52 protein-coding genes (1 of these 52 cut by a window edge) are annotated in these 54,825 nt (G+C 70.7%); 23 read left to right on the forward strand and 29 right to left on the reverse strand.

Annotated elements, in window-relative coordinates; translation table 11 throughout:
* Positions 1-111 precede the first annotated feature (111 nt).
* Positions 112-474: a nuclear transport factor 2 family protein gene (locus tag ACY0MJ_RS00530; protein ID WP_462636282.1), complete on the reverse strand. Its 363-nt coding sequence runs from the start codon at positions 472-474 to the stop codon at positions 112-114.
* A 54-nt stretch (positions 475-528) separates the two neighbouring features.
* Between ACY0MJ_RS00530 and ACY0MJ_RS00535 the strand changes: the two genes are divergently transcribed.
* Positions 529-1,869 (forward strand): hypothetical protein, encoded by a 1,341-nt coding sequence (locus ACY0MJ_RS00535; RefSeq protein WP_462636284.1) that lies wholly within the window; start codon positions 529-531, stop codon positions 1,867-1,869.
* A gap of 9 nt (positions 1,870-1,878) precedes the next feature.
* Here the strand turns inward: ACY0MJ_RS00535 and ACY0MJ_RS00540 are convergent, their stop codons facing one another.
* The 3 genes from ACY0MJ_RS00540 to ACY0MJ_RS00550 form a co-directional block, all read right to left on the reverse strand.
* Entirely contained in the window at positions 1,879-2,139 is a 261-nt protein-coding gene (locus ACY0MJ_RS00540; RefSeq protein WP_462636285.1) for a hypothetical protein, read from the reverse strand.
* 83 nt (positions 2,140-2,222) lie between these two features.
* Positions 2,223-3,692 (reverse strand): potassium/proton antiporter, encoded by a 1,470-nt coding sequence (locus ACY0MJ_RS00545; protein ID WP_462636286.1) that lies wholly within the window; start codon positions 3,690-3,692, stop codon positions 2,223-2,225.
* A gap of 66 nt (positions 3,693-3,758) precedes the next feature.
* Positions 3,759-4,700: a universal stress protein gene (locus ACY0MJ_RS00550; protein ID WP_462636287.1), complete on the reverse strand. Its 942-nt coding sequence runs from the start codon at positions 4,698-4,700 to the stop codon at positions 3,759-3,761.
* Positions 4,701-4,943: 243 nt separating this feature from the next.
* Here ACY0MJ_RS00550 and ACY0MJ_RS00555 point away from each other — a divergent pair, with 243 nt between their 5' ends.
* The 3 genes from ACY0MJ_RS00555 to ACY0MJ_RS00565 all read left to right on the forward strand — a co-directional run bounded on the left by ACY0MJ_RS00555 (position 4,944) and on the right by ACY0MJ_RS00565 (position 6,328).
* Complete coding sequence (locus ACY0MJ_RS00555) at positions 4,944-5,066, forward strand: hypothetical protein (RefSeq protein ID WP_462636289.1); 123 nt, start codon at positions 4,944-4,946, stop codon at positions 5,064-5,066.
* A gap of 112 nt (positions 5,067-5,178) precedes the next feature.
* Positions 5,179-5,580 carry a GreA/GreB family elongation factor gene (locus ACY0MJ_RS00560; protein WP_462636290.1) on the forward strand — a complete coding sequence of 134 codons (402 nt, stop codon included), beginning with the start codon at positions 5,179-5,181 and terminating at the stop codon, positions 5,578-5,580.
* Positions 5,581-5,584: 4 nt separating this feature from the next.
* Positions 5,585-6,328, forward strand: a complete 744-nt coding sequence (locus ACY0MJ_RS00565) for a universal stress protein (protein ID WP_462636292.1) — start codon at positions 5,585-5,587, stop codon at positions 6,326-6,328.
* Here ACY0MJ_RS00565 and ACY0MJ_RS00570 read toward each other — a convergent pair.
* Both ACY0MJ_RS00570 and ACY0MJ_RS00575 read right to left on the reverse strand, forming a co-directional pair.
* Positions 6,285-6,869, reverse strand: coding sequence for an N-acetyltransferase (locus ACY0MJ_RS00570; protein WP_462636293.1), 585 nt, complete (start codon positions 6,867-6,869; stop codon positions 6,285-6,287). The genes ACY0MJ_RS00565 and ACY0MJ_RS00570 overlap by 44 nt on opposite strands.
* 4 nt (positions 6,870-6,873) lie before the next feature.
* Positions 6,874-7,755, reverse strand: coding sequence for a hypothetical protein (locus ACY0MJ_RS00575; protein WP_462636294.1), 882 nt, complete (start codon positions 7,753-7,755; stop codon positions 6,874-6,876).
* 439 nt (positions 7,756-8,194) lie between these two features.
* On the opposite strand from ACY0MJ_RS00575, the gene speE reads away from it, so the two are divergent.
* A complete protein-coding gene (gene speE, locus ACY0MJ_RS00580; RefSeq protein WP_462636295.1) occupies positions 8,195-9,460 on the forward strand; it encodes a polyamine aminopropyltransferase in 1,266 nt (421 codons plus the stop codon).
* A gap of 11 nt (positions 9,461-9,471) precedes the next feature.
* A complete protein-coding gene (locus ACY0MJ_RS00585; RefSeq protein WP_462636297.1) occupies positions 9,472-10,026 on the forward strand; it encodes a hypothetical protein in 555 nt (184 codons plus the stop codon).
* On the opposite strand, the gene rraA is transcribed toward ACY0MJ_RS00585, so the two are convergent.
* Positions 10,005-10,544 (reverse strand): ribonuclease E activity regulator RraA, encoded by a 540-nt coding sequence (rraA, locus tag ACY0MJ_RS00590; protein WP_462636299.1) that lies wholly within the window; start codon positions 10,542-10,544, stop codon positions 10,005-10,007. The two genes, ACY0MJ_RS00585 and rraA, sit on opposite strands and share 22 nt — an antisense overlap.
* A 46-nt stretch (positions 10,545-10,590) precedes the next feature.
* On the opposite strand from rraA, the gene ACY0MJ_RS00595 reads away from it, so the two are divergent.
* The gene (locus ACY0MJ_RS00595; protein ID WP_462636301.1) at positions 10,591-11,700 is read left to right on the forward strand and encodes an NAD(P)/FAD-dependent oxidoreductase; all 1,110 of its coding nucleotides are present in this window, start codon (positions 10,591-10,593) and stop codon (positions 11,698-11,700) included.
* A gap of 3 nt (positions 11,701-11,703) precedes the next feature.
* Here ACY0MJ_RS00595 and trhA read toward each other — a convergent pair whose 3' ends face one another.
* Complete coding sequence (gene trhA / locus ACY0MJ_RS00600) at positions 11,704-12,351, reverse strand: PAQR family membrane homeostasis protein TrhA (protein ID WP_462636303.1); 648 nt, start codon at positions 12,349-12,351, stop codon at positions 11,704-11,706.
* A 236-nt stretch (positions 12,352-12,587) separates the two neighbouring features.
* Here trhA and ACY0MJ_RS00605 point away from each other — a divergent pair, with 236 nt between their 5' ends.
* Together ACY0MJ_RS00605 and ACY0MJ_RS00610 are read left to right on the forward strand one after the other, a co-directional pair.
* A complete protein-coding gene (locus ACY0MJ_RS00605) occupies positions 12,588-13,052 on the forward strand; it encodes an RcnB family protein (RefSeq protein WP_462636305.1) in 465 nt (154 codons plus the stop codon).
* 139 nt (positions 13,053-13,191) lie between these two features.
* On the forward strand, positions 13,192-14,784 hold the full coding sequence (locus tag ACY0MJ_RS00610; RefSeq protein ID WP_462636306.1) for an Ig-like domain-containing protein: 1,593 nt from the start codon (positions 13,192-13,194) through the stop codon (positions 14,782-14,784).
* A 13-nt stretch (positions 14,785-14,797) separates the two neighbouring features.
* Here ACY0MJ_RS00610 and ACY0MJ_RS00615 read toward each other — a convergent pair whose 3' ends face one another.
* On the reverse strand, positions 14,798-16,216 hold the full coding sequence (locus ACY0MJ_RS00615) for an aminotransferase-like domain-containing protein (RefSeq protein ID WP_462636308.1): 1,419 nt from the start codon (positions 16,214-16,216) through the stop codon (positions 14,798-14,800).
* A 155-nt stretch (positions 16,217-16,371) separates the two neighbouring features.
* Between ACY0MJ_RS00615 and ACY0MJ_RS00620 the strand changes: the two genes are divergently transcribed.
* Positions 16,372-17,073 carry a c-type cytochrome gene (locus tag ACY0MJ_RS00620; protein WP_462636310.1) on the forward strand — a complete coding sequence of 234 codons (702 nt, stop codon included), beginning with the start codon at positions 16,372-16,374 and terminating at the stop codon, positions 17,071-17,073.
* On the forward strand, positions 17,070-18,347 hold the full coding sequence (locus ACY0MJ_RS00625; RefSeq protein WP_462636312.1) for a c-type cytochrome: 1,278 nt from the start codon (positions 17,070-17,072) through the stop codon (positions 18,345-18,347). The genes ACY0MJ_RS00620 and ACY0MJ_RS00625 overlap by 4 nt, the downstream gene beginning before the upstream one ends.
* Here the strand turns inward: ACY0MJ_RS00625 and leuD are convergent.
* The 3 genes from leuD to ACY0MJ_RS00640 are packed head-to-tail and all read right to left on the reverse strand — an operon-like array spanning position 18,331 to position 21,384.
* Positions 18,331-18,990 (reverse strand): 3-isopropylmalate dehydratase small subunit, encoded by a 660-nt coding sequence (leuD, locus tag ACY0MJ_RS00630; RefSeq protein ID WP_462636313.1) that lies wholly within the window; start codon positions 18,988-18,990, stop codon positions 18,331-18,333. The two genes, ACY0MJ_RS00625 and leuD, sit on opposite strands and share 17 nt — an antisense overlap.
* Positions 18,987-20,405: a 3-isopropylmalate dehydratase large subunit gene (gene leuC, locus ACY0MJ_RS00635; protein ID WP_462636314.1), complete on the reverse strand. Its 1,419-nt coding sequence runs from the start codon at positions 20,403-20,405 to the stop codon at positions 18,987-18,989. The genes leuD and leuC overlap by 4 nt, the downstream gene beginning before the upstream one ends.
* Positions 20,392-21,384, reverse strand: a complete 993-nt coding sequence (locus tag ACY0MJ_RS00640; RefSeq protein ID WP_462636316.1) for a tripartite tricarboxylate transporter substrate binding protein — start codon at positions 21,382-21,384, stop codon at positions 20,392-20,394. The genes leuC and ACY0MJ_RS00640 overlap by 14 nt, the downstream gene beginning before the upstream one ends.
* Positions 21,385-21,453: 69 nt before the next feature.
* Between ACY0MJ_RS00640 and ACY0MJ_RS00645 the strand changes: the two genes are divergently transcribed.
* Positions 21,454-22,197 (forward strand): GntR family transcriptional regulator, encoded by a 744-nt coding sequence (locus ACY0MJ_RS00645; protein WP_462636317.1) that lies wholly within the window; start codon positions 21,454-21,456, stop codon positions 22,195-22,197.
* A 4-nt stretch (positions 22,198-22,201) separates the two neighbouring features.
* Here ACY0MJ_RS00645 and ACY0MJ_RS00650 read toward each other — a convergent pair whose 3' ends face one another.
* A complete protein-coding gene (locus ACY0MJ_RS00650; protein WP_462636318.1) occupies positions 22,202-23,506 on the reverse strand; it encodes a UDP-N-acetylglucosamine 1-carboxyvinyltransferase in 1,305 nt (434 codons plus the stop codon).
* A 128-nt stretch (positions 23,507-23,634) separates the two neighbouring features.
* Here ACY0MJ_RS00650 and ACY0MJ_RS00655 point away from each other — a divergent pair, with 128 nt between their 5' ends.
* Positions 23,635-24,750 carry an NADH:flavin oxidoreductase/NADH oxidase gene (locus ACY0MJ_RS00655; protein WP_462636320.1) on the forward strand — a complete coding sequence of 372 codons (1,116 nt, stop codon included), beginning with the start codon at positions 23,635-23,637 and terminating at the stop codon, positions 24,748-24,750.
* A gap of 17 nt (positions 24,751-24,767) precedes the next feature.
* Here ACY0MJ_RS00655 and ACY0MJ_RS00660 read toward each other — a convergent pair whose 3' ends face one another.
* From ACY0MJ_RS00660 to ACY0MJ_RS00675, 4 genes are read right to left on the reverse strand one after another with little or no spacing between them, the layout of a single operon-like run.
* A complete protein-coding gene (locus tag ACY0MJ_RS00660) occupies positions 24,768-25,010 on the reverse strand; it encodes a hypothetical protein (protein WP_462636321.1) in 243 nt (80 codons plus the stop codon).
* A gap of 6 nt (positions 25,011-25,016) precedes the next feature.
* Positions 25,017-25,706 carry a haloacid dehalogenase type II gene (locus ACY0MJ_RS00665; protein ID WP_462636322.1) on the reverse strand — a complete coding sequence of 230 codons (690 nt, stop codon included), beginning with the start codon at positions 25,704-25,706 and terminating at the stop codon, positions 25,017-25,019.
* A gap of 43 nt (positions 25,707-25,749) precedes the next feature.
* Complete coding sequence (locus tag ACY0MJ_RS00670) at positions 25,750-27,288, reverse strand: solute symporter family protein (protein ID WP_462636324.1); 1,539 nt, start codon at positions 27,286-27,288, stop codon at positions 25,750-25,752.
* A complete protein-coding gene (locus tag ACY0MJ_RS00675) occupies positions 27,285-27,659 on the reverse strand; it encodes a DUF485 domain-containing protein (protein ID WP_462636325.1) in 375 nt (124 codons plus the stop codon). The genes ACY0MJ_RS00670 and ACY0MJ_RS00675 overlap by 4 nt, the downstream gene beginning before the upstream one ends.
* A gap of 306 nt (positions 27,660-27,965) precedes the next feature.
* Here ACY0MJ_RS00675 and ACY0MJ_RS00680 point away from each other — a divergent pair, with 306 nt between their 5' ends.
* Positions 27,966-29,366: a sigma-54 interaction domain-containing protein gene (locus ACY0MJ_RS00680; RefSeq protein WP_462636326.1), complete on the forward strand. Its 1,401-nt coding sequence runs from the start codon at positions 27,966-27,968 to the stop codon at positions 29,364-29,366.
* 10 nt (positions 29,367-29,376) lie between these two features.
* On the opposite strand, the gene ACY0MJ_RS00685 is transcribed toward ACY0MJ_RS00680, so the two are convergent.
* Positions 29,377-29,859 (reverse strand): N-acetyltransferase family protein, encoded by a 483-nt coding sequence (locus ACY0MJ_RS00685; protein WP_462636328.1) that lies wholly within the window; start codon positions 29,857-29,859, stop codon positions 29,377-29,379.
* Positions 29,860-29,941: 82 nt separating this feature from the next.
* Here ACY0MJ_RS00685 and ACY0MJ_RS00690 point away from each other — a divergent pair, with 82 nt between their 5' ends.
* Positions 29,942-30,772, forward strand: coding sequence for a hypothetical protein (locus ACY0MJ_RS00690; protein WP_462636329.1), 831 nt, complete (start codon positions 29,942-29,944; stop codon positions 30,770-30,772).
* Positions 30,773-30,810: 38 nt separating this feature from the next.
* Positions 30,811-31,791, forward strand: a complete 981-nt coding sequence (locus ACY0MJ_RS00695) for a threonine dehydratase (protein WP_462636330.1) — start codon at positions 30,811-30,813, stop codon at positions 31,789-31,791.
* A 7-nt stretch (positions 31,792-31,798) separates the two neighbouring features.
* Here ACY0MJ_RS00695 and ACY0MJ_RS00700 read toward each other — a convergent pair whose 3' ends face one another.
* On the reverse strand, positions 31,799-32,755 hold the full coding sequence (locus tag ACY0MJ_RS00700; RefSeq protein WP_462636331.1) for a LysR family transcriptional regulator: 957 nt from the start codon (positions 32,753-32,755) through the stop codon (positions 31,799-31,801).
* Positions 32,756-32,858: 103 nt separating this feature from the next.
* On the opposite strand from ACY0MJ_RS00700, the gene ACY0MJ_RS00705 reads away from it, so the two are divergent.
* The 4 genes from ACY0MJ_RS00705 to ACY0MJ_RS00720 all read left to right on the forward strand — a co-directional run bounded on the left by ACY0MJ_RS00705 (position 32,859) and on the right by ACY0MJ_RS00720 (position 39,607).
* Positions 32,859-33,677 (forward strand): alpha/beta hydrolase, encoded by an 819-nt coding sequence (locus ACY0MJ_RS00705; protein ID WP_462636333.1) that lies wholly within the window; start codon positions 32,859-32,861, stop codon positions 33,675-33,677.
* Between the two features lie 83 nt (positions 33,678-33,760).
* Positions 33,761-34,948: an efflux RND transporter periplasmic adaptor subunit gene (locus ACY0MJ_RS00710; RefSeq protein WP_462636334.1), complete on the forward strand. Its 1,188-nt coding sequence runs from the start codon at positions 33,761-33,763 to the stop codon at positions 34,946-34,948.
* On the forward strand, positions 34,945-38,184 hold the full coding sequence (locus ACY0MJ_RS00715; protein WP_462636335.1) for an efflux RND transporter permease subunit: 3,240 nt from the start codon (positions 34,945-34,947) through the stop codon (positions 38,182-38,184). The genes ACY0MJ_RS00710 and ACY0MJ_RS00715 overlap by 4 nt, the downstream gene beginning before the upstream one ends.
* Position 38,185: 1 nt before the next feature.
* Positions 38,186-39,607: an efflux transporter outer membrane subunit gene (locus ACY0MJ_RS00720; protein WP_462636336.1), complete on the forward strand. Its 1,422-nt coding sequence runs from the start codon at positions 38,186-38,188 to the stop codon at positions 39,605-39,607.
* Positions 39,608-39,939: 332 nt separating this feature from the next.
* On the opposite strand, the gene ACY0MJ_RS00725 is transcribed toward ACY0MJ_RS00720, so the two are convergent.
* The gene (locus ACY0MJ_RS00725) at positions 39,940-41,703 is read right to left on the reverse strand and encodes a hypothetical protein (RefSeq protein WP_462636337.1); all 1,764 of its coding nucleotides are present in this window, start codon (positions 41,701-41,703) and stop codon (positions 39,940-39,942) included.
* Between the two features lie 225 nt (positions 41,704-41,928).
* Here ACY0MJ_RS00725 and ACY0MJ_RS00730 point away from each other — a divergent pair, with 225 nt between their 5' ends.
* Both ACY0MJ_RS00730 and ACY0MJ_RS00735 read left to right on the forward strand, forming a co-directional pair.
* Entirely contained in the window at positions 41,929-45,822 is a 3,894-nt protein-coding gene (locus tag ACY0MJ_RS00730; RefSeq protein WP_462636338.1) for an NACHT domain-containing protein, read from the forward strand.
* A 430-nt stretch (positions 45,823-46,252) separates the two neighbouring features.
* On the forward strand, positions 46,253-46,528 hold the full coding sequence (locus tag ACY0MJ_RS00735; RefSeq protein ID WP_462636339.1) for a DUF2277 domain-containing protein: 276 nt from the start codon (positions 46,253-46,255) through the stop codon (positions 46,526-46,528).
* 21 nt (positions 46,529-46,549) lie between these two features.
* On the opposite strand, the gene ACY0MJ_RS00740 is transcribed toward ACY0MJ_RS00735, so the two are convergent.
* The 6 genes from ACY0MJ_RS00740 to ACY0MJ_RS00765 all read right to left on the reverse strand — a co-directional run bounded on the left by ACY0MJ_RS00740 (position 46,550) and on the right by ACY0MJ_RS00765 (position 51,964).
* Complete coding sequence (locus ACY0MJ_RS00740; RefSeq protein WP_462636340.1) at positions 46,550-47,773, reverse strand: MFS transporter; 1,224 nt, start codon at positions 47,771-47,773, stop codon at positions 46,550-46,552.
* Entirely contained in the window at positions 47,770-48,252 is a 483-nt protein-coding gene (locus ACY0MJ_RS00745) for a MarR family winged helix-turn-helix transcriptional regulator (protein WP_462636341.1), read from the reverse strand. The genes ACY0MJ_RS00740 and ACY0MJ_RS00745 overlap by 4 nt, the downstream gene beginning before the upstream one ends.
* A gap of 52 nt (positions 48,253-48,304) precedes the next feature.
* On the reverse strand, positions 48,305-49,510 hold the full coding sequence (locus ACY0MJ_RS00750) for a hypothetical protein (RefSeq protein ID WP_462636342.1): 1,206 nt from the start codon (positions 49,508-49,510) through the stop codon (positions 48,305-48,307).
* A complete protein-coding gene (locus tag ACY0MJ_RS00755; RefSeq protein ID WP_462636343.1) occupies positions 49,511-50,122 on the reverse strand; it encodes a hypothetical protein in 612 nt (203 codons plus the stop codon). It lies immediately after the preceding gene.
* On the reverse strand, positions 50,119-50,958 hold the full coding sequence (locus ACY0MJ_RS00760) for a serine hydrolase (protein WP_462636344.1): 840 nt from the start codon (positions 50,956-50,958) through the stop codon (positions 50,119-50,121). The genes ACY0MJ_RS00755 and ACY0MJ_RS00760 overlap by 4 nt, the downstream gene beginning before the upstream one ends.
* A gap of 103 nt (positions 50,959-51,061) precedes the next feature.
* Positions 51,062-51,964 (reverse strand): LysR substrate-binding domain-containing protein, encoded by a 903-nt coding sequence (locus ACY0MJ_RS00765; protein WP_462636345.1) that lies wholly within the window; start codon positions 51,962-51,964, stop codon positions 51,062-51,064.
* Positions 51,965-52,071: 107 nt separating this feature from the next.
* Here ACY0MJ_RS00765 and ACY0MJ_RS00770 point away from each other — a divergent pair, with 107 nt between their 5' ends.
* The gene (locus ACY0MJ_RS00770; protein ID WP_462636346.1) at positions 52,072-52,833 is read left to right on the forward strand and encodes an SDR family NAD(P)-dependent oxidoreductase; all 762 of its coding nucleotides are present in this window, start codon (positions 52,072-52,074) and stop codon (positions 52,831-52,833) included.
* An 11-nt stretch (positions 52,834-52,844) separates the two neighbouring features.
* On the opposite strand, the gene ACY0MJ_RS00775 is transcribed toward ACY0MJ_RS00770, so the two are convergent.
* The 3 genes in view from ACY0MJ_RS00775 to ACY0MJ_RS00785 are tightly spaced (at most 31 nt apart) and all read right to left on the reverse strand, a layout consistent with a single transcriptional unit that may run on beyond the window.
* Positions 52,845-53,810: a Bug family tripartite tricarboxylate transporter substrate binding protein gene (locus ACY0MJ_RS00775; RefSeq protein WP_462636347.1), complete on the reverse strand. Its 966-nt coding sequence runs from the start codon at positions 53,808-53,810 to the stop codon at positions 52,845-52,847.
* Between the two features lie 31 nt (positions 53,811-53,841).
* On the reverse strand, positions 53,842-54,705 hold the full coding sequence (locus tag ACY0MJ_RS00780; protein ID WP_462636348.1) for an amidohydrolase family protein: 864 nt from the start codon (positions 54,703-54,705) through the stop codon (positions 53,842-53,844).
* On the reverse strand, positions 54,702-54,825 hold the final stretch of the coding sequence (locus ACY0MJ_RS00785; protein WP_462636349.1) for a Bug family tripartite tricarboxylate transporter substrate binding protein. It continues 860 nt past the right edge of the window; 124 of the gene's 984 nt are visible here — the last part of the coding sequence; its start codon lies beyond the right edge, outside the window; its stop codon occupies positions 54,702-54,704. Before ACY0MJ_RS00785 ends, ACY0MJ_RS00780 begins: the two co-directional genes overlap by 4 nt.

The raw sequence follows: 54,825 nt of genomic DNA on the forward strand, positions 1-54,825 counted from the left end.
GTGCGGCCGCGCGGGGCGCGCAGCCCTCGGGGACATGCTAGGGCCGCCGTGCGCGCGCGCTCCCGGCGCTGTGCGCGGCCCGGCGTAGGCACCGTCCCTCGCCGGGTTCGCTCAGCCCGCCCCGCGGTCCACGGTGTAGTGGATCGTCTGCACGAGGATGCGCCCGTCCCGGATCAGGAAGGTGTCGGCCCCGCCGTGCACCGCGCCGACGGGCGAGCGGCCGCTCCAGACCAGGAAGGCGACCTCGCCCTCGACCTTGCAGAGCTCGTAGGTGTAGTTCCCGTCGGGAAAGCAGCGCTGCAGCTCCGCCGCCGAGGCGCGCACGCCGGCGTGGCCGCGGAAGGTGCCGGTACAGGTCATGAGCACCACGTCCTCGGCATAGTTGGCGGCGATGTCCTCGTCCAGCGCGTGCGCCTTCCGCAGCGCCAGGTGGCTCTCGAACACTTCGCGCGCGCTGCGCCCCGGGTCGCTCATGGAAGCCTCCGCGTCGGTCCCTGAGCGCCCGAGTATGTCCGCATACTTCGGTCCATGGGTTCCCTTGCCGCCATCCTGCAGGCCGTGCCGCGGCGCTACCTGCTGCCGCCCCTGCCGGCCGATGCCGAGGCGGCACGCGCGGCCGGCGCCGAGACCGCGCTGGCCTTCGCGCTCGAGGCCGCGCGCCGCGCGGCGGCGCGGGGCACGGCGCCGCCGGCCGACTGTGCGGAGCTGTTCACCGGCGCGATGGACGCCCTGATCCGCGCGGCGCTCGCGAGCCCCGGCGGCGACCCGTCCTTCCAGGCGCTGCTGCTGCGCGCGCAGGAGCCGCGGGTGGAGGACTACGTGGCGCTCGCCGCCCGGGCCGTGGCGGACCGGCGCGCCGTGCGCGCGGCCGTCGACGCGGTCGCGCATCCCGGCAAGCTGCACGGCCTGCCGCCCGGCGCGCTGCACGACGCACTGGCCGCGTTGCACGATGCGGCCGCCGCGGGCGCGTGGCCGCGACTCGAACAGGCGATCGCGCGCGTGCTGCCCGAGCTCGCGCAGGGACAGGCCCGCCTCCAGGCCCTGCTGCACGACGGCGTGCTGCAGCGCTTGCGACGCGGCGACGCCTTGCGGATCACGGATGCCGTGCAGCGCTACCTGGCGCTGTGCGCGCAGAACGGGCCGCTCGCGGGCAGCGATGCCGCGGCCTCGCAGGGCCGGGCCTCGGCGCGCGTGGGCGCCGGCGCGGAGAAGGAGGTCGTGCACGCCTTCCGCGCGCTCGCGCGCTGGCTCGATCGCGTCGAAGGCGGCAGGCACGCCGTCGTGCGCGGCCTGCGCACGCCCCGCGGCTTTCCCGCCGAAACGCGGGGGACCAAGGACGAATGGGACGCGGCCGTCCTGCGCGGCGGCGCCGACGGCATGGACGTGGTGCTGCTCGCGGAAGTGAAGGCCTCGCCGGCCGCGGCGGGCAGCGACTTCCCGCGCCTGCTGCGCGGACTGCAGCGGCTCGCGCAGGCGGACGCGGCCGCGACCTGGGCCTTCGCCTCGTCCGACGGCCCGGTGCGCATCACCGGCGCCTCCTTGCGCGCGCTGCAGCCGGCGGGGCACGCGCTGCCGCCGCAGGTGGTCTATGGCTGCACGGCGCCCGCGGAAGCGGCGCCCTCGCCGCTGGGCACGGCGGCCAAGGCCGTGCTGCTCACGCAAGCGCCCTGCGTCGCCTACGCAGGGCAGGTCGCGGGCGGTTCCACGCCCGATGCCGGACTGCTGCAGGCGATCTGGCAGGACCTGCCCTCGTCACCGCGCCTGCGCGGCGCGCTGCTGCAATACGAAAGTGCGCGCGCCGCGCGCGAGGCCATGCTGCACCCCGACGACCTGCTGGCCGCCCTCGCGCACGCCGCGCCCGCGGGCTGAGCCGCGGCCTCAGCGCGCCGGCGCGTGCGCGTCCGTCTCGGCCTCCAGCCGCACGCCGGAGCCGGCGATCTCCATGCTGCCGTCGCGGTGCACGATCACCGGCCTGCCGTCGGCGAGGCGGTACTCGGCCTGGCCGGTGGACTCCCAGTGCTCCCCGGCCATCGACAGGGACACGTCGGGCGCGAGGCGCTCGTACGCGCACACCTTGTAGCTGGCGCCGTCGGAGCCGCGCGCCATGAAAGAGTCGAGAAGCTGCAGGCGCAGGTCCATGGATGCTCCTTTCCGGACGAGATGACGTCGCGTGTTGGACCGGATCGGGCAGCCCGGGTTCCCGCCCCGCCACGGTGCGCGGCTCAGTCCGCCTGCGCACCATCGGGGGGCAGCTTGAGGCCCACGAGGAGAATGCTGTCGCCCTTCATTCCGCGCACCGCGAGCGTCGCATCGCCCAGCCGCAGCTGGTCGCCGACGATCGCGACGCGGCCCAGCGCGCGCGCCATCCATTCACCGAGCGAGCGGTGCTCGCCCGGCGGCAGCGGCAGCCCGTAGAACTCGCAGATCGAGGCCAGCGGCGCCGCTCCATCGAGAACGAAGTCGCCGAACAGCGCGCGCACGCGGCTCGTGTCACCCGGCTCGGGCAGCGCCACGTCGAAGCGGCGCGCCGCCGGCCCGATGGTCGTGCCCTGCAGCACCAGCGAGACGAACACGACGATGAAGGCCGCGTTGAACAGCGTCATCGCGCCCGGGATGCCGGCCATCAGCGGGAAGATCGCCAGTACCACGGGGACCGCGCCGCGCAGGCCGACCCACGCGATGAACCAGACCTCCTTGGCGCGGAAGCGAAAGGGCGCGAGGCAGATCCACACGGCGATCGGGCGCGCCACCAGCATCAGGATCGCGGCGATCGCCAGCGCCGGGGGCGCGACGTGGAACACGTCGGAAGGCGTGACCAGCAGCCCCAGCAGCAGGAACATGCCGGCCTGCGACAGCCAGGCATAGCCGTCCATGGCGGCCAGCACGGGCGCCGCGCGCGGTCCCGCGCGGTTGGCGACGATCATGCCGAACAGGTAGACGGCCAGGAAGCCCGAGCCGCCGGCCCAGCCCGTCGCCGCGAACACCGACAGGCCCGCCGCGGCGACCAGCAGCGCCACGATGCCGGGGTCGGCCGGCGGCAGCCGGTGCAGCAGCGCGGCCAGGGCGAGGCCGGCGCCGCCGCCGAGGATCGCCCCGAGGCCGAACTGCCGCCCGAAGGTCCACAGCGCGTCCATGGCGCCGCCCTCGTTCGCGCCGGTCGCGGCGATCAGCGTGATGAAGGTGAGCGTGAGGTACACCGCCATCGGGTCGTTCATGCCCGACTCGATCTCCAGCGTGGTCGCCACGCGCTCGTTCAGCGTGACGCCGGACTTCTTCAGCAGCGCGAACACGGCGGCCGCATCGGTGGAGCCGACGATCGCGCCGAGCAGCAGGCCCTCGCGCCAGCCGACATCGAGCAGCGCCGTCGCCGCCGCGCCCGTGATCAGCGCCGACACGCCCACGCCCACGGTGGCCAGCAGCAGCGAGGGCTTCAGCCCCGTGCGGAAGCTGGAAAAGGACGTGCGCAGGCCCCCATCGAGCAGGATGACGGCCAGCGCCACGTTGCCGACCCAGAAGCTGAGGGTGAAGTCGTCGAAGCGCAGCCCGCCCAGGCCGTCCTCGCCCGCCAGCACGCCCGCGAGCAGGAAGACCAGCAGGAAGGAGAAGCCGAAGCGCGCGGAGAACAGGCCCGACAGGACCGACAGGAAGACCAGCGCGGCGGCGGCCAGCAGGGGAACGTTGACGAAATCCACGCCCGGATGTTCGCACGCGCTCCGCGCGCCGGGCGTGCAGCGATTTCCGTAGGCCGGCCCCGGGCGTCAGGAAGCGAGCGCGGGCGCCACCACCTGCCGGGCCAGCAGCCCCGCCTCCCCTGCCTTCGCGGGCAGCACCAGCACGTCCGCCGGCGCCGAGGCCAGCACGCGCTGCGTGACGCCGCCCAGGAAGTAGTCGGCCAGCAGCCCGCGGCGGCGCTTGCCGATCACCATCAGTTCGACGTCGCCGCGCTGCGCGCGCTGCAGCGCCACGCTCGCGGCGTCGCCGAATTCCACGGCGGTGTCGGCATCGCCGGCCCGCGGCCCCGCGGCGCTGACGAGCTCGTGCAGCGCCACGTGCGCGCGCTGCGCGCGGAACTGCCGGTAGCCGCGCAGCGCCTGCTCGGAGCTGTCCATCTCGCGCAGCACGATCTCCTCGGACGTGTCCAGCGCGTGCAGCACCTCCAGCTGCGACCCGCGCGCGAGCGACCCCGCCAGCGCGATCTGCGCGGCGGCGCCCTCGGAGAGCGCCACCGGCACCAGCACGCGGCGGTAGGACGCGAGCGCCGGCCGCTTGACCACCAGCACCGGCGCGCGCGACAGCCGGATCAGCCGCTCGGCCTGCGTACCCATGATCCATTCGCGCAGCGGGTTGCCGCGGCGCGAGGGGATCACCAGCAGCGAGGCCTCGCGCGCCGCCGCGTTGGCCCGGCGCAGCACGCTGCCCGTGACCGGTTCCACCGCCAGCGGCACGTCCATGCGCGCGCGGATGTCGGCCACCAGTTCGTCGAGGGCGGCCTGCACGCGCGACAGCACCTTGGGCTCGGGCTGCGGGTGCAGCACGCGCAGCGTCGCGTCCAGCTCGCGCGCGACCATGGCGGCGCGCCACGCGGAGTTGATGGCGGCCGACGACAGGTCGCACACCGCGAGCACGGTGCGTTCGGAGGACGGCTGGGGATGCTGCTGCGCGTGCGGTCGCGCGGCAGCGGCGTGGACGCGGTATTCCATGACAACACTCCCTGGGACGGCGCCGGCGGAGGCCGGGCGGGTTGGCGCGTGGGGGCCCGGCGATCCGGTGTGCGCAACCAGGAGTGGAGCGCCGGGCTCAGGAGAGTGCTGTCTTCACGCGGCGCAGTCTAAGGTGCGCACACGCGAGGACCAACTGCAGCGCTCAATGTCCCTCCATCGCTTGCCAGAATGGACAGGGGCCGCGCTTGGTGCATCCACGTCCGCGGCCTATACTGCCCCGTCATGACCACCGCCTTCGTGCACCAGCCGGCCACCAGCGCGGCGCTGCTCCGCGCAGCGCCGGCGCGCGCGTGCGCGCTCGCTGCGCACCGGGCGGCGCTGCAGCGAACGCCCGCACATTCCTGAGCCCGGCGGTCCGCCTCCCTTCCCTTCCTTCCAAGCGCTGACATCGACCGCCGGGCACCGCCCCAGCGCATTTGCGCGCCCCTGGTGGCGCGCGCTCGAACGGAGTGCTTTCATGACGATGCCGATGGACGGCGAGCGCAAGCTCACCCGCGTGGATTTCGGACGGCTGCGGCGGCTGCTGGCCGCAAGCCCCGCGCCCGCGCTCGAGGACCTGCTGGCCGAGGCCGAGGTGGTGGACTCCCGGGAAATGCCCGCGGACGTGGTGACCATGTACGCGCAGTTCGAGATCGAGGAGGGCGCGACCGGGCGGCGCCAGAGCCTCGTGATCTGCTATCCCGGCGACGCGGACCCGGCCGCCGGCTACATCTCCGTGCTCTCGCCCGTGGGCCTCGCGCTGCTGGGACTGCGGGTGGGCGACGTCGCGCGTTGGCAGACGCCGGGCGGCGAGGCCCACTCGGCCGAGCTGCTCGCGGTGAAGTTCCAGCCGGAAGCCACGGGCGACTACGTGACGTAGCGCCATGGTGATCAAGTCCATCCTGGTCGTCACCGACCTGTCGGTGCACGAGGGCGTGGCCGTGCAGCGCGCCTGCCTGCTCGCCGACACCCACCGCGCGCTCCTCAAGCTGATGTACGCGCCCGGCCGCCACGACCCGCCGCTGCCCCGCGCGTCGAACCGCCTGGCCAACGCGGCCCGCCAGCTCGAGGAGATCCTGGAGCTGCGCGTGCGCACCGCGCGCGAGCACGCCACCGACGTCGCCGGCATCGCGCGCGAGGCGCGGGGCAGCGACCTCGTGGTGATGGCCTGGCGCGAGGAGCCCACGCTGGCCGCCCTGTTCGCGGGACAGCCCGTGCACGCGCTGCTGCGCCGCTGCAGCACGCCGGTTCTGGTGGCGCGCGGCGCGCCGCAGTCGCACTACAAGCGCATCCTCGTCGCGACCGACGCCACGCCGGCCTCGCAGGTGCGCACGCGCCTGGCCGCGCGGCTCGATCCGCTGGCCGAGGTGGAGCTGTTCGGCGGCACCGACGGACGCCGCGCGCAGTTGCCGCAGACGCACGCCGGCGACGACCTCGTGGTGGTCGGCCTGCGGCGGCGTTCCGCGTGGAGCGACTTCGCGTTCGGCAGCACCGCGCACCGTGCCCTGCGCCGCGCCGGCGGCGACGTGCTGGTGGTGCCGGAAGACTGCGTCCTGGCGACGCGCGGGCACGCGGCCTCGCGGCTCATGCCGCCGCCAGGCGCGGCGGCGGGCTCGCGAGGCGCCTGAAGCGTTCCACGCTCCAGCCGCTGCCGAACAGGACCATGCGCGTGCTGAAGTCCTGCAGCACCTCCGCGTCCACGCAGGCGCCGAGGTAGCGCAGCTCGCGCTCGTGCAGCTGCACGTAGCCGAGCGCGTGGCTGGCCGCGAGCTTGCGCCACAGCGCGTGCGCGCCCTCCGACTGGCGCGGTCCGCTCAGGAGGCACATGCCCGCGTTGAGCGCCCAGGCGTACACCGCGCTGGCGATGCCTTGCCGCGCGTAGTCGCTCGCGTAGCGCGAATGGGGCGCGCGCAGGAAGCGGTCGGCGTGGCGGTCGAGCTCCACCAGCCGGCTGAACACGGTGTAGCCGGCGAGGCAGCCGAGCGCCGTGTCTTCCACGTACACGAAGAACTCGCCGTCCGCTTCGCGGTAGCGGAAGGCCAGCTGCGGCACCCGCTCGCAGAGGATGGGCAGCGTGCGCAGCCTGGCCGCGTCCGCGCGCATGCGCGCGTAGCGGTCGCGCAGGTCCGTGTGCAGCGCGTGCTGCGGCAGGTCGACGTCGATGCGCATGGCTTCACTCCGCCGTGGCCAGCGCGTCGCCCACCCACCAGCCGCTCAGGAGGCCCTCGGGCCGCGCGCTCGCCGTGACGCGGGCGCTGGTCTCCCATTCCTCGCGCTGCACGGCCAGGCCCGCGAAGACGCCGTAGCCCGGGCCCGCCTGCAGTTCGCCGGCCGCCTCGATGCCTTCGCCGGCGCGGATCGCGCCGCCCGAGCGCAGGTCGCCGCCGGCCTTGATGCCCCAGCCCGCCTCGAGGTGCGTGCCGCAGTCGATGCTGCCGGCGCAGTGGATGCCGTGCGCCGCGCGCACGCCGGCCGCGGTCTGCAGCTCGCCGCGCACGTTGAGGCTGCGGTCACAGCGCAGCTCGCCGCGCACAGCCAGGTCGCCGGCGACCAGCACCGTGCCGCCCGCGCGCAGGCTGCTGCCGCATTCCACGTGGCCGCGCACCTTGAGCGTGCCGCCGGCGTGCAGGTGGCCTTGCGCACGCGCGTGCCATTCCACGCGCAGGTCGCCGCCGGCGTCGCAATCGCCCGCGCACTGCAGGCCGCCGGCCACGCGCAGGTCCGCGCCCGCGCGCACGAGGCGGCCGGCGCGCACGGTGCCGCCGCAGCGGATCGAGCGGCCCGCGCGCAGCACGCTCGCGACATCGATGCTGCCGCGCACCTCGATCGTGCCGGCGAACACGACGGCCTCGGCCTCGATCGCGTCGAGTCGCAGCGTCGCGTTGGTGGGGCCGAACTGGTCGAGCAGCCAGCATGCGTCGTCGACGCGGCCGGCGGCCACCAGGGAATCCAGCAGCTGCTGGTAGTCGCTGCCGTCCTCGTGGTGGCGGAGGAACCAGCGGAAGCCCTCGGCGCAGGGGCTCTTCAGGCGGACGAAACTTCTCGTGAAATCCATGGACCGGAACTCGCAGGGCACGGCGCCGCGCGATGCGGCCGCCGGGCGATGGGGCGCATTGGTGGGCCCGGCGGTCGATGGTTGCGCTGCTTGGCGAGGCGGACCGCCGGGCTCAGGAAGGTGCGGAGCTTCGGAGCATGGGGCCGGGAGTATAGGCCGCGTGCGGCGGCGCCGCGGCTATTCTGGCAAGGAGTGTCAGGGCATCGCAGCAAAACGCGTGCCGGCCTATACTGCGGCGGCCATGAACAACCGCCGAGCATCGACCCTGCACGTACGCGTCGCGCGATCCGCGACGCGCGCTGCCGCGCGCCCGATGCATGCGCCGTGCCAACGACGCACGCCCGCACTTCCCTGAGCCCGGCGGTCCACCTGTTCCCTCCACAGCGCTGACCTTCGACCGCCGGGCCCGCTCCGGCGCATTGCTCGATGGGAGTGCTCGATGCAGGGACTGCACCTGACGATGGACCTTTACGGCTGCGACTGTCCGCCCGGACGGATGACGCAGGAAGCGACGCTCGCGCAGCTTTGCCGCGAGCGCACCACCGCCGCGGGCCTGACCGTGGTCGCCGAGAAGTGGCACACCTTTCCCAGCTGGCAGGGCCAGCCGGGCGGCGTGACGGGCATGCTGCTGCTGGCCGAATCCCACCTGGCCGTGCACACCTGGCCGGAGCGGCGCGCGGTGACGCTGGACGTCTACGTCTGCAACTTCACCGAGGACAACACGGGCAAGGCGCAGGCGCTGATCGCCCAGCTGAAGGACGCGTTCCAGCCGCAGCGCGCGCTGCAGCAGAGCCTGCAGCGGGGCGAGGAGCCCCCGCCCGCGTCGCAGGCCGCCGAGGGCGAACTGGTCCTGGAGTCGCTCGACGCCCACACCACGCACGGCTTCCGCTTCGCGAAGCGGCTGCTCTCGCGGCGCACGCCCTTCCAGCAGCTGGACCTGCTGCACTCCGAGCAGCTGGGGCGCACGCTGATGCTCGATGGCGCCTTCATGACCTCGGAGGCCGACGAATTCTTCTACCACGAGGCGCTCGTGCACCCGGCCGCGCTGGCGCACGCGGCGCCGCGGCGCGCGCTGATCCTGGGCGGCGGCGACGGCGGCGCGGCGGAGGAACTGCTCAAGCACCCGACCATCGAGCAGGTCACGCTGGTGGACCTCGATGCGGACGTGGTCGCCGTCGCGCGCGAGCACCTGGTGTCCATCCACCGCGGCGCGCTGGACGACCCGCGCGTGCAGGTCCGCTGCGAGGACGGCGTGGCCTTCGTGCGCACGACGCCCGACCGCTACGACCTGGTGCTGCTGGACCTGACCGACCCGGAAACGCCGGCCGGCCCGCTGTACACGCCCGCCTTCCTGCGCGAGCTGCGCGGCGTGCTCGCGCCCGGCGGCGCGGTGGTGCTGCACCTGGGCGCGCCCTTCCACGAACCGGGGCAGGTGCGGGCACTCGCGCAGTCGCTGCAGGAAGCCTTCGACAAGGTCTCGCCCTACGGCCTGCACGTGCCGCTGTACGGCGCGTACTGGGGCTTCGCCGTGGCCTCGGACCGGCTGGCGCCGGCGCGCGTCGGCGCGGGCGAGATCCAGGAACGGCTGGCCGGGCGCGGCATCGGGCGCCTGCGCTACTACAACGCGGGCGTGCATGGCGCGCTGTTCGCGCTGCCGACCTTCTACCAGGAATTGGTGGAGGGGCCGGCGCGCGTCCCGGCCTGATGGACGCCCAGATGGGCGCCGCCCTCCTGGGCGCGCAACCGCGTCCGCCCCTGCGCGACCCGTTCGACCTGCTGCCGCTGCGGCAGGTCGTGCGGCCGTCCGGCGCGGCGGCGCCCGCGTTCGCGCGGCAGTCGCTGCTGGACGGCCTGTCGCGGCCGGTGCGCTTCCGCATCAGCCGCTACGGCGAAGGCGGCCAGATCCTCGCGGTGAGCGAGCAGGCGCTGTCGGAGGGCCGCGCGGTGCTGCGCCAGGCCTACGGCGACCTGGTCAGCTTCGGCGCGCCGACGGTCCACACCTACGTGGACCCGCAGCGCGAGATGCTGATGGAGCCGCTGATGTACATGCGCATCGACGCGCCGAAGGCGCAGCGGCGCGAGCTGCTGGCGTTGCTGGAGGACCGCGGCGCCGAGCTGCAGGAAGTGGACCAGCAGCGCCACCGCGTGGTGGTGCGCGCCGAGATCCGGCTGGCGCGGCTGCTGGGGCTGGAGCACGAGATCCTGGCGCTGGGCGACGGGTCCGCGCACGTGCTGTGCTGGCTGCTGCGCTATGAACGCGCGGCCGCATAGGCGGCCGTCGCGGCCAGGGTGCCCGCGACGTCGAGGTCCGCCTCGCTGACGCCCGGCGGCAGGACGATGACGCCGTCGTCGTCCGCCACCAGCCGCGTGCCGGGCGTGAAGGTGGCGTTGCCGAAGCGCAGCGGCACGTCGACGGCGGCGGTCCCGCCCTTGTCGGCGCGCCGCGGCGCCGTGCCCAGCGCCTTCACGCCGATGTCCATGGCATCAAGCTCGTTGCGGTCGCGCACCCAGCCGTTCACCACGAGGCCTTCCCAGCCGCTGCGGCCGATGATCGCGCCCATGACGTCGCCGAACACGGCCCGCCACGGCAGCCCGCCCGCGTCCACCACGAGCACGTGGCCGGCGCCCGGCTGATGCACGATGTCGCGCAACGCCGCCAGGCCGCCCTCGCAGCGGACCGTGCGGATGGCGCCGGCGAAGCGCCGCCGGCGGCCGAAGCCCAGAAAGGGCAGTTCGCACACCTGCGCTTCGGCGCAGGCATCGCACAGGTCCGTGGTCTTCCAGTTCATGGCCGTAGTCTCGCCGATCCGGCGCGCGGGTCGATCACAATGCCGCATGCCTGCTCTTGCGCGCGAACCGGCGCACCTGATCGTCGTCGGCGCGAGCTTCGCCGGGCTGGCCTGCGCGCGGGCGGCCGCGCAGGCGGGCCTGCACGTGGTGCTGCTCGAGAAGAAGGCCGCGGCCGGCGACAAGCTGCACACGACGGGCCTGATCGTGAAGGACGCGGTGCAGGACATCGCCTGGCTGGCCGCCGTGCCGCCGCCGCTGGTGAAGCGCATCGAAGGCGTGCGCCTGTACGCGCCCGACATGCGCCACATCGACCTGTTCGCGCCCGGCTACTTCTTCTGGGCCACGGACACGCCGCGCCTGCTGGACTGGATGGTGGAGGACGTGCGCGCGGCCGGCGTGGACGTGCGCCTGCAGGCGAGCTTCCTCGATGCGCGCCGCGAGGGCGCGGAGTGGATCGTGCAGACCGGCGCGGGCGAGCTGCGCGCGCGCTACCTCGTCGGCGCCGACGGCCCGCATTCGCGCGTGGCGAAGGCGCTGGGCCTGTCGGCCAACACGCATTTCCTGTTCGGCGTGGAGCACGAGTACGCCGGCGCGGAGATCGCGCCGGGCTTCCTGCACTGCTTCATCGACCGGCAGCTGGCGCCGGGCTACATCGGCTGGGCCTTCCAGGGCGTCGCGACGGCGCAGGTGGGCCTGGCGCGGCGGCTGCCGCAGGGCGAGTCGGCCGCGGCGATGGCGCCCTTCCTGCGGAAGATCGAGCCGGTGGCGCGCTTCGACGCGGGCCCGCCGGTGTCCGTGCGCGCCGGCATGATCCCCTGCGGCGGGCTGCTGCCGCGCGTCGCGCTGCCGGGCGCGATGCTGGTGGGCGACGCGGCCGGCATGGTGTCGCCCGTCACGGCGGGCGGCATCCACACGGCGCTGAAGCACGGCCAGCGCGTGGGCGAAGGCGTCGCGGCCTTCCTGCGCGGCGAGGCGGCGGATCCCGCCGGCTGGCTGGTCGCGAGCTATCCGCGCTTTCGCAGCAAGCGGATGCTGCGCTGGTGCTTCGACCGCTTCCAGAGCGACTGGCTGTTCAACCTGCTGCTGGCGACGCGGCCGATGCGGCGCGCGGCGGAGCTGGTGTATTTCCACCGCAAGGGCGGCGTGCGGCTGTGATGGTCAGGCCGCCGCGTACCGCAGCACCGCCACGAAGTGGCACCCGCTCGCCCCCAGCACCAGCAGGTGCCACACGAAGTGGGCATAGCGGTAGCGGTGGTCCAGGTGGAAGACGATCGCGCCGAGCGTGTACAGCAGGCCGCCGGCCACGATGAGCGCCAGGCCCTCGGGCGGCATCGCCACCATCAGCGGCTTGAGGATGATCACGGACACCCAGCCCAGGCCCAGGTACATGGCGGTGGACAGCACGGGATGGTTCAGGCGGTTCGCGCACTTCGCGACGATGCCGGCCGTGGCGATCAGCCAGACGAGACCGAGCACCCAGTAGCCGCCCTGCTCCGCCAGGCTGCCCAGCATGAAGGGCGTGTAGGTCCCCGCGATGAACAGGAAGATGGCCGCGTGGTCCAGCCGGCGCAGCAGGTCCTTGGTGCGGCCGGCCGGCAGCCAGTGGTAGGCGGCGGACACCGAGAACAGCACGATCATCGATGCGCAATACACCACGGCGGCCAGCGCGTCGTCCGCGCCCGCCTGCATCGCATTGCGAATCAGCTGCGGGCTGAACAGCGCCGCCAGCACGGCGCCCAGTCCGTGACTGAGCGAGTTGGCGATTTCCTCGGTGGGCGACTGGGCGCGGAACGCGGTGGTGGACATGGGACCTGCCTTGCACTGCATCCTTGCAGCGCGCGGGCGGCGGCCGTGTCAGCCGGGTATGCCGTTCGCGGTCGGTGCTCCGGGGGCGAATGGAAGTGCTCCATCTCCTACGCCGCGCGTAGGAGCAGGGCGCGAGCGGGCCGCGCGAAACAGTGTCTTGCATTTGCGTACCTCCCGTTCGCCCGCGCGTTGCGTTTCGCCGCGACCATGGAGTCATCAAGAAGGAGCCACGCCCCATGAACATGAACATGAACGCCAGGACCCTCGTCTGCAGCCTCGTCATCGCCTCGCTCGGGGTGTCCACCGCGTCCTTCGCGCAGCCTTCGCGGCACGAAGCCCGCCAGGATGCGCGCGAAGCGCGGCACGACATCCGCGACGCGCAGCGCGACCTGCGGCGCGCGGACACGCCGCGCGAACGCCGCGAGGCCCGGCGCGACCTGCGCGAAGCGCAGCGTGACCTGCGCGAAGCACGCCAGGACCGCCGCGAAGCCCGCCGCTACTACAACGCGCGCAGCCCCGAGTTCCGCCGCGGCCACCGACTGCCGCCGGAGTTCCGCAACCGGCAGTACGTCGTGTCCAACTGGCGCGCGCACCACCTGGCGCCCCCGCCGCGCGGCTACCACTGGGTGCAGGTCGGCCCCGACTACGTGCTCGCCGCGATCACGACCGGGATCATCCTGAACCTGATCCTGAATTCCTGATGGCGCACTGCCGGCGTAGCCCGCCGGCAGCCTGTTAATGCATCCGTTCTAAGACTTTTGGCGGGGTGACATTCGCTCACAGGCTATTAACACTTCGTGACCTTTTTGCGGCGACGGCCGAGCATCCACCGGAGGATCGATGTCACGAAGTCTACGAACGGCCCTGCTTTCAGCGAGCTTCGCCGCCCTCCTCCTCGCCGGCTGCGGCGGCGGAGGCGGTGGCGGCGGTGACCAGGCCGAGGAAAGCACACCCAGGCTGCTCGCCTTCAACGCCGAAAGCCAGGTGGCGGGCGCGTACGAGCCCACCACCGGCAACGCGGGCTTCGTGTTCATGCGCGACGCCGACAGCGGCCGCGTGAACAAGCTCGTCATGCGGCTGCGCGACGGCACGCTCGTGACCCTGTACGCGGACGCCCGCGGGCGCCTCACGGGCATCGTGACCGGCAACGAGCGGATCACCATCACCCAGTACACGACGACCACGGCCAAGGTCACTTATTTCAAGGGCGGCACGGAAGTGGGGTCCGAGACGGTCTCGCTGTCCACCGGCGCGGCGGTCGCTTCGTCGCTCAAGTCGCAAGCACTGGCGCCCCGCCTCGTGCTCAGGGCCGCGTCCACCGAGGATGCGTCGGCGCCCCTGCTGCAGCAGCGCTCCGACTTCATCCGCGACATCGGCCGCTTCGCCGAGTCCATCCTGCGCCTCGCCCGGGAGACGCTGGCCGAGAAGATCCGCGAGGTCGGCAGCGAGCTGGAAGCCAGCGAGTCCGAACCCGTTTCGCGGCTCGGGACGAAGCTCTCGTGCGTGGACCTGACGCCGGCCGAATGCGCCCCCGAGGCGATCGAGCGCCTGCCCGGGCTGACGCACAAGATCCACTTCGGCCTGTCCGACTACAACGAGAAGGATCTCGAGATCCTGCGGGACAAGGACGACATCGTCCCCGCCGCCAGCACGCCGACCGAGCCGACCGAACCCACGGAGCCGACGGAGCCGAACGAGCCGGCGGAACCCAACGAGCCGACCGAGCCCGAACCGGAAGAACCCGTGGGGCTCGCCGCGCACGACCTCATGATCGAGACCTGGGTCGACACCGCCATCACCGAAGGCCTGCCGTACTCCGGCGCCGAGGCCTTCGCGCTGGTCAGCGCGCCGAAGAACGGGACGGTGTCCCGGCTCGACACGACGACGGGCACCTTCACCTACACGCCCAACCCGGGTTTCGCGGGCACCGACACCTTCAAGTTCGTCGTCTCGCGGAAGACCGCGACGGGCACGCAGACCTCGGCGCCGGGACTGGTGACGATCACCGTGCAGGAGCGGCCGGGCCTGCCGGGCACGTGGGAAGTGCGCTCCGGCGGCAAGGTGCTGGGCACCGTGTCCGGATCGCAGGTCCCCACCAGCAAGGACGCCGTCACCAGCGCGATCTACGGCGAGTGGCTGCGCCAGGCGATCGAGAACCAGCACCTGGCCGGCGCGGGCATCGCCACGGCCAGCACCTCGGGCGCCGGCCCCACGTACAGCTCCACCATCACCTACAAGCCGGGCTGGTGGTCGCCCAACATGAAGGACTCCGTGACCGAGCAGGTGAAGGGCGTGATCGTCTACAACGGCTGCGGAACCTGCGGCGTCAACACCGGCGTGTCGTACGAGATCGACGTGGAGATGGAGAGCATCTACAAGTCGCTCACTCCCAGCACGATCCGCTTCCCGGTGTACTACACCCGCAAGAGCTGACCTGCCGGCGGGCTCAGCCCGCCGCCAGCGCCTGAACCAGCCGGCCCAGCGTCTTCAGCGCCGGGCCGAGCTGCGTTTCGCCGGGGTGGCCGTAGTTCAGCCGCACGTGGTGCCGGAAGCGCTGGTCCGCCGAGAACAGCGGGCCCGGCGCGATGCTGATGTTCTGCGACAGGGCCAGCCGGTGCAACGCCAGCGCATCGACGGCCGGCGGCAGTTCCACCCACAGGAAGTAGCCGCCCTCCGGCTGCGTGACGCGCACGCCGGGCGGGAAGTGCCGCAGGATGGCCCGCACGGCCTCCTGCTGCCGCGCGGCCAGCGTGGCACGCAGCGCCCGCAGGTGCTTGTCGTAGCCGCCTTCCTGCAGGTAGTGCAGCACCGCCTGCTGCGAAGGCACGGCCACCGAGAGCGTGCCGGAGAGCTTGAGCCTTTCCACCGCGCGCGCGAAGCGGCCCGCCGCCGTCCAGCCCAGGCGGTAGCCGGGCGCGAGGCTCTTGGAGACGGAGCTGCAGTGCATCACCCAGCCCTCCGCGTCGCAGGCCTTCACGGGCAGGGGCCGGCGCACGCCGAAATACAGTTCGCCGTAGACGTCGTCCTCGATCAGGGGCACCTGGTGCCGCGCCAGCAGCTGCGCGAGCCGCTTCCGGTTGTCCAGCGGCATGAGCGCACCGAGGGGGTTCTGGAAATTGGGCATGAACCAGCAGGCCTTGACCGGCTCGCGCTGCAGCACCGCTTCCAGCGAGTCGAGCTGCACGCCCTCGCGCGGATGCGTCGCGACTTCCACGGCGCGCAGCTTCATGCGCTCCAGCGCCTGCAGGCAGCCGTAGAAGGCGGGTGATTCGATCGCCACCGCGTCGCCCGGCTGCGTGACGGCCTGCAGGCACAGGTTCAGCGCCTCCATCGCGCCGCTGGTGATCACGATCTCGTCCGTGCTGGCCATCACGCCGTTGCTCACGTAGCGCAGCGCGATCTGGCGGCGCAGTTCCGGATTGCCGGGCGCGAGGTCGTCCAGCAGCGACGCGGGATCGAGCGCGCGCAGCGCGGCGCCCATGCCCCGGGCGAGACGCGCCAGCGGGAAGAGTTCCGGGCTGGGGAAGGCGGAACCGAGCGGCACGACGGCGTGTTCGCGGATGGAGCCGAGCACTTCCAGCACGAGGTCGTTGACGACCACTTCGCGCGACTCGGTCGCGGGCGGCGCCGGGCGGGGTTCCTCCCGCAGCGCGCGGGCCGGCGCCTTGACGAAGTAGCCGGAGCGCGGCCGCGCCTCGATCAGCCCGCGGGCCTCCAGCAGGTAGTAGGCCTCGAACACCGTGGACGGGCTCACGTCGCGGGCGGCGATGGTGTCGCGCACGGAGGGCAGCTTCTCGCCGGGCTGCAAGGTGCCCGAGGCGATCAGCGACTCGAAGTGGCCGGCCAGCAGTTCGTATTTCTTCATGGCACCTGGTATGGCTTTGGCGGGATTCTGCGCGCAGCACCGGATCAGGCGGAAGGAGCAGTTGCAGCGCCCGCGGGGACGCATCTGATACGGCGTTTTGGTCGCCAACTGAGTCTTACGGCGGCAGGCGGGCGCGGCGACACTGGCGGCCGACCATGCTCCCTGCGACTCCCTTCCGGACGGCGCTGGCCGCACTGCTGATCGCGTGCGCCGCCGCCGCACCCGCCGCGACCCCGCCCGACACGATGGCCCAGCGCATGAAGGCCTGCGTGGCCTGCCATGGCGAGGAGGGCCGCGCCACCAACCACGGATTCTTCCCGCGCATCGCCGGCAAGCCCGCGGGCTATCTCTACCGGCAGCTGGTGAACTTCCGCGAGGGCAGGCGCCAGAACGCGACGATGGCCGCCCTGGTGGACCACATGTCCGACGCCTACCTGCGCGAGATCGCCGACTACTTCGCCTCGCTGGACCTGCCCTACCCGCCGCCGCAGACCAACGACGCGCCCGCGGCCATGCTCGCCCGCGGCGAAGCGCTGGTGCGCCACGGCGACGCGGCCCGCGACATCCCGGCCTGCGCCAGCTGCCACGGTGCGGCGATGACGGGCGTCGCGCCCGACGTGCCCGGGCTGCTCGGGCTGCCGCGCGACTACATCCTCGCGCAGTTCGGCGCGTGGCGCAGCGGCCTGCGCCACGCGGACGCGCCCGACTGCATGGGCGAGGTCGCGCGGCGGCTGTCCGCGCGGGACGTGAGCGCGATGGCCGTGTGGCTCTCGTCGCAGCCCGTGCGCCAGGGCGTCGCTGCCGCGGGCAGCCTGACGCGCCCGCCAGCCCTGCCCTGCGGGAGCGACGCGCGATGACGGTCCTGCGTTCGAAGGGGTTGTGGCTGTTAGGCGCGTTGTTGCTGCTCGCCGCGGGCGCAGCGGCGCTGGTCGCCTGGCTGAACATGCGGGGCGAGGCGCCGGTGAGCGACGTGGTTCCGGTGACCGCACCCTCCGCCGAGCTCGTGCAGCGCGGCGCCTATCTCGCGAAGGCCGGCAACTGCGCCGCGTGCCACACCGCGCGCGGCGGCGAACCCTTCGCCGGCGGCAAGGGCATCAGCACGCCCTTCGGCACCGTGTTCGCCGGGAACATCACGCCCGATGGCGAGACCGGCATCGGCCGCTGGAGCCCGGACCATTTCTGGCGCGCCCTGCACCACGGCCGCTCGCGCGACGGCCGCCTGCTGTACCCCGCCTTCCCCTATCCCGAGTACACGCGGGTCACGCGCGAGGACGCCGATGCGCTGTACGCCTTCCTGCGCAGCCAGCCCGCGGTGAAGCAGGCGAACCGCGCGCACGAACTGCGCTTCCCCTACGACTCGCAGCTCGCGCTGGCCGTGTGGCGCGCCCTCTTCTTCTCGCCCGGCACATACGAACCCCAGCCAGGCAAGACGGCCGAGTGGAACCGCGGCGCCTACCTCGTGCGCGGCCTCGGGCACTGCCAGGCCTGCCATGCGCCGCGCAACGCCTTCGGCGCCACGGACGCGAGCCTGGAGCTGTCCGGCGGCCTGATCCCCATGCAGGACTGGTATGCGCCCTCGCTCGCGTCACCGGCCGAAGCGGGCGTGCAGGACTGGACGCGCGAGGAAGTGGTGCAGCTGCTGCGGCAGGGCCGCAGCTCCCAGGGCGCCGCGCTGGGGCCGATGGCGGAAGTGGTCGCCGGCAGCACGCAACACCTCGGCGAAGCGGACCTGCGCGCGATGGCGACCTTCCTGCAGGACCTGCCCGAGCACCCGCCGCTGGAGCCGACGCCGGCCCAGGCCACCAGCGAGGTGCTGGCGCTCGGCGCGAAGCTGTACAAGGCGCAGTGCGCCGAGTGCCACGGCGAGCGCGGCGAAGGCGGCGGCGCCGCCTACCCGCCGCTGGCCGGCCACCGGACGGCGACGATGGCCTCCAGCGCCAACCTGGTGAAGGTGATCCTGCACGGCGGCTTCCCGCCCACCACGCCCGGCAACCCGCGCCCCTACGGCATGCCGCCGTTCGGACAGAGCCTCACCGACGCCGAGATCGCGGCGCTGGCCAGCTTCGTGCGCGGGGCGTGGGGCAACGACGCGCCGGCGGTGAGCGCGTTGGATGTCAGCCGGATGCGGTAGCCCCTGCGCCTTGGCCCGGGGGCCACTCCCAGGGCCGCTCGGCGCGCGCCCGCGCCTGCCAGGCCGCGATCGCGTCCTGCCGGCCCAGCGTGACGTCCACCTCGTCCGCGCCCCGCAGCAGCATCTCGCGCCGGAACGCCGGCAAGGTGAACGCGACCGCGTCGCCTTCGGGCGGCGTGAGCGTGCAGCACTCGAGGTCGAGCACGAAATCGCCCCCGCCGGCCGCGGCGGCACCGAGCCGCTGCACCGTCTCCCAGGGGAGCGCGAGCGGCAGCATGTGGTTGCGGAAGCAGTTGTCGTGGAAAATGCCGCCGAAGCTGGGCGCGATCACGCAGCGGATGCCGAAGGCGTTCAGCATGGTCGCCGCCGTTTCGCGCGAACTGCCGCAGGCGAAGTTGGGCCCGGCGACGAGGAAGCGCGCCTGCCGGAAGGGCGTGCGGTTCAGCACGAATTCCGGGTTCTCGCTGCCGTCCGGCTTGTAGCGCCACGGCCCGAACAGCCGCTGCGCCAGCTCTTCCTGCGGCCGGATGCCCGCGGGCTGCGGCCCCGCCTTGCCGCGCACCAGCGGCGCGATCGTGTCGGTGTTGATGTCGGGCTGCAGCAGCGGCGCCGCCGGGCCCGTGAGCTGGACGAGCGCGCTCATGCGGCGTCTCCTTGCAGGAATTCGCGCGGATCGGCGATGGCCCCGGCCAGCGCCGAGGCCGCGGCCAGCACGGGGCTGGCGATGTGCGTGCGGCTGCCCGGCCCCTGCCGTCCCGCGAAGTTGCGATTGGCCGTGGACAGCATGCGCTCGCCCGGGGCCGCTATCTCGCCGTTGGCACCCAGGCACATCGAGCAGCCCGGGCGGCGCCAGTCGAAACCCGCTTCGGTGAACACGCGGTCCAGGCCTTCGGCCTCCGCCTCCCGGCGCACGAGCTCCGAGCCCGGCACCACCCAGGCCTGCACCCGCGGCGCGACCTTGCGGCCACGCACCACGGCCGCCGCGGCACGCAGGTCGCCGATGCGGCTGTTGGTGCACGAGCCGATGAAGACGCGGTCCAGCGGCAATCCGGCGATCGGCTGGCCGGCCTGCAGGCCCATGTAGGCCAGCGACGCCTCCATGCTGGCACGGCGCGCCGCATCCGCCTCCTGCGCGGGATCGGGCACGCGCTCGCCCACGGACGCCACCATGTCCAGGCTGTTGCCCCAGGTGACCTGCGGCTCCAGGCGCGACACGTCGAGCCGCACTTCGCGGTCGAACACGGCGCCGGGCTCGCTCGCGAGTGCGCGCCAGTCGGCCACCGCCGCATCCCAGGCCGCGCCCTGCGGCGCATGCGGCCGGCCTTGCAGCCAGGCGAAGGTGGTCTCGTCGGGCGCCACCATGCCGTAGCGGGCGCCCCATTCGACCGACATGTTGCACAGCGTGAAGCGCGCCTCCATGGACAGCGCGCGCACGGCTTCGCCCGCGTACTCCACCGCATAGCCGTTGCCCGCCGCGACACCGAGCCGGCCGATCAGGTGCAGGATCAGGTCCTTGCCGCCCGTGCCGCGCGGCAGCCCGCCGTCGAAGCGGACGCGCATCGTGCGCGGCTTGTGCTGCACGCAGGTCTGCGTGGCGAGGATGTGCACCAGTTCGCCCTGCCCCACGCCCCAGGCGAGCGCGCCCAGCGCCCCGTGGGTGCAGGTGTGGCTGTCGCCGATGGCGACCGTCAGCCCCGGCAGCGCGATGCCCATCTCGGGCGCGATCACGTGCACGATGCCGTGCCCCGGCTCGCCGATGTCGAACAGCTTCACGCCGAAGCTGCGGGTGTCGCGGCGCAGGTTCGCGACGTGGGCGTTGCCCTCCTGCCGCGGATCGTCCAGGCGCGGATCGGTGGAGACCGAATGGTCCGCCGTGGCGAAGGTCAGTTCCGGATTGCGCACGGGCAGCCGGCGCTGCGCGAGCCGCGTGAACGCATTGCCGTTGAAGTCCGGCACGACGTGCCGGTCCACGTGCAGCAGCGCGAAGCCCTCGCCGAGGTCGGCGACGACGTGCCGGCCCCAGACCTTGCCGAACAGGGTGCCGTCACTTGCTGACATCGGCGCCCGACTCCTTGACGGCGCTCTTCCAGTTCTCCACCTCGCGGCGGATCACGGCCGAGAACTCCTCGGGCGAGGAAGCCACCAGGCTCATCGACTGCTCCTGCAGGCGCTTGCTCACCTCGGGTTCGCGCAGCACCTTGATGATGTCGGCCGCCATCGCATGCAGCGTCTCGCGCGGCAGCCCGCCGGGCCCGATGAAGCCGAACACGCTTTCGTAGCCCAGGCCCGGGACCGTTTCGGCGAGCGTCGGGAACTGCGGATGCAGCTTGTTGCGCTGCAGGTCGGTGATGGCCAGCACCTTCAGCTTGCCGGCCTTGATGTGCGGCAGGGCGGACTCCAGCACGGTGATGCCCACGGGCACGCGGCCCGGCAGCAGTTCGCGGTAGGCGGCGCTGCTGCCGCTGAAGGGGACGTGCACGACATCGATGCCGGTGCGCTTGCGCAGCAGCTCGCCGGTGATGTGGCCGGCGGTGCCCACGCCCAGCGAGGCCCAGGAGATCGTGCCCGGCTTCGCCTTGGCCAGGGCGATGAACTCCGCGATGTTGTTGGCGGGGAAGGACGGATGCGCGACGATCACGCTGGTGATGCTGCCGATCTGCGTGATCGGCGCGATGTCCTTGAACGTGTCGTACGGCAGGTCGTTGCGCAGGCTCGGGTTGATCGTCAGCGAGCTGATCGCGACGCCGAAGGTGTGGCCGTCCGGGGCCGCGTGCGCGACCGCCTCGGTGCCGATGATCGTGCCGCCGCCGGGGCGGTTGTCCACCACGACCGGCTGGCCCCACACCTCCGCCAGGCGCGCCGCGATCGGGCGCACCACCGCGTCGGTGGCGCCGCCGGCCAGCAGCGGCGAGATCAGCTTGACGGCGCGGGTCGGCTTGAAGGCCTGCGCGGCAGCGGGCAGCGGCACGCTGCCGGCGGCGAGCGCGGCCAGCGCGGCGAGCAGTTCGCGGCGGGAGGGCTGGAAGGATGCGGTCATGGCGGTCTCCGTGAATTCGGTTGATTTGTATTGATGTTAATACAAATCGCGCACCTACAATCCGCACCCATGCAAGAAGGCCGCGCGCAGGGGATCGCCCTGCACCACCGCATCTCCACCCTGATCAAGGACGGGATCGCCAACGGCCGCTATCGCGCCGGCGAACAGCTGCCGACCGAGCAGGCGCTGGTGGAGGCGTACGGCGTGTCGCGGGTGACGGTGCGCCGGGCGCTGCAGTCGCTGGAGCAGCAGGGCCTGATCGAGCGGCACGTCGGCCGCGGCACCTTCGTGCGCCAGCAGGCGACGGTGCTGAACATCGCCACGCCCATCACCGAGTTCCTGGAGAAGGTGGCGCAGCGCCGGGCGCTCAGCCGTCCGGTGGTGAAGGAGTTCGGCTGGGAACCGGCTTCGGCCGACGTGGCGGCCAGCCTGGAACTGCCCGAGGGCGCGCGCGTGCTGCGGGTGGTCCGCCTGCGCGTGATGGGGCGGCTGCCGCTGGTGCACGGCACGGTGTGGCTGCCCGAAGCGGTGGCGGCAACCTGGAAGCGCGAGGATTTCCGCCGGCATGCGCTGTCGGAGCTGCTGGCGCGGCAGGGACTCTCCTACGGCCGCATCGAGATGGTCACGCGGGCGCGCCTGGCGGCCCCCGCCGTCGCCGAGCAGCTCGACACGCCGGTCGGCTCCGCGCTGGTGGACGTGCAGCGCATCGGCTACGACGCCGATGGCCGCGCGATCGAGTACCAGCTGCTGCTGGGACCGCCGGACCGCTTCGAGACGCACGTGACGATCCGCGGCGACGAGGCCGCCGCCTGACGCGTCAGGGCATTTCCTCCACCCACTCCACCCGCGCTCCCAGGCGCGTGATGTTCTCGGCGAACTGCGGATGCGCCCGCCGCACCGGTGCCGCGTTGCGGATCACCGAGCGCCCCGGCACGCTGGCCGCCACCATCAGCAGCGCCACCGCCACGCGGATGATGTAGGGGCTCTCGACCACCGCGGGGCTGAGCGGCTTGCCGCCGAAGGTCACCACGCGGTGCGGGTCCGACTGGAAGGCGTGCGCGCCGAACTTCGACAGCTCGCTGGTCCAGCACATGGCGCCGTCGTACACCTTGTTCCAGAACATCGCGCTGCCCTCGGCGCGGACGCCCAGCGCGATGAAGATGGGCAGCAGGTCCACCGGCAGGTAGGGCCAGGGCGCGGCCTCGACCTTCTGCAGGATGTTGCGGGTGAAGGGCTCGCGCACCTTCAGCGGCCCGTCGGCCACGCAGCGCGACCAGCCGTCCTCGTGCACGACGCGGGCGCCGAACTTCGCGAAGGTGCGGTCGATGAGGGGGAAGTGCTCCGGCTGTGAGTTCTTCACCCGCACGTCGCCGCCCGTGATGGCGCCGAGCGCGAGGAAGGTGACGACCTCGTGGAAGTCCTCGGTGAAGCTGAATTCGCCGCCGCCCAGCCGGTCGACGCCGTGGACGGCGACGCGCGAGGTGCCGGCGCCCTCGATGCGCGCCCCCAGCATCTCCATGAAGCGGCAGAACTCCTGCACGTGCGGCTCGCTCGCCGCGTTCACCAGCGTCGACGTGCCGACGGCGAGCGACGCGCACAGGATGAAGTTCTCGGTGGCCGTGACGGAGGCGTAGTCCGCCCAGTGGTCGATGTGGCGCAGCGGCCTGTCCACCCGCAGCAGCAGCCCCTGCTCCGTGCGGTCGACCTCGGCGCCGAAGCGCTCGAACACCTCCACGTGCGGATCGATCTCGCGCGCGCCCAGCGAGCAGCCCTTCACGTCGTCCTCGATGCGGGCCGCGCCGAAGCGCGTCAAGAGCCCCGGCACCAGCAGGATGGAGCTGCGCATGGCCTCGGGCAGGTGGTCGCGCGCCGGGTCGAAGCGGGTGTCGCGGTGGTGCACGTCCAGGACGCCGGTCGCGAAGTCCATGGAAACGGAGCTGCCCAGCTTGCGGAACACGTCCAGGATCTTGCGCACGTCGGTGATGTCGGGCACGCGGCGCAGGCGCACCGGCTCGCGCGTCAGCAATGTCGCGCAAAGGACGGGCAGGACGGCGTTCTTGTTCGCCGACGGGACGACCCGGCCCTGCAAGGGGGCGCCGCCGTGGATGACGAGGTGGGACATGGGCCCATCTTGCGGGCGCGCCCGCGCGGGCGCCAGGGAGAGTGTCTTCCGGCCCCGGAAGAAAAATTCCGGGGTGCGCTATCCTGCCGGCTGCCGCCCCGGCGGCGGCCGACCCCGCAGGAGTTCCCTTGAGCGCGCTGTTCTCTCCCCTCGATGCCGGCAGGCTCCGCCTGGCCAACCGCATCGTCATCGCCCCGATGTGCCAGTACTCCGCGCAGGAAGGCAGCGCCACGGACTGGCACCTGATGCACCTGGGCCAGCTGGCCGACTCGGGCGCCGGCCTGCTGGTGATCGAGGCCACGGCCGTGTCCGCCGTCGGCCGCATCTCGCCGACGGACCTGGGCCTCTATTCCGACGCGAACGAGGCCGCGCTCGCGCGGGTGCTGGGCGCGATCCGCAGCTACTCGATGATGCCGGTGGCGATCCAGCTCAGTCACGCGGGCCGCAAGGGCTCGAGCCGCGCGCCCTGGAACGGCGGCACGCAGATCCGCAGCACCGAGCCGGACGGCTGGCGCACGGAAGCGCCGTCGCCGGTGCCGCATGCGTCCGGCGAGGAGCCGCCGATCGCGCTGGACCGCGCGGGCCTGGACCGCGTGCGCGACGCCTTCGCCGCCGCGGCGCGGCGCGCCGCCCGCATCGGCCTGGACGGCATCGAGCTGCACTGCGCGCACGGCTACCTGCTGCACCAGTTCCTGTCGCCCCTGGGCAACCACCGCACCGACGCGTACGGCGGCAGCCTGGAAAACCGCATGCGCTTCCCGCTCGAGGTGTTCGACGCCGTACGTGCCGCCTTCCCGGCCGACAAGCCGGCATGGGTGCGCGTCTCGGCGGTCGACTGGGTCGAGGGCGGCTGGACGCTGGAGGAGACCATCGCCTTCGCGCAGGCGCTGAAGGCCCGCGGCTGCGACGCGATCCACGTCTCGAGCGGCGGCGTCTCGCCGCAGCAGGCGATCCGCGTCGGGCCTTCGTACCAGGTGCCGTTCGCGCAGCGCGTGAAGGCCGAATCCGGCCTCACCACGATCGCGGTCGGCATGATCACCGACCCCGACCAGGCCGAGGCCATCGTGCGCAACGGCGAAGCCGATGCGGTGGCGCTCGCGCGCGGCATGCTGTACGACCCGCGCTGGCCCTGGCATGCGGCGGCGAAGCTGGGCGCGAGCGTGGAAGCGCCGCGGCAGTACTGGCGCTCGCAGCCGCGCGAGCTGAAGGACCTGTTCGCGGGGGCGCACTTCGGGCAGCGCTGAAGGCGGCCAGCGGCCGATCAGTCCTTCCGCGATCCGTTCCGCTCGAGCCAGGCGGTGAGCCGGGGCATCACCCAGGGAAACAGCAGCAGGACCACGAGGGCCGCGGCGGAATACGAGAGCAGCAGGCGCCGGAGAACCGTCGCCCACTCCACCGGTGCGCCCGCCTCCAGCACCGCGACCGCCAATGTGCCGGCCGTGCAGGTCAGTGCGCTGCCCACCAGCCCCAGCGCCACGAGCCGCCGCCACGCGGTCCGCTGCACTTCGGTTTACGCCGGCTGGGCGGCGGCCGCGAGCGCCGGCGCGATGGCGCCGAGGTGGGGGACCTGCAGGTCGGGCGCGCGGCCCAGTTCCTCGAAGCAGCCGTTGCCGCGGTTCACCCAGCAGGTCGCGTAGCCGTAGTACGAGGCCCCCGTAGCGTCCCAGCTGTTCGACGAGACGAACAGGATCGCGTCGCGCGGCAGTCCCAGGCGGCGCTCGGCGAGTTCGTACACGCGGCGGTCCGGCTTGAAGATGCCGACCTCGTCGACGCTGACCAGCGCGTCGAGCGAAGGCGCGATCCCCGCGTGCGTGACCACCGCGTCGATGGAGCGCGCGGAGCCGTTCGACAGGATGGCCAGCTTCAGGCCCTTCGCCTTCAGTTCCTCGAGGGCGGCGGGCACCTCGGGGAAGGCCGCCAGCTTCAGGTAGGCGCTGCACAGCTCGCCGTGCACCTGCGCCGGCAACCCGAGTCCGAGCTGCCTGCAGGCGAACACCAGCGCGTCCTCGGTGGCCTTCTCGAAGTTCTCGTAGCAGCCCATGAGGCTTCGCATCCAGGTGTACTCCAGCTGCTTCTGCCGCCACACGGCGCTGATCTCGCGGCCGCGGCCGGGGAAGCGCGCGTCACAGGCGGCGGCGACTGAGTGCACGTCGCAGAGCGTGCCGTACAGGTCGAAAACGAGGGCTCGGATGTCGTTCATGGCTTGACTTTCTTGAGAGAGGGTTTCGGATGCGGGTCCGGACTCAGCGCGGGCTGGCGCCCATGCCGTGGCCGGTCTGCGCGCGGAAGAAGACCTCGCCGAAGCGGGCTTCGACCTGCGGGTCGCGTCCGCCCAGGAAGGTGCAGAGGACGGCGCCGAGCAGCCCGATGGGCATGCTCACGAGCGTCGGGTTCAGCAGCGGGAACCAGGCGTGCGCGCCCATGAACGCCGGTCCCGCGAACGCGAGGCCGACGGAGGACACCAGGCCGGCCGCGACGCCGCCCATCACGCCGGCCGTGTTGAAGCGGCGCCAGAACAGCGACAGCAGGATGATCGGGAAGTTGGCCGAGGCGGCGACGGCGATTGCCAGGATCACCAGCACCCCGACGTTGAAGCCCTGCGCGAACAGGCCCAGGCCGATGGCCAGCGCGCTGACGACCAGCGTGGCCATCTTCGCCACGCGCACCTGCCGCTCCTCCGACACCTGGCCGCGCTTGATCACGTTCACGTAGAGGTCGTGCGCCACGGCACCCGAGGTGGCGAGCGTGAGGCCCGCGACCACCGCGAGGATCGTCGCGAAGGCCACGGCGCAGACGACGGCCAGGAAGATTTCCCCGCCGAGCGTGCCGGCGCCGCCGCCCAGGTACTGCGCCAGCAGAGGCAGGGCGAGATTGCCGCCCTTGTCCGCCGCGCGGATCGCATCCTGCCCCACCAGCGTCGCCGCGCCGAAGCCGGTGAGCGTCGTGACCAGGAAGAAGGCGCCGGCCAGGAACATCAGCCAGACCACCGAATTGCGCGCGGTGGTGGCATCCGGCACGGTGAAGAAGCGCGTCATGATGTGCGGCAGCCCCGCGACGCCCAGCATGAAGGACAACAGCAGCGACAGCGGATCCAGCGGATGCTTCAGGTAGCCGCCCGCCTGCAGCATCTGGCTGCCGTAGGCGGACTCGACGGCGGCGAAGAGGCGCAGCGGCTCGAAGTCGACGCGCACCAGCAGCAACGCCACCAGCACGACCGCGGTCGACAGCAGCAGGATGGCCTTGATGATCTGCACCCAGGTCGTGGCCACCATGCCGCCGAACAGCACGTACACCAGCATGCCCGCGCCCACGATCACCACGGCGGTGGGATAGCTCACGCCCAGCATCAGCTTCATCAGCGCACCGGCGCCGGCCATCTGCGGGACCATGTAGGCGATGTTGACGACGATGGTGCCGACCATCGCGGCCAGGCGGGCCTGCGGCGTCTGCATGCGGTAGGCGATCACGTCGCCGAGGGTGAAGCGGCCGGTGTTGCGCATCGGCTCGGCGATCACCATCAGGATCACCAGGAAGCCCGCGAGCGCAGCCACGGCATACAGCGAACCGTCCATGCCGTAAAGCGACACCAGGCCGGTGAAGCCCAGGAAGGCCGCCGCGCTCATCCAGTCGCCCGCCAGCGCGAAGCCGTTCTGCCGCGCCGTGAGCGTGCCGCCGGCCGCGTAGAACTCGCTGGTCGTGCGGGTGCGCTTGGCGGCCCACCAGGTGATGAGCAGCGTGAGCGCCAGGATCAGCGCGAAGATCAGCAGCGTCAGCGCCTTCACGGCCGCACTCCCCGGGCCACGGCGGCGGACGCGACGCGGGCCTGCAGGTCGAAGCGGCTGTTGGCGATGCGCACGTAGGCGACCGACACGATCCAGCACAGCGCGTAGGTGAGGAAGACCAGCAGGTAGCCGACGTTGACGGCGCCGAACACCTTGGCCGCCATCAGCGGCCGGGCATAGCCCGCGAGCAGCGACATGCCCAGGATGAAGACGAAGCTGGCGACGAGCAGCGGGGCGACCGTGCGCACCTTCAGTGCGATCAGTTCGCGGAAGGCCCGGGTCTCCATGGCCTGGTCCCAGAAGCCGTGCAGGTCGGCGTCGTTCGCGGGCCGCTCGGGCTCGAGGTGGCGGGGATGGATGCGCGCGTTCATGGTGTCTCCTTGTGTGGTGGGCCCAGGAGCGCAACATGCGTGCCGCTTTTTCTCAGGGTTTTCCCGTGAACCTTGGGCGCGCGGACCGCGATTGCGGCGCGCCCGAGCGCCGCATCGGCGCCCGAAGTCCCTATCGGGCGGCCGAAAACCTGCTGTCAAGGCGCCATCGATTCAGGAATGCATCAGCGAGTCAGGCGTGCCTCGCCACGCGCCAGCCGGCGTCCGCCGAATGAAAGGCCACGGCACCGCAGGGGGCGCAGAAGCGCGCGAGTCTGCCCTGACTCGCGCTGCCTATACTGCCCGCGCATGGGCGACCACCTCCGCGCGGAACTCGAGCAGTTGCGGCAGACCTGCCAGGACCTGCAGGAAATCTTCCGCTCGTCCTTCGACGGCATCTTCGTGGCCGACGGCGACGGCATGACCCTGATGGTCAACGAGGGCTGCGAGCGCAACTACGGCCTGCGCGCCGCCGACCTGGTCGGCCACCACGTCTCGGAGTTCGAGAAGAAGGGCTGGATCCGCCCCGTCATCGCGAACAAGGTGGCCGAGACCGGCGAGCGCATGTCCGCGACGCAGGTCACCCACGAAGGAAAGACCATCATGGTGACGGGCATGCCGCTGTTCGACGAGCAGGGCCGGGTGCGCCGCGTCGTCATCAACTCCCGCGACATGACGGAGCTGATCCACCTGCAGCAGGACCTCGCCATCGCGCGCGAGAACCTGCGGCGTGCCGACGGCGAGCGCGAGGCCCTGCGCACGCAGCTCCTGAGCGTCGACGGCGTGGTGCTGCAAAGCCCGGCCATGCGGCGGATCGCGGAGCTCGCGCTGCGCGTGGCCAAGGTCGATTCGACGGTGCTGGTCACCGGCGAGTCGGGCACGGGCAAGGAGGTCATCACGCGGCTGATCCACAAGGAGAGCCCGCGCGCGGCCGGACCCTTCATCAAGATCAACTGCGGCGCACTGCCGCGCGACTTGCTGGAGAGCGAGCTGTTCGGCTACGAGCCGGGCGCCTTCACGGGGGCGCAGCGCCAGGGCAAGCACGGCCTGGTGGAGCTCGCCTCCGGCGGCACGCTCTTCCTCGACGAAGTGGGCGAGCTGCCGCTGGACCTGCAGGTGAAGCTGCTCACGGTGCTGCAGGACCGCGAGCTGGTGCGCCTGGGCGGCACGAAGCCGGTGGCGGTGAACGTCCGCGTGGTCGCGGCGACCAACCGCGATCTCTCCGCGATGGTCGCAGAGCAGAAGTTCCGCAGCGACCTGTTCTACCGCCTCAACGTCGTGCCGATCCGGATCCCGCCGCTGGCGGAGCGGCGCGAGGACATCCTGCCGCTGGTGCAGCAGTTCGTGGCCGAATTCAACCGGCAGTACGGCTTCCAGAAGCGCCTCGCGGAACGGCTGCTGGGGCGGCTGCACGCATCGCCTTGGCCGGGCAACGTGCGCGAGCTGCGCAACGTGATCGAGCGTTTGCTGGTGACCAGCCCCGGCGACCTGGTCGGCCTGCCCGACCTCGAAGCCGTGCTTCCGGCGTCGGGGCCTGCGGGAGGCGACGGACTCAAGCCGCGCGTGGAGGAACTGGAGCGCCGGCTGGTGGAAGAAGCGATGCGCCAGCACCAGAGCACGCGCGCTGCAGCCAGGGCGCTGGGTGTGAGCCAGTCCACCGTGGTACGGCGCCTGCGCGGCGGCGAAGGGCGCCCGCGCAAGGCGCCCTGAGCGGAACGCCCTAGCTCGCCGCGAACCGCGCCAGCGCCTCGCCGGCCAGCCGGTAGCGCACCCACTCGTCCATGGGCACGGCGCCGAGCGACTTGTAGAAGCCGATCGCAGGTTCGTTCCAGTCGAGCACGCTCCACTCGAAGCGGCCGCAGCCCTGCGCCACGGCGAGGCGCGCCAGGTGGTGCAGCAGCGCCTTGCCGGCCCCCGCCTTGCGGTACGCGGGCGAGACGTACAGGTCCTCGAGGTACAGGCCCGGCCGGCCCTGCCAGGTGGAGTAGTTGAAGAAGTAGACGGCGAAGCCGGCGTCCACGCCGTCGACCTGGCAGACCAGCGCGTGGACGCGGGCGCCTTCCGCGAACAGCGAGCGGCGCAGGCTCTCTTCCGTGGCGACGACTTCGTGCTCCGCCTTTTCGTAGGCGGCCAGCTCCCGCACGAAGCGCAGGATCAGCGGGACGTCCTCGGGCGTCGCGGGGCGGATGACGATGGAAGGCATGGGGAAATTATCGGTGCGCCGCGCGTGCTTCTGCAGAGCTGCGTGTCGCACCCGGCCGCCGCGTTTGCTGCGAACATGGTTCATGGCTGCCGCTTTCGCGCTCGAGTTCCATGTCGCGTCCCTCGAGACGTCGGGCCTCAGGATCCGGCTCACGCCGGCAGCGCAGGGCGATGGCGCAAGCAAGCCGGCGGCTGCCGGAGCCTGGTCCCTCGCGCCGCTGGCCGCGGCCGAAGGGACGATCCGGGCCGAGATCGTCGATGCGCAGCTGCTGTTCGACGCGGACGTGACCGTGCCGATCCGCGCGGGCGAGGTGGACCTGGGCGACGCGTCGGTGGAGCACGTCGGCCCGGATTCGCGCCTGGGCGTGAGCCGCCTCGGCCTCTACGTCGACGCGCCCAACGGGCGCAGCTACCTCTTCCAGTTCGCCTCCGCTCCGGTCGACGGGGTGGAGTACGAGCGCCGCGGCGCCCTGCTCGGGCCGTGGGTCACGGACCGCGGCAGGCTGCGGCTGCAGCCCTTCGCCGAATGGCTGATGCGGCAGGGCGGCGGCACGCCCGGTATGACGCTGACGCAGCAGGCGCGCCAGCTGCTCGCCCGCACCGCCGTGTCGGGCGAGGTTCAGCTCGGCGACGGCCGCTTCGCGGCGCCCGGCCTGCAGGCGGACTTCGCGGGAAGCGCGGACGGCCACAACAAGGTGCGCATCCACTCGGACGCGGTCGGCCGCGGCCTCACGCTGGAACTGCCCACGTTCCGCGTCCGCGACGTGGTCCTGGAGCAGGCGGGGCAGCCGGTGCGCTGCGACGAGGTGACGGGCGCCGCCACGCTGCGGGTGACGATCGAGGACGGCAGCTTGCGGCTGGCGCTGGAGATCGCGCGGATGAAGGTCTCGGGCCTGGGCGGGGAGCCTAGATGAGCCGTGCCTAGAATGCTTCTCCACCCCGGAGGAGCCCGATGACGCTGGCTTTCACGCGCGATGAAGTCGAATCCGCACGCGCAATCGTGCACGCCGTGGTCCCGCCCACGCCGCAGTACGCCTGGCCGCTGCTGCGCCGGCGCCTGGGCTGCACCGTGTGGGTCAAGCACGAGAACCACACGCCCGCCGGCGCCGTCAAGGTGCGCGGCGGGCTGACCTACTTCGACAGCCTCCTGCGCCAGGCGCCACGCGTGCCGGGCGTGGTGTGCGCGACGCGCGGCAACCACGGCCAGTCGGTGGGCTGGGCGGCCGCCCGCCACGCGCTGCCGGCCACGATCGTGGTGCCCCACGGCAACTCGGTGGAGAAGAACGCCGCCATGCGGGCGCTGGGCGTCACGCTGGTCGAACACGGGGACGAGTTCCAGTCCGCGCGCGAGCACGCGATCGCGCTCGCCGCGGAGCGGGGTCTGCACATGGTGCCCTCGTACCACCGCGAGCTGGTGCGCGGCGTCATGACCTGCTGGCTCGAGTTCTTCGAGAGCTTCCCGCGCGGCGAAGCGCCGGACGTCGTGTACGTTCCCATGGGCCTGGGCTCCGGCTTCTGCGCCGCCGCGGCCGCGCGCGCGTTCACCGGCGCGCGCAGCCGGCTGGTAGGCGTGGTCTCCGCGCACGCCACGACCTTCCTGGAGTCCTTCCGGGCCGGCCGCGTGGTCGCATCGCCCGTCAGCACGCAGCTGGCCGACGGCATGGCCTGCCGCGTCGCCGACGAAGAGGCGCTGGAGGTGGTGCTGCGCGAGGCGGACGACATCGTCGCCGTCACCGACGCGGAGGTGGCCGAAGCGATGCGCGTGCTCTTCGCCGACACGCACAACGTCGCCGAGGGCGCCGGTGCCGCGGCCCTGGCCGCCGCGATGCAGCAGCGCGAGCGCTGGTCCGGCCGCTCGGTCGGCGTCGCGCTGACCGGTGGCAACGTCGACACGGACGTCTTCGCGCGCGTCCTGGCGGAAGCGGCCGCCTGACGCGGCCTCAGGCCGCGACTGCTTCGCGTTCGTGCTTCACCGGCGGGGTCTGCGGCCGTTCGGGCACCTCGATGTTCGAGAACACTTCCACGGCCCATTCGACGAACGCCCGCACCCGCGCACTCAGGTGCCTGTTGGGCGGATACACGACGTGCAGCGGGATCAGCGGATGCTTCCATTCCGGCAGGATCTCGACCAGTTCCCCGCTCACGAGATACGGTGCGGCCTGGAACTGCGCCACCTGCGCGATCCCGAGTCCGGCCAATGCTGCCGCAAGGTACGCATTGCCCTCGTTCACCGACAGCTTGTGGCTGCCCGCGACCTCGACGCGCTCCCCGTCCTTCTCGAACAGGTTCGGGAACAGGCGACCCGTGCGCGGCGAAAAGAAGTTGATCACGGTGTGCCGCTCGCCCAGCTCCTGGGGATGGGCCGGCACGCCGTGAGCGGCCAGGTAGCCCGGCGTCGCGACGCTCACGAGCGGCATGTTGGCAATGCGCCGCGCCACGAGTGACTGTTCCGTGAGTTCGCCGCCGCGGATCACGCAGTCGACGCTGTCGCCGATCAGGTCGACCGGCCGGTCGCCGACGCCCAGGTCCAACTGGATGCTGGGGTAGCGGCGAAAGAAATCGGGCAGCGCGGGAATGATGATCCGGGCGGCGACCGAGGAGCCGACGTCCACGCGCAGGCGGCCACCGGGCTTGCCTTGGGCCAGCATCATCGCCGCCTCCATTTCGTCGAGATCGCTCAGCAGGCGCGAGGCGCGCTCGTAGTAGGCCGCGCCGTCGGGCGTGACGGTCACGCGCCGCGTGGTGCGATTCAGCAGCTTCACCTTGAGCCGGGTTTCCAGTTGCTGCAGCAGCTTGGTCGCGGAGCCCTTGGGCATGTCCAGGGATTCGGCCGCCCTCGTGAAGCTGCCGGTTTCCACCACCCTCGCGAACACTCGCATCGACTGGATCTGGTCCATGTCTTCTTCTCCTTGTGGGAGATCGCATTGTTCACGCCCGGGAAACAGAGAACTGGTGGGCGTCCGGTTTATCCGCACGCACCGAGTGCCTATATTTGCCGACATGCGATCCAGCCTCCGCCCCTCCGCCGCCTGGCCCGACACCCTGGCCTTGCCCGGCCACGCCCCCATGCCCTTGCGCGTGCAGGGTGAGCGGACCGCGGTCGCGGGCCGGCTGGTGCTGCACCTCCATGGCGGCGCCTTCACCGGGGGCGGACTGCAGAGCGGCGAGTGCCTCGCACAGTTGCTCGCCGACGCGGGGGCGGTGGTCGTCTCCATCGCTTATCCGCTGGCACCCGCGCACCGCTTCCCGGATGCGGTGGAGGCGGGCTACGCGGCCCTTGCGTGGGTGCACCAGAAGCGTTCCCGGCTGGCGGGATCCAGGGCGCAAGTGTTCCTGGCCGGACAGGAGGCGGGCGGCAACCTGGCCGCGGCGATCGCGCTGATGGCGCGCGACCGCGCCGCGCCGCCGCTGGCCGGGCTGCTGCTCGTCACGCCGATGCTGGATCCGTGCACGGCCACGGCGTCGCAGCGCGAGGCGCAGGGCTGCGCGGTGGAATGCCGCTTCGCGCAAGGCTGGAACCAGTACCTGCGCAGCCCGCGCGACGCGGAGCATCCGTATGCCGTGCCTGCGTACGCGCAGCGCCTGGCCGGCCTGCCGCCGGCGCTGGTGCTCGCGGGCGAGGACGACCCCCTGCGCGACGAAGCGATGGCCTTCGCGCGTCGCCTGCAGCAGGCAGGCGTGGCGGTGCACACGGGCCTGATGCCCCGCACCGGCTGGCCCGAGTCCCTGGAGAAGGCGGGCGAACCCTGTCCCTGCGCGCACGCGGTGCAGGAGCAGTTCGCGCAGTTCCTCTCGGCGCCGCTTCCGCAGCCCTCCTAGAACCCCTCCTGCCCATTCGTCCCCCGTTCGAACCCGCCCCCGTGGCCGGGCCGGAACCACGCATCCCGAAGAAAGCAAGAAACATGAAAAACACCAACAACCAGTCCCGCTGGCGCGTGTGGACTGCCGCCAGTGCCGCCGCGGGTTTGTCCGTCGTCGCTGCCGCGATCATCAGCCTGCAGGGCGGGCGCGCCGAGGCCACGGCCAGCAGCGCCCCGCCGGCGCCGCAGGTGTCGGTGGCCACCGTCAGCGAGACGGACGTCACGGCCTGGGATGAATTCTCGGGAAGGCTGGAAGCCGTCGAGCACGTCGAGGTCCGCTCGCGCGTCGCCGGCGCCGTGCAGGCAGTGCACTTCCGCGAAGGCTCGCTGGTGCGCCGCGGCGACCTGCTGATCACGATCGATTCGTCGCCGTACCAGGCGGAGGTGGAGCGCGCCGAGGCGCAGGTCGGCGCGGCGCAGGCGCGGCTGGCGCAGGCCCGGAGCGAACACATGCGCGCGCAGCGCCTGTGGGAAGAAAGTGCGATCGCGCAGCGTGAACTCGAGGAGAAGGTGAACGCGGCCCGCGAGGCCGGCGCCAACCTGCGCGCCGCGCAGGCGCAGTTGGCGGGTGCGCGGCTCAACCTCGGCTACACGCAGGTCCGCGCGCCGATCTCCGGCCGCATCGGCAAGCTGGAAGTCACCACCGGCAACCTCGTGGCCGCCGGCCCCGGCGCGCCGGTCCTCACGACACTGGTCTCCGTCAGCCCCATCTACGCCAGCTTCGACGCGGACGAACAGGTGGTCGCGCGCGCGCTGGCCGGCCTGTCCACGGGGGCCAGCGCCCGCCAGCTGATCGGACGGGTCCCGGTGCGGATGGGAACCGGCGCGAGCAGCGACACGCCCTACGTGGGCCGCCTGCAATTGATCGACAACCAGGTCGACGCCAGCAGCGGCACGATCCGGCTGCGCGCCGCCTTCGACAACAAGGATGGCGCGCTCATCCCCGGGCAGTTCGCGCGCGTGCGCATGGGCCGGGCCCGCACCAGCCGCGCCGTGCTGGTGACGGACCGGGCCGTCGGCACCGACCAGGAAAAGAAGTTCGTGCTGGTCGTGGGGCCGGACAACAAGGCGCAATACCGCGAGGTGACGCTCGGCCCCACCGCCGACGGCCTGCGCGTCGTGCTGAGCGGCCTGGAGGCCGGTGAACGCATCGTCGTCAACGGGCTGCAGCGCGTGCGCCCCGGCACGGTCGTGCAGCCGCAAGCCGTGGACATGGAACCGAAGGCATGAACTTCTCCCGCTTCTTCATCGACCGGCCGATCTTCGCCGGCGTACTCTCGCTGCTGGTGCTCCTGGGCGGCCTGATCGCGCTGCGCGCGCTGCCGGTCTCCGAATACCCCGAGGTCGTGCCGCCCACGGTGGTGGTGCGGGCCAATTACCCCGGCGCCAACCCGAAGGTCATCGCCGAGACGGTCGCCACGCCGCTGGAAGAGGCCATCAACGGCGTGGAAGGCATGCTTTACATGAGCAGCCAGGCCACCACGGATGGCCTGCTGACGCTCAACGTCACCTTCCGCCTGGGCACCGACCCGGACAAGGCGCTGCAGCTGGTGCAGAGCCGGGTGGCGCAGGCCGAGCCGCGCCTGCCGGACGAAGTGCGCCGCCTCGGCCTGTCGACCGTCAAGAGCTCGCCCGACCTCACGATGGTGGTGCACCTGGTGTCGCCCAACGGCCGCTACGGCATGGACTACCTGCGCAACTACGCGCTGCTGAACGTGCGCGACCGCCTGGCCCGCATCGAGGGCGTGGGCCAGGTGGCGCTCTTCGGCGGCGGCGAGTACGCGATGCGCGTCTGGCTGGACCCGCAGAAGGTGGCGCAGCGCGGGCTGTCGGCCGGCGACGTGGTGCAGGCGATCCGGCAGCAGAACGTGCAGGCGGCCGCCGGCGTGGTGGGCGCTTCGCCGGGCCTGCCCGGCGTGGACCTCCAGCTGTCGATCAACGCGCAGGGCCGGTTGCAGAACGAAGAGGAGTTCGGCGACATCGTCGTCAAGGCCGGCGCCGACGGCGCGGTCACCCGCCTGCGCGACGTGGCCAGGCTGGAGCTCGGCGCCGCCGACTATTCGCTGCGCTCGCTGCTGAACAACGATGCGGCCGTGGGGATCGGCGTCTTCCAGGCGCCGGGGTCCAACGCACTCGAGATCTCGGACCAGGTGCGCGCCACCATGGACGAGATCGCGAGAAGCATGCCCGAAGGCGTGGAGTACCGCATCGCTTACGACCCCACGCAGTTCGTGCGCGCGTCGATCGCGTCGGTGGTGCACACGCTGCTGGAGGCCATCGCGCTGGTCGTGCTCGTGGTGATCCTGTTCCTGCAGACGTGGCGTGCCTCCATCATCCCCCTGCTGGCGGTGCCGGTGTCGGTGGTGGGCACCTTCGCCGTCCTGCACCTGCTCGGCTTCTCGATCAATGCGCTGACCCTGTTCGGGCTGGTGCTGGCCATCGGCATCGTGGTGGACGACGCCATCGTGGTGGTGGAGAACGTGGAGCGCAACATCGAAGCCGGCCTGACCCCGCGCGAGGCGAGCTACCGTGCCATGCGCGAGGTGTCCGGACCCATCGTCGCGATCGCGCTGGTCCTGGTCGCGGTTTTCGTGCCGCTGGCCTTCATCAGCGGCCTGACCGGCCAGTTCTACCGGCAGTTCGCGGTGACCATCGCCATCTCCACGGTGATCTCCGCCTTCAACTCGCTGACGCTGTCGCCGGCGCTCGCCGCCCTGCTGCTGCGCGGCCGCGATGCACCGAGGGACGCGCTCACGCGCGGAATGGATCGCGCTTTCGGCTGGCTGTTCCGCGGCTTCAACCGCCTGTTCCGGCGCGGCGGGGAAGGCCATGCGCGCGGCGTGCGCGGCGTGCTGGGGCACAAGGGCGCGACGATGGCCGTGTACCTGGTGCTCGCGCTGGCGACCGTGGGCCTGTTCAAGGCGGTGCCCTCGGGGTTCGTTCCGGCGCAGGACAAGCAGTACCTGATCGGCTTCGCGCAACTGCCGGATGGCGCCACGCTGGACCGGACGGAGGCGGTGATCCGGCGGATGGACGAGATCGCGCAGAAGAATCCCAACGTCGAGGCGACGCTCGCCTTCCCGGGGCTGTCCATCAACGGCTTCACGAACAGCACCAATTCGGGGATCGTCTTCGCGACGCTGAAGCCCTTCGAGGACCGCAAGCGCCCCGACCAGAGCGGTGGGGCGGTCGCGGGGCAGCTGAACCAGGCCTTCGCCGGCATCCAGGACGCCTTCATCGTCATGTTCCCGCCTCCCCCCGTGCAGGGCCTGGGCACCACCGGCGGCTTCAAGCTGCAGCTGGAGGACCGCGGCTCGCTGGGTTACGAAGCCATGGACGCTGCCGTGAAGGCTTTCATGGCCAAGGCCTCCCAGGCGCCGGAGCTGGCGGGCCTGTTCACGAGCTGGCAGGTCAACGTGCCGCAGCTGTATGCGGACATCGACCGCACCCGCGCGCGCCAGCTGGGCGTGGCGGTGACCGACGTCTTCGAGACGATGTCCACCTACCTGGGCAGCGCCTACGTGAACGACTTCAACAAGTTCGGCCGGACCTACACCGTGCGGGTGCAGGCGGATGCGCCCTACCGCGCGCGCGCCGAGGACGTCGGCGCGCTCGAGGTGCGCTCCGCCAGCGGCGACATGGTGCCACTCTCCGCGCTGATGACCGTTCGTCCCAGCTTCGGGCCGGAGCGTGCGATGCGCTACAACGGCTACCTCACCGCGGACATCAACGGCGGGCCCGCGCCCGGATTCTCCTCCGGGCAGGCGCAGGATGCGGTCAAGCGCATTGCCGCCGAGACGCTGCCCGCGGGCATCACCTTCGAGTGGACCGACCTGACCTACCAGGAGATCCTGGCGGGCAATTCCGCCGCCCTGGTCTTCCCGCTGGCGATCCTGCTGGTCTTCCTGGTGCTGGCGGCGCAGTACGAGAGCCTGACGCTGCCGATCGCGATCGTGCTGATCGTGCCCATGGGCCTGTTCGCCGCGATGGCCGGCGTGTGGTTGGCCGGCGGCGAGAACAACGTGTTCACGCAGATCGGGCTGATGGTGCTGGTGGGCCTGTCGGCGAAGAACGCGATCCTGATCGTCGAGTTCGCCCGGGAGCTGGAATTCTCCGGCCGCACGCCGCTGCAGGCCGCGATGGAGGCCGCCCGTTTGCGGCTGCGCCCGATCCTGATGACGTCCCTGGCTTTCGTGATGGGCGTGCTGCCCCTGGTCCTGGCCACCGGTGCCGGCTCGGAGATGCGCCGCGCCATGGGTGTGGCGGTCTTCAGCGGAATGATCGGCGTGACGGCTTTCGGCCTCTTCCTCACCCCCGTGTTCTACGTCGTGCTGCGGCGCCTGGCCGGGAACCGGCCGCTGCGCCAGCATGGGCAGGTGCCCCGATTCGAGGGCTTCGCCGGCGGCGCGGGCGGCGGTGCCGTGCGCCCCGTGCCGGCAGCGCCCGTGCATTCCCTGGAGTCCTGACATGAAGACCCGCACTCTTCTCCCCCTCGTCGCCACGTTCTGGCTCGCTGCTTGCGCGTCGACGCTGCCCGAACTGCCGGCGCAACCGGTACCGCCGGATCAGTTCAAGGAAGCCAGCGTGCGCTGGACCACCGCCGCGCCGGCCGAAGCGCGCGACCGCGGAACCTGGTGGAAGGCATTCGCCGACCCGCAGCTCGATGCCCTCGTGCAGCGCGCGGCGGAGGCGAACACCAGCGTGCACGAAGCCGCCGCGCGGCTGGCGCAGGCCCGTGCGCTGGTCCGCGCCGCCGGCGCCGATCGCCTGCCGCAGGTGGGCGCTGGCGCGTCGGTGGACCGCGCCGCCGGAGCCAGCAGCGTGGCCGGCCCGGCGCCCGTCACGCTCTACCAGGCCGGAGTGCAGCTCGCGTACGAGCCCGACCTGTTCGGGCGCGTTGCCCGCCGCCGCGACGCCGCATCGCTCGATGCGCAGGCGCGCGACGCACTGCTGCAAAGCACCCGGCTGGCCGTGCAGGCCGAAACGGCACAGGCCTACCTGGGCCTGCGTGCGCTCGACGCCGAGCGCACGCTGGTGCAGGAGACCGTGGACGCGTATGCCGACACGCTGCGCCTCACGCAGCGCCGCTACCGGGCGGGCGACGTCGCGGAGCTGGACGTCGTGCGCGTGGAAGCGGAGGTCGCGGCCACCGAGGCCCAGGCGCTGGCCATCGATCGGCAGCGCGCCGCGGTGGAACACGCGCTGGCCGTGCTGGTCGGCGCCGCGGCGTCGGAGTTCACGCTGCCGGTGGCGCAGTGGCAGACGTCGCTTCCCTCCATTCCCGCGGGCGTGCCCGCCACGGTGCTGGCCCGGCGGCCGGACGTGTCGGCGGCGCAGGCGTCGCTGCTCGCCGCGCAGGCGCGCGTGGGCGTGGCGCAGGCGGCGTGGTTCCCGAGCCTCTCGCTCACCGCCGAAGGCGGCTTCGCCTCGACCGATCTCGGCGACTTGCTGCGTTGGTCCGCCCGCGCATGGAGCGCCGGCGCGTTGTTGTCGCTGCCGATCTTCGACGGCGGCCGCCGGCAGGCGGGCGTGGAGGGTGCGAAGGCGCAGCTCGATGCCGCGCTGGCCAGCTATCGCGGCCAGGTGCTGGTTGCGTTTCGCGAGGTGGAGGACCAGCTCTCGGCCTTGCGCCTCCTGCACGCCCAGGCGCTGGCGCAGGACCGGGCCGTAACCGCAGCGCGGCGGGCCACCAGCCTGTCCGATGCCCGCTATCGCAGCGGGCTGGTGAGCCAGCTTGAACTCCTGGACGCGCGGCGCAGCGAGCTACGCAATCGCCGGCAGGCGCTGCAGGTGCGATCCGCGCAGTTCCAGGCGACGGTGGTGCTGATCCGGGCTTTGGGCGGGGGGTGGGAGGGAGCGCAGCCCGCGACGGCCACGGCGGGCATTTGAGTTCGGTGGATGCGGTTTCGCTTCGCTGGCGCATGCAGGACGTGGAGTCTGCTTCTGGCCGGGAGCGAACCCCCGCTCGGTTGCAACTGGGGCAGCAACGACCTGCGGCTACCGCTCATATCCGCCGGCAAGAACGACTGTTTTGCAGCGGTTGCGGTCGGTCGTCGGTGGGCGCCCAGTTCAAGCTCTCGGCTTCAATGCGGCCATTGAGCTGCCCATTCAATTGCGGCGCCAACGGCCGGTATACATCGTGTCACCGACACTGCCCAAGTCGGCGCTTTTCGGCGCCAGTCCAACGACCGAGCTCACGGAGCGCACCGGTGGTGCACGGACTAGCGCGCAAGAACCTTCCCTGCGGCCGTATTCAGATTCATGAATGCACCGACAACGCCATCGATGACGAAGTCCAGTGCTCGCCCATGGCCTTGCCGCAAAGTGGCGGTGTCGAAACCGAGATCTTGCAGGCGTGAGATGGCGTCGGCGAACGCTTCGTGCGCATCCGCGATGCGCAAGTCATTGAGGACAAAGAGTGGGGCCAGTACAGGGTTCCTTTCCCTCCAATCCTCGGGTTCAACGGCGCTGGCGAATGCCGTCGCGTCTTCCTGTTCGACGTCAAGGCGCTGAACGATGTTCAAAATGCCTTGGATTAGCTTCAGACTCCCCAGTCCGGTCAGAGCCGCTGCGGGACAGCCTGCCCCGCGCAGCAGCTGCTTAAGGAATCCATTTGGCACTACCTGCCACAACTCGTGGATGCCCTTGCACCTCGCCAGCATCGCCTGCTCGCTCATTTCCAAGGGTGCGACCTGGGCGAGACGTTTGAGGCGAGGATAAGCGTACCATCCGTTGCGCCGCAATTCCGCGCGGTCCAAACCAACGATTTCGTGGCTCGACTTCTGGATACCCAGAGTCGCGGCGAGGGCAGACAAGTGATCTCCGAGGGCCAGTAGTTCATCCACCAGGCGCTGCACCTTTGCCACCACATGTTCTTCATGCAGATCTACCTGGGCGACTACGACAGGCTCCAGTGCATAACGATGAGCGTGCAGGATTTCCTGATCGGGCTTTGGCTTGTACAACTCGCGCAACGGCACTCGCACGATGTTCCTGCCGATGCGCTCGCACTCTGTGAAGGACCACTGGCCTCCATAGGAAGGACTGCACAGCCATTGCCCATTGACATGAACGGGAACGGTGTTGTAGAAGCTGCTCTGCTCGTATTTTTCCAGAAACCGGTCATCAAGATGCACCCAGTGGTGATTGATGATGGACTCGGCGCTTTGGTGAGTCACCAATCCGGGTACGCCTGGCCACGCAATGTTGTTCGCGGTCTGCGCGGGACAGAGTTGGCAGTTCACGGCATCTACACTTGCCCACACCTGCATAAGCAAAGCCCCTCGGTGCTCACGTAGGTCGACGACGCACCAGTCCCCGGCGGGTTTCAGTTCAACGTGGGGGGAGCCATCCATGAGTGCACGCCATTCCGGAGTGTCAGGTATGCGTGCTTCGTAGAAGAACGCACGGACCCCGCGTGCGCCACGCAGCCACAGGTAGGTGCGCAAGTGGGCGTTCGACATTCGCCAGGAAATGGGGCGAGACGCGTCGAAGTGATATTGCTTCGACACCTCGCCCTCCGCCACGTTGAATTCCGGAAGTCCCAAGTCGTCATAAACCAGGCGCTGTTCTTCGTTGCCGATGCACCGAGGCGTTAAGCCCAAGGCCATCCAAACCTTCTCGGCAAGGGTGTAAGTTGAATGGGAACTGTCACCCCAAGACGCAACCACATAGTCATAGCCTGAGACGTTCGGCGAGAAACGGGCGTTGTTTCCCTTTGCACCCACCACTGGCACCGAATAGGCGACCACTCCATCGCTACCCTCCGAAAGAACGGGAGTCGGACTATCAACAGCCTCGGGAACGACTGCCATCAGCATATGGCCCGCCTCATATGCAGGCCCGTGATGGTCAATTTCGAAGTCACTACAGACCTCAACGCGCTCGGTGGGCTCAAGCCCGACGGGCTGCAGCAGCCCGAGCAGCCGCAGCGGCAGCAGGTGGCGCGGGACAGGGAAGGAAGCTACATGATCGATGGCTGGCATAAGACGCCTATCGTGGAAAACGGCTTGACGGGAATGCGCAGGCAGGGGCCGGCGTCAATCCTTGGGCTTAGTGAGTTACTGGGGCGGTGATTACGGCCGCCACTCCGATGGCAAGCTTACAGAACTCGCGCGCAAGGCCGTGGCCCCCAATCTGATCCAGCGCGGCGTCGTCGCCACTCCAATCAGGGGCTGCCGCTGAGGGCTGCTCTACCTTAAAGTCTTGGTATGTCGTCGCCTCACGATTCTTTCCTGGCAGCCCTGACAAGTCTCTCCAAGGACCAGATCAAGCAAGCTGGGCAGAGGTACACACCAGGCGTTGATCCGAACGCGCCGAACCTCCGGATCGAATCACTCGTCACCGCCATTGAGAACGTCGCTTGCGGCGCGGGGGCTCGCGCCCGGTTTGAGGGTGTCCTGGATGCGTTCTCGAAGGCCTGGGAAAGCGCCAAGAACTGCAGTCAGCGGCGCGACGCGATTCAAACGCTGACGGACGAGGCACGCAAGTTCTTGCCATCGATCATGAGCCGATTGCGTGCGAGGGATGCTCGGGCGGCGGACGAGTGGTCTGAGCAACTTGGGCGCATTCAATCCGATCTTGAAGCTGATATGGATCACTGGCGCGCCGAGGACGCCAAGCTGCCGCCGACTACTGGGGATGGCGGCTACTCCTCCGAACGCAATACCGTCCGCGGCAACATGAACTCCATCGGACGGTGTTTGGGCGTCGTGCGAGACGAAAGAGAGTTCGTTCAGAGCGCAGCGTTCAAGGTCCTGTTCGACCCGCTACTGCTGGTCAGCGGCGAGTGGGGCACGGGCAAGACGCACCTGCTGTGTGACGTCACGCAGATGCGGATCGCGCGAGGCCAAGCCACCGTCCTGGTCCTGGCGAAGAACTTCGAAGGGTGTGTCGTCGCCGAGATTTGCGGCCGCATCGAAGCAGGGCGCGGTGAACACGAGATTTTCGACCAACTTCAGGCCTTGGCCTACGAGCGAGGGGAACGCGCAGTCGTCATCGTGGATGGCGTCAACGAAGGACGTCGGAGGGAGTGGCGCGAAGCTGTAGGCACCCTTCAATCCCTCGTTGCATCGTGCCCAAGTGTCGGGTTGATTGTCACCTGCCGGACACCGTTCGAGTCAATTGCCATCGAGCAGAACGACTTGGAGAAGTTCCACAAGGTGACGCACCTTGGCTTCGACGATCAGGAGTTCGATGCCCAGGCTGCCTTCTTCGAGTACTACAGCCTTCCGCTGCCCGAAGTGCCGCTGCTTGACCGCGAGTTCTCACGGCCCCTCACGCTGAAGTTGATCTGCCAGTCGCTGCAGAACCTCACCGGCAAGAAGTTGACCAAGGGATTCGCTGGGATTGCCTCCGGACAAAAGGGGATGACCTTTGTGCTCGAATCGTTCGTTAAGCGCGTCGGCGAGGCGATCGAAAGTGAATTCGGCCTGAACGCCAAGGGATGCTGGTTCCTGCTGAAGGGAAGCGATCAAATCGCTGACAGGCGCCTCGCCGGATTCGCGCCATGCATGGCCGTCAACTTGCGCGGCTATGTTCGGCCCGCCGAGGCGGATCGCATCATCGCGGCAAATTGCCCGGAACTGAAGCCGGCGCAGCGACGTCAACTTCTTGAGGCACTGCGCACGAATGGTCTGATCGAAGAAGATGCGATTTGGTACTCCTCCCGATCCGGGTTCAAGTCCCGCGTCGTCTTCCGCCTGCCTTACCAGCGCTTCAGCGACCATCTGGTCGCGCGACACTTGCTGAAGACGCACCTCGACGCGTCTTCGGCGACCACCATCAGGCGCAGTTTCTCGGCAAAATCGCCGCTCGGCCGAATCTTCCGGATGGCGAGCCGCTATCAGCGTGAATACGCAGAGCCAGGCTGGGCGCAGGCACTGATCACCGAATTTCCGGAGCGTGTGGGCACGCGGCTGCCGGCCAAAGAGCGTGAGTTGTTCTTCGTGCTGCCCAAACGGGCCCAGAATCTGGATGCGTACTTCGACCCGTTCATCGAAGGGATGTTCTGGCGCGATCCGGCGGCGTTTACTGAGGGAACACGAGCTATTATCAATCAGTGTTTGAACGCCGGGGCCCACGCATGGGAGCGAGTGGTTGACGCATTGGCCGCCGTCTCGACCAAACCGAAGCACCCGTACCACGCCCGGCGCTTGTATGACTTTCTTGCACGCTTTCCGATGCCGGATCGGGATCTGCAGTGGTCCGAATACCTTCGGCGGCGGTACGCATCGCCCACAATTCACAGGCTGTTGACGTGGGCACAGAAGCTGAGCACGGCGAACATGACGCCGCAGTCCGCGAAGGAGCTTGTGATCCTGCTCTCGCTCGTCCTGACGACCGTCGACCGCGCTGATCGCGATATTGCGACCAAGGCACTCGTATTGATCGGTGAGCGGTTTCCTGAAGTTCTTTTCATCCACCTTGAGACGAGCCTTGCGTTCAATGACCCGTATTTGCCGGAACGGATGCTGGCCGCCGCCTACGGAACAACCTTGTCGCTGGTGGACTCTGAAAACGCCGCGTCGTTTCGACCTGTGCTCGGCGGGCTCGCAAAGACGCTGTACGGCAAGATGTTCGCAGCCGGTGCGAAGTATGCGACCCACCACACGCTGATGCGAGACTACGCGCTGGGCATCATCGAGATAGCGCAGCGCGCGAAATGCGTCGCACTGCCGAAAACTGCAAGCCGCAACCTCGCCACGCCCTATCCGAACACGCCTTCAACTTTCACGAGCACAGGCACACCTGATCCGAAGGTGACAGACGCCATCGGGCACGCGATCCAGATGGACTTCGGCAACTACACGATTGGGCGCTTGATCCCGCAGCGCTCGAACTACGACGAGAAGCATCCGGGCTACGTGCAGGTTCGCGCGAAGATCGAACGTCGCATGTTCGACCTGGGGTATCGCGAGGAGCGCTTCAAGAATGCTGATCGCGAAATCGGAAACACCTCCTGGAATGCACGTGACCAGGACAAGGTGGACCGGTACGGCAAGAAGTACTCGTGGATCGCATACTTCGAAATGTGGGGTGAGCGCGAGGCTGCGAGGAAGCTGCCGGATTGGCGCCTCGGCGAGAGGACATCCGACTGCGGCGTGGATCCGAGTTTCCCCAAGCGCCCACCCCAATGGACGCCGCCGATCCCCGACCTGTTTGGTGACTGGGGAGGAGACACCGACGCGTGGGTGGGAGGTGGTTTCACACCGAGCTGGAATTCACTGCTCGTTGTTCCGGAAATCAATGGCCACTCGGGTGAATGGGTCCTTGTTGAAGGCTTCGTCCGCGGCCTTGACGGGAGTACCGATCGCGATCTCTTTGCGTTTCTGCGGGGCCTGTTCATCGCGCGCAAAGACGTGCAGGCCCTGCGTTCGAAGTTTCTTACGATTGAGTACCCGGGTAACCACGCGATTCCCGAGGGGGCGACCGAGACTTACCTCTACGCCGGTGAGGCTGGGCGCCGCCAGAACTATGTGCGACGACTACGCCAGCGGGACGGAACGTACCGCCGGCAGACTGTGGAGGCCTTTGACAGCTACGAGCGGGTCTACACGAAGCGCAAGACACCAGCACGAACCCTCACCATCAAGTTGGTCTCCAAGGATGGAGTGGAGTCAGAGCGTTCGCTTGTTCGGCTGCTCGAACCAACGTATGAAATGCGGCATGTGCCGGGCATCCGCATCGAGCTTCCCTCCATTCAATTTGGCTGGGAGTCGTACCACTCGACACAGAATGAGTTCTTGGGCTTTGACCTTCCCGCGCCGAAATTGATCCAGCGCCTTGGTCTGGCGAGCAAGAATCGCGAGATCGACTTCTATGATGCGGCGGGCAATCCTGGAAGTCTCTACCGCGAGACGGGCGACGGATGGAAGGGAAGTCGACACAGCCTCCTGTATGTCCGTGCGGATCTTCTTCGCCGTTACCTCACCGAGACGCGCCAAGTCCTCGTCTGGTGCAATTGGGGAGAAAGGGAGTGGCTGAACAAAATGGAAGGCCACGATGTGATCCGTACCCCAGCAAGGCGGCGGATATGGGAGGCTCACAGCCATATTCACCGCTCGTTTTCGGAATGGTCAGCCAAAGACTCGACCATCAAGTAGACCTCACCTCGATCAACAAGGCGGACGCCTGGTTTGCGCGCGCTCGGCCATCTGCCAGTCCGACATCGATGTCTTGCATCTGCGGCCTTGTTGGGCCCGTGCGCGGCTTTCGACCATGCGCGGTGTGTCTCCGCGTGCGTCGGCCAATGTCAGGTATCGGCGGACGCCGTCATCGGGGCGGCCCAATCCGACCGACCGCCCCCAGTCTTGACCTGTCGTTCCATTCGGCGCGTCGAACGGTCCGAGCGAAAGTTTCAAGACGCTCAACCGATCTCGGTCCTCGACCGCGAAGGTTGCGGGGCGATGGCCGGATCACTCGCTTGTTTTCGTGACATCTGGCAGTGAAGGCTGCTCCTGGCCGGAAGCAGGTGCAGCGCTAAGATCGCGACGGCTGCGGACCATCGTGGCTGCAGTTTACGGAGAGCAGGGCATGTGCCGCAACATCAGGACGCTTTTCAACTTCGAGCCGCCGGCGACAGAGATCGAGATTCGTGACGCGTCGCTCCAGTTCGTCCGCAAGCTCAGCGGGTTCAGTGTCCCATCGAAGAGGAATGAAGCCGCATTCGAGCGCGCGGTCGAAGAGATCGCGGCTTCGGCGAGAGCGTTGATCCACTCGCTCGTGACCACCGCCGAGCCTCGCACGCGGGAAGCCGAGGCGGCCAGGGCTCGCGAGCGTGCGCTCGCCCGCTTTGGCGAGACACCCTGATTCGGCGCCGCGGGCCCCGCCTCAGGCTGCGCCCGCGAGCGCGCCGCGACGCTGCTTGGCCAGCGCACGCAGCCCCACGATCGCCGCGGCGAAGCCCGACGCCGCGCCCGCCACCAGCGACCAGCGCGGCCCGAACGCGTTGGCGACCGCGCCGATCAGCGGCGCGCCTAGCGGCGTGCTGCCGGCGGACACCGCCAGCACCACCGCGATGACGCGGCCGCGCAGGGCCGGGTCGCTCCACAGCTGCGCGGCGCTGTGCGCCGTGGTCGTGAAGGTCTGCGTGGCCAGGCCGACGAAGAACAGCGCCACGGCGAACAGGCGGTAGCTGGGCATGGCGGCGGCGAACAGCAGGCAGGTGCCGAAGGCGAGCGCCGCGCCCAGCAGCAGCCGCATGCGCGGCTTCTCGCGGCCGGCCGCCATCAGCGCGCCGGTCACCGAGCCCACGGCCATGGAGGACGTGAGCAGCCCGAAGGCGCCGGCGCCGACGTGGAACACCGAGACCGCCATCGTGGAGATGTAGATCGGGAAGTTGATGCCGAAGGCGCCGATCAGGAAGAACATCAGCACCACGGCGCGCAGGTCGTCGCGCTGCCAGACGTGCCGCATGCCGTCCATGACGCCCCGCTGCTTGCCGGAGAGCATCACCCGCGGATGGAAGCTGGTCTGCCGCAGCAGCGCGAGCGCACCGAGCACGGCCACGAAGGACAAGGCGTTGAGCATGAACACCCAGCCGCAACCCACGGCCGCGATCAGCACCCCCGCGACGGCGGGGCCGATCATGCGCGCGGCGTTGAAGGACGTGGAGTTCAGCGCGACGGCGTTCGACAGGTGCGCATCGCCCACGAGCTCGGCCACGAAGCTCTGGCGCGTGGGCGAGTCGAAGGCGGTCACGCATCCCAGCAGGAAGGCGAACAGGTAGACGTGCCACAGCTGCACCATGTCCAGCAGCGTCAGCAGGCCGAGCCCGAGCGCGAGCAGGCCCATGGTGGCCTGGGTGAAGAACAGCAGCTTGCGCCGGTCCAGCCCGTCGGCCACGTAGCCGGTGAGCGGCAGCAGGAGGAACTGCGGGCCGAACTGCAGGCTCATCACGATGCCCACGGCGGTGGCGTCGTGCGGCGTCAGCTGCGTGAGGACGATCCAGTCCTGCGCCGTGCGCTGCATCCAGGTCCCGATGTTGGAGACCAGCGCGCCGGCGGCCCACACGCGGTAGTTGTAGCCGGCGAGGGAGCGGAAGGTGCCTCTCACGGCGCCGCCGGCCCCCGCGCGGCCGGGGCGGCTTGCGCCTCGACGACGCGATGCAGCAGCGCGACGGCGCGGGCGAGCTCCTGCCGCTCCCGCGCGTTGAGCTCGGTGTCGATCACGTGCGACAGCCAGTCGCGCTTGGCGGCCCGGTTCCCGCGGATCCACTTGCGGCAGGCGGGCGTGAGCGACAGCAGCGTCTGGCGGCCGTCGGCCGGGTCGGGCGCGCCGCTCACCAGGCCCGCGGCCTGCAGCGCCGCGACCGTCGCGCCCATGGACTGCGAACGCATGCCGGCCACGCGCGCGAGCGCGCTGACTGTCATCGACCCTTCGCGCTCGAGCCGGCGCAGCACGGTCACCTGGGAAGGCGGCAGGTCGCCCGCATCGACCTGCTCGCGCAGGCGCCGCCGCAGCTTGCCCACGAGCTCGTGCAGTTCGGCGGCGAGCTGGGCGGAAGGGTCGGAGGCAGGAGGGTCGGCGGGCATGTGGGAAGGCAGACTGTGAAGTTTACCTTCGCATCTGCCGTCCGTCAATCCGTCAGGCCCGCTCCCAGTCGTCCAGGTGGCGCACCAGGTCGTCGATCGCGATCACCTCGCGGTGCCTGTCTTCGCCCTCGAACACCACCGCCGACCAGCCGCTCATGCCCACCGGGCGCAGGGAGTGGCCGTCCATGCGCAACTGCTCCCCGGATACGGCGCGCAGCACCACCCGCTCGTAGCGCGAGCGTCCCAGCTGCGCGGGCGTGGCGCTGTCGTCCCAGGCGCAGAGCCGGCCGACGTCCTCGTATTCCTCCGGCCGGTCCTCGAGGTCCAGCAGCGAGGGGCTGCGCCCCTCCACGACGGCGCCGATCAGCCGGAAGGTGAAGGGATCGGAGATGCGGCGGATCGAGCGCAGGAAGTGGCGCACGGTGCGGCCCGCGACGGCGCGCAGGCTCAGCGCGCCGTGCGCTTCGGTCGGCCATTTCTCCGCATCGATGTCGCTGGCGAAGGGATTCCTCGGATAGCAGTCGAAGCGCGCCAGCCAGCCCTTGCGCGAGGTGTGGGGCATGGGGCGGAAGCCGGCGATGACGGGAATGCCGTGCCTGCGCAGTTCGGAGAGCTCGTAGCTCGGCCAGGTCATCACCTCGCGCACGATGCCCACGATCAGCGTCGAGGTCGCCACCATCAGCGAGGGGCTGGGCGTGAAATCGGAAGTGATCTCGATGCGGTCCTTGCGCGGGCGCACGCCCACGCCGGTGGAGCGGCGGTTCGTGGCAAGCAGCATCACCGGCGCGGGCAGGATGTAGGTGAGCAGCTTCGCGAGCCGCTCGATCGTGCGCCCGTTGGACGGCTCGCCCGGCGGCAGCTCGAAGGACACGTTGTAGTGCGCGCTGAAGCCCACCAGGCGCGTGCGCTTGCCGTGCCCCGCGTCCCAGGCGTCGAGCTCGCCGCGGATGAACTGCAGCGCCTCCCACAGCAGGCGCCCGGCGCGCGCCCCGCAGCCCGGCTCGATCTCGACCACCGGGGTCGCCACCTCGATCACGCCGGTGTCGAAGTACACGGCGCCCCCGGTCGGGAGGTGGTAGGAGGTGCCCTGCCGGTGCATCAGCTCGCCGCGGATGAAGTCGCGCGGGCTGCCGAACAGCGCTTCCGGCCGCACCGGCTCGTCGTCCAGCATGAGCGAGCACTCGGCTTCCATGCCCATCGCGGCCAGCTTCAGGCGCTCGGGTGCGGAAGCGCGTTCCAGCTTCTTCGGGTGGGCCATTCAGCTTGCTCCCATGGCGTTGCCCGCGTCCGGCCCGTCCACCGGCTCGAACAGCGTGTAGCCGAGGTCGAGGTGCAGGTGGTCGTCCGCTTCGCCGTCTTCCGTGCCGAAGGGCCGGATCCAGACGCCCGGGATGACGCGGCGCGCGATCGCGGCGTACTTCTCGATCTCGTCGCGGTTGTCGAGGTACGTGTCGCCGATGCGGTAGATGTTCGCCGCGGTACCCCAGCAGTGGCGCGAGGCATGGCGCGTGAGCGCATGCCGCGGCGAGCGGTAGCCGCCGTTGGCCGCCACGTGCACGAAGGTCCCCACCTCCAGCCGGAACAGCTCGAGCGCGCCTGCCAGCAGCAGCACCGCGCAGGGCACGTAGCGCGGGAAGGAACGCGCCAGCAGCGTCTCCCGCACGTCGACGCCGATCAGCTCCCACACGCGGAAGTGCGCGGTGAGGTCCGTCTCCAGCGCCTGGTGCCACGAGTCCACGCGCAGGAAACTCGAAGGCAGCACGCGGGCGGCGCCCGAGCGGTCCTCCAGCGTCTCGCCCGGACGCAGCACCTGCTTCCATTCCGGCGGCAGGTCGTCGTCGCTCACGAGCGGCAGCGGCAGCGTGCTCATTCCTGCCGCCCCGTCGTGTACTCGTACACCGCGCGCGAGATGCGCGCGATCGTTTCCTGCCGGTGCCCCGTCACCTCCGGCGCCCATTCGGTGAGGATGACGACGACGTACGCATCGCGCCCGTCGAGGTACACGATGCCCGCGTCGTGGGCCACCGTCGAGATCTCGCCGGTCTTGTTCGCCACGCGCGCGTCTTCCGGCAGGCCGGCGGGAATGCCGCTGCGGAACTGCTGCTGGTGCAGGATGTCCAGCATCGCCTGCGAGGCCTCGGGCGAGATGGCCTTGCCCTCCTCGATCAGGCGCATGGCGTCGCACAGGCCCGCGGCCGTCACGCGGTTGTTGATGCCCGCCTCCCACGCCGCCTCGTCCTCCACGCCGCGCTGCAGGTCGATGCCGCCCAGGTGCAGGCGCGCGAGCGAGGCGCGGGCGGCTTCCACGCCGACGAGGTCCAGCAAGAGGTTCGTGGCCAGGTTGCTGCTGGTCACGATCATGTGTTCGGCCAGCTCGTGCACCGTCAGCATGCGGCCGATCGCCGCGTGCACGGCCGCGTTCGCGTCGCGCTCCTGCCCCACGCGGAACGGACGGCCGTCGACGACGCCCAGGAAGCGATTGCGCACGTGCACCCGCGAGAAGGGTGCGAAGCGGTGCTGCTCGATGGCCTCGTAGACGGCCAGCAGCACCGGGACCTTGATGGTGCTGGCGGCGTGGAACCAGCGGCTCGCGTTGAGCGACCACGTCGTGTGGTGCTCGAAGTCGTAGGCCGCCACCGCGACGGCGGCCGCGTTGGCTTCCTCGCCGATCTTCAGGATCGTGTCGCGCAGCGTCGTCTCGGCCATGCCTGCCCGGTTGAGGTGGGGGAAGAAGTCTTCCGCCCATGGTGGGGCAGCACGGGGGCCGGCCGCGTCGGACTGGGCCCAAAACGGGCGGCGGAGACCGTCCTCAGCCGGAGGACCAGGGCGCCAGCCGCTCCACCACCCAGTCGATGAAGACCCGCACGCGCGGCGCGAGCTGGCGCTGGTGCGGGTACATCACGGCCACCGGCATGGGCGGGGGCGGGAAGCGCGGCAGGACCTCCACCAGTTCACCCGTCGCGAGGTGCGGCTCCAGGCGGTAGCGCGGCGCCTGGATGAAGCCCAGGCCCTGCAGGCAGCAGGCCGCGTAGGCGTCCGCGCTGGTGACCGCGACGCGTCCCTTCAGCGTCACGGCCTGCACCTTGCCCTTCACCGTGAATTCGAAGGGCGAGTGCTTGCCGGTCGCCGTCGACAGGAAATTCACGGCCTGGTGCGAGCGGAACTGCTCGATCGTGCGCGGCAGGCCGTGCTCCTCGACGTAGGCGCGGCTGGCGCAGGTCACCAGGGGCATCGACGCCACGCGCCGGCTGACCAGGCCGGTGTCGCGCGGTTCGCCGGCGCGCACGACGCAGTCCACGCCTTCGCGCAGCAGGTCGACCAGGCGATCGGTCGTGCCGATCTCGAGCTCCAGCCGCGGATGGCGCCGGCAGAACTCGCCCAGGTGCGGGAACAGGAAGGCCGCGGCGAGCGCGCCGGACAGGTCGACGCGCAGCCGCCCGCTCGGGTTGGCGGCCGCCTCGCCCAGGAAGGACTCGGCCTCGTCGACTTCCGCCAGCACGCGGCGGCAGCGCTCGTGGAAGGCCTGGCCTTCGGGCGTGGGGCTCACGTGGCGCGTCGTGCGGTGCAGCAGGCGCACGCCCAGCCGGCGCTCCAGCTGCTGCACCGCATGCGTCGCCGTCGCGCGCGGCAGGTGCATGTCCTCGGCGGCTGCGGTGAAGCTGCCCAGCTCCACGATGCGCGTGAAGAGGCGCATGACTTCGATGCGGTCCATGGGCGTCTTTGTTGGCGTGTGTTGGACAATCCTTCCCATTGTGGCCCCTTTATCGGGGGGCGCTTCCTGCCGACCATGCGGGGACTCCACACCGAAAGGACATCCCCATGGAAACCGGAAAGATCGCCCTCGTCACCGGCGGCAGCCGCGGCCTCGGCCGCAACATGGCGCTCGCCCTCGCCCGCTCGGGCCACGACGTCATCCTCACCTACAAGAGCCGCGCCGACGAGGCCGCGGAAGTCCGCAAGCAGGTCGAAGCGGCCGGGCGCAAGGCGGCGACCCTGCCGCTCGACGCCGGCGACGTCGCCTCCTTCCCCGCGTTCGCGCGGCAGCTGGCCGAGGTGCTCGAAACCCGATGGGGCCGCCGCGACTTCGACTTCCTCGTCCACAACGGCGGCTTCAACGGCCAGGGCAGGCTCGGGGACACGCGGGAGGAAGTGTTCGACGCGCTGGCCGACGTCCACTTCAAGGGCGTCTACTTCCTGACCCAGCAGCTGCTGCCGCGGCTCGCCGACGGCGGCGGCATCGTGTGCGTGTCCTCCGGGCTGACGCGCATCGCCATTCCCGGCTACGCGCCCTACGCGGCGATGAAGTCCGCCGTGGAAACGCTGGTGCGCTACTGGGCCAGGGAGCTGGGGCCGCGGCGCATCCGCGTGAACGCGGTCGCGCCCGGCGCGATCGCCACCGACTTCAGCCGCGACGTGTACGAAGCCAACCCGCAGCTGCCGGTGATGATCGCGCAGAACACGGCGCTGGGCCGCATGGGCGAGGCCGACGACATCGGCCCGGTGGTCGCCTTCCTGTGCTCCGACGCCGCGCGCTGGGTGAACGCGCAGCGGCTGGAGGCCAGCGGCGGCCAGATGATCTGAAGCGCGGCGGCTTACTCGACCTTCACGCGCGCGGCCTGCGCCACGCGCTTCCACTTCGCGATGTCCCCGGCGATGAAGCGCGCGAACTCCTCGCGCGTGCCCTCGGCCGGGTCGAAGCTGAGCGTGCGCAGCTTCTCGCGCATTTCCGGCGTGGCCATGATGCGGCGCACTTCCGCGTTCAGGCGGTCGAGGATGGCCGCCGGGGTCTTCGCCGGCGCAGCGAGGCCGATCCAGCCGATCGCCTCGAAGCCGGGCACGCCCTGCTCCGCGATCGTGGGCGCCTCGGGCAGGTAGGGCGAGCGCTTCGCGGAGCCCACGCCCAGCACCTTCAGCTTGCCGCCGTGGATCTGCGGCAGCACCGCGGGCAGCGCGTCGAACATCACCTCGATGCGTCCGCTGATCACCTGCGGCTGCGCCTCGGACGCGCCCTTGAACGGCACGTGGACCATCGACACGCCGGTCTGCGCCAGGAAGGCCTCGGTCGTGAGGTGGGAGGTCGAGCCGTTGCCGGCGGACGCGTAGTTCATCGGCTTCTTGCGCGCCGCCGCCAGGAACTGCTGCAGCGTGTTCCACGGCGCGTCCGCCGCGGTCACCAGCGTCTGCGTGACCGTCGCCAGGTTGCTGATCGGCGCGAAGTCCTCCACCGGCCTGTACGGCAGCTTGTAGATCGCGGGCGCCACGGCGAAGCCGCCGCTGGTGGCCATCACCAGCGTGTAGCCGTCGGGGGCGGCCTTGGCGGCGACGTCCGTTCCCAGGCGCGTGCCGGCGCCCGGCTTGTTGTCGACGACGAAGGGCTGCCCCAGCGCGCGCGCCAGCTGGTCACCCACCAGGCGCGCCAGGATGTCCGTCGACTGGCCGGGGGCGATCGGCACGATCACCTTCACCGGACGGGACGGGTAGGCGGATTGCGCGCGGGCGGCCCAGGGCAGGCTGGCGGCCGCGGCGGCGGTGCAGAAGAGGCGGCGGTTGAGGGTCATGTCGTTTCCTAAGGGAGAAGAGGGATGCGGCTCAGGGCCGCGGGGGCGCGAAGCCGTACAGCGCCGCGGGGTTGTCCACCAGGATGCGGTGGCGCAGTTGCGCGTCGGGCACCCAAGCCGCGAGCAGGTCGCGCAGCGCCAGCGTGTCGGGCGGATGGGCCTGCTCGGTGGCGTGCGGCCAGTCGCTGCCCCACACCAGGCGCCCGGGCGCGACGAGCGCCCAGGCCTGCGCGACGGCCAGCGTGTCGGCGAAGGCGGGGTCGCCGCCCTTCGTGTTCAGGTAGGGGCCGCTCAGCTTGAGCCACGCGCGCCCGTCCTGCAGCAGGCCGCGCACGATGTCGAAGGCCGGGTGGCCCAGGCCCGCGCGTCCGGGCGGCAGGCGCGCCATGTGGTCGAAGACGACAGGGCAAGGCAGCCGGCCGATCGCGGCGGCGTGCTCGGCGATCTGGTCGGCCTGCAGGTGCAATTGCAGGTGCCAGCCGAGCGGATGGATGCGAGCCGCGATCGGCTCCAGCATCTCGATGCGCGTGGGCGCGCCGGCGGCGGCATGCAGGGTCATGCGCACGCCGCGGATGCCGCCGGCGTGCAATGCCTCCAGCGTGGCATCGTCCACGTCGGGCCGCACGACGGCGATGCCGCGCGTCTCCGTGGCACCCAGCTGCGCGATGGCGTCCAGCGTGCAGCGGTTGTCCGTGCCGTAGACGCGCGGCTGCACGATCACCGCGCGCGTGGTGCCCATGCGCTGCCGCAGCGCGGCGTAGTCGGCGGCGGTGGCGCGCCGCGGCGTCGCCGTCAGCCGCGGGCCCGGGACTTCGGGGAAGCGCGGGTCGAAGACGTGCAGGTGCGCGTCGCAGGCGCCTGCAGGGAGAGCTGCGGTGCCTGCCACGGCGTTCACTCCGCCTGGATCCCGGCGCTGCGGGCGATGTCCTTCCAGTAGGGGATCGCGCGCCGCACTTCGGCCGCGAAGTCCGTCGCGCTCATCTGCGCCGGCTCCGCGCCTTCACGCATGAAGAAC

The organism is Ramlibacter sp. bp-362 (genome assembly GCF_054956735.1).

Bases quoted from the DNA above. Each gene is read 5' to 3' on its own strand.
- ACY0MJ_RS00530 (WP_462636282.1), bottom strand. From the start codon at position 474: ATGAGCGACCCGGGGCGCAGCGCGCGCGAAGTGTTCGAGAGCCACCTG.
- ACY0MJ_RS00535 (WP_462636284.1), top strand. From the start codon at position 529: ATGGGTTCCCTTGCCGCCATCCTGCAGGCCGTGCCGCGGCGCTACCTG.
- ACY0MJ_RS00540 (WP_462636285.1), bottom strand. From the start codon at position 2,139: ATGGACCTGCGCCTGCAGCTTCTCGACTCTTTCATGGCGCGCGGCTCC.
- ACY0MJ_RS00550 (WP_462636287.1), bottom strand. From the start codon at position 4,700: ATGGAATACCGCGTCCACGCCGCTGCCGCGCGACCGCACGCGCAGCAG.
- ACY0MJ_RS00555 (WP_462636289.1), top strand. From the start codon at position 4,944: ATGACCACCGCCTTCGTGCACCAGCCGGCCACCAGCGCGGCGCTGCTC.
- ACY0MJ_RS00560 (WP_462636290.1), top strand. From the start codon at position 5,179: ATGACGATGCCGATGGACGGCGAGCGCAAGCTCACCCGCGTGGATTTC.
- ACY0MJ_RS00565 (WP_462636292.1), top strand. From the start codon at position 5,585: ATGGTGATCAAGTCCATCCTGGTCGTCACCGACCTGTCGGTGCACGAG.
- ACY0MJ_RS00570 (WP_462636293.1), bottom strand. From the start codon at position 6,869: ATGCGCATCGACGTCGACCTGCCGCAGCACGCGCTGCACACGGACCTG.
- ACY0MJ_RS00575 (WP_462636294.1), bottom strand. From the start codon at position 7,755: ATGGATTTCACGAGAAGTTTCGTCCGCCTGAAGAGCCCCTGCGCCGAG.
- speE (WP_462636295.1), top strand. From the start codon at position 8,195: ATGCAGGGACTGCACCTGACGATGGACCTTTACGGCTGCGACTGTCCG.
- ACY0MJ_RS00585 (WP_462636297.1), top strand. From the start codon at position 9,472: ATGGGCGCCGCCCTCCTGGGCGCGCAACCGCGTCCGCCCCTGCGCGAC.
- rraA (WP_462636299.1), bottom strand. From the start codon at position 10,544: ATGAACTGGAAGACCACGGACCTGTGCGATGCCTGCGCCGAAGCGCAG.
- ACY0MJ_RS00595 (WP_462636301.1), top strand. From the start codon at position 10,591: ATGCCTGCTCTTGCGCGCGAACCGGCGCACCTGATCGTCGTCGGCGCG.
- trhA (WP_462636303.1), bottom strand. From the start codon at position 12,351: ATGTCCACCACCGCGTTCCGCGCCCAGTCGCCCACCGAGGAAATCGCC.
- ACY0MJ_RS00605 (WP_462636305.1), top strand. From the start codon at position 12,588: ATGAACATGAACATGAACGCCAGGACCCTCGTCTGCAGCCTCGTCATC.
- ACY0MJ_RS00610 (WP_462636306.1), top strand. From the start codon at position 13,192: ATGTCACGAAGTCTACGAACGGCCCTGCTTTCAGCGAGCTTCGCCGCC.
- ACY0MJ_RS00615 (WP_462636308.1), bottom strand. From the start codon at position 16,216: ATGAAGAAATACGAACTGCTGGCCGGCCACTTCGAGTCGCTGATCGCC.
- ACY0MJ_RS00620 (WP_462636310.1), top strand. From the start codon at position 16,372: ATGCTCCCTGCGACTCCCTTCCGGACGGCGCTGGCCGCACTGCTGATC.
- ACY0MJ_RS00625 (WP_462636312.1), top strand. From the start codon at position 17,070: ATGACGGTCCTGCGTTCGAAGGGGTTGTGGCTGTTAGGCGCGTTGTTG.
- leuD (WP_462636313.1), bottom strand. From the start codon at position 18,990: ATGAGCGCGCTCGTCCAGCTCACGGGCCCGGCGGCGCCGCTGCTGCAG.
- leuC (WP_462636314.1), bottom strand. From the start codon at position 20,405: ATGTCAGCAAGTGACGGCACCCTGTTCGGCAAGGTCTGGGGCCGGCAC.
- ACY0MJ_RS00640 (WP_462636316.1), bottom strand. From the start codon at position 21,384: ATGACCGCATCCTTCCAGCCCTCCCGCCGCGAACTGCTCGCCGCGCTG.
- ACY0MJ_RS00645 (WP_462636317.1), top strand. From the start codon at position 21,454: ATGCAAGAAGGCCGCGCGCAGGGGATCGCCCTGCACCACCGCATCTCC.
- ACY0MJ_RS00650 (WP_462636318.1), bottom strand. From the start codon at position 23,506: ATGTCCCACCTCGTCATCCACGGCGGCGCCCCCTTGCAGGGCCGGGTC.
- ACY0MJ_RS00665 (WP_462636322.1), bottom strand. From the start codon at position 25,706: ATGAACGACATCCGAGCCCTCGTTTTCGACCTGTACGGCACGCTCTGC.
- ACY0MJ_RS00675 (WP_462636325.1), bottom strand. From the start codon at position 27,659: ATGAACGCGCGCATCCATCCCCGCCACCTCGAGCCCGAGCGGCCCGCG.
- ACY0MJ_RS00680 (WP_462636326.1), top strand. From the start codon at position 27,966: ATGGGCGACCACCTCCGCGCGGAACTCGAGCAGTTGCGGCAGACCTGC.
- ACY0MJ_RS00685 (WP_462636328.1), bottom strand. From the start codon at position 29,859: ATGCCTTCCATCGTCATCCGCCCCGCGACGCCCGAGGACGTCCCGCTG.
- ACY0MJ_RS00690 (WP_462636329.1), top strand. From the start codon at position 29,942: ATGGCTGCCGCTTTCGCGCTCGAGTTCCATGTCGCGTCCCTCGAGACG.
- ACY0MJ_RS00695 (WP_462636330.1), top strand. From the start codon at position 30,811: ATGACGCTGGCTTTCACGCGCGATGAAGTCGAATCCGCACGCGCAATC.
- ACY0MJ_RS00700 (WP_462636331.1), bottom strand. From the start codon at position 32,755: ATGGACCAGATCCAGTCGATGCGAGTGTTCGCGAGGGTGGTGGAAACC.
- ACY0MJ_RS00705 (WP_462636333.1), top strand. From the start codon at position 32,859: ATGCGATCCAGCCTCCGCCCCTCCGCCGCCTGGCCCGACACCCTGGCC.
- ACY0MJ_RS00710 (WP_462636334.1), top strand. From the start codon at position 33,761: ATGAAAAACACCAACAACCAGTCCCGCTGGCGCGTGTGGACTGCCGCC.
- ACY0MJ_RS00715 (WP_462636335.1), top strand. From the start codon at position 34,945: ATGAACTTCTCCCGCTTCTTCATCGACCGGCCGATCTTCGCCGGCGTA.
- ACY0MJ_RS00720 (WP_462636336.1), top strand. From the start codon at position 38,186: ATGAAGACCCGCACTCTTCTCCCCCTCGTCGCCACGTTCTGGCTCGCT.
- ACY0MJ_RS00725 (WP_462636337.1), bottom strand. From the start codon at position 41,703: ATGCCAGCCATCGATCATGTAGCTTCCTTCCCTGTCCCGCGCCACCTG.
- ACY0MJ_RS00730 (WP_462636338.1), top strand. From the start codon at position 41,929: ATGTCGTCGCCTCACGATTCTTTCCTGGCAGCCCTGACAAGTCTCTCC.
- ACY0MJ_RS00735 (WP_462636339.1), top strand. From the start codon at position 46,253: ATGTGCCGCAACATCAGGACGCTTTTCAACTTCGAGCCGCCGGCGACA.
- ACY0MJ_RS00745 (WP_462636341.1), bottom strand. From the start codon at position 48,252: ATGCCCGCCGACCCTCCTGCCTCCGACCCTTCCGCCCAGCTCGCCGCC.
- ACY0MJ_RS00750 (WP_462636342.1), bottom strand. From the start codon at position 49,510: ATGGCCCACCCGAAGAAGCTGGAACGCGCTTCCGCACCCGAGCGCCTG.
- ACY0MJ_RS00755 (WP_462636343.1), bottom strand. From the start codon at position 50,122: ATGAGCACGCTGCCGCTGCCGCTCGTGAGCGACGACGACCTGCCGCCG.
- ACY0MJ_RS00760 (WP_462636344.1), bottom strand. From the start codon at position 50,958: ATGGCCGAGACGACGCTGCGCGACACGATCCTGAAGATCGGCGAGGAA.
- ACY0MJ_RS00765 (WP_462636345.1), bottom strand. From the start codon at position 51,964: ATGGACCGCATCGAAGTCATGCGCCTCTTCACGCGCATCGTGGAGCTG.
- ACY0MJ_RS00770 (WP_462636346.1), top strand. From the start codon at position 52,072: ATGGAAACCGGAAAGATCGCCCTCGTCACCGGCGGCAGCCGCGGCCTC.
- ACY0MJ_RS00775 (WP_462636347.1), bottom strand. From the start codon at position 53,810: ATGACCCTCAACCGCCGCCTCTTCTGCACCGCCGCCGCGGCCGCCAGC.